We start from the raw sequence: 54,779 nt of genomic DNA, 5'->3' as shown, positions 1-54,779 counted from the left end.
GGAACCCGCGTCTTGGCCCCGAGCACGGCCGGCCGACTGCTCGAAGCGCTCGCTCCCAGGCCCGGAGACTCCGTGCTCGTCGTCGGCGCCGGTGTCGGTTACACGACCGCAGTGCTCGCGGAGATTGCGGGCGGCCGACACGTCCAGGCCGTCGATATCAACCGCCAACTCGTCTACGAAGCCCGCGATAATCTCTCCGAAGCCGGCTACGCGGAGGTGTTGGTCGACTGCCGCGACGGTGCCGACGGGCTGCCTGAATACGCCCCTTACGACCGGATCCTCCTCGAAGCCGCCGCTGTCAGCCCGCCGGACGCACTTCGCGACCAACTCACCGAGGACGGACGGTTGGTCATGCCGCTCGGCACCACACAGCAGTCGATCTCCGTCGTCGACTCCGACGGCGATGTCGAGCGGCTGGGTAGCTGTGCGTTCGATCCGATGCTCGTCGAGGGCGAGCAGGCCAACACCGTCGAGCGCAACCGGACCCACCGCGAGGACCGCGAGTTCGCCGAGCGGGATGCCCGACGCCGGAAAGGGTGGGAACTGGACTGGATCGACTGGGATTAGTTCTCGACGACGAGAATCCCGGTGTTCTCCTGCTTGTCGATGTACTCGCCCTGCGGCGGTTGGATCTTCAGTTCGATCCGGCCGTCCTCCTGGTTGGGCCGTAGCTCCGGATCGATAGTCAACTGTGCGGTACCGTCCCCGTCCGTCTCCGCGCGCGCGAGCGAGTCCAACTGTGCCGTATCGCTCCGTGCGATGACCGTGGCATCCTCGATTGGTTCGTTATCCGGGCTGACGACGGTGACGTTGACAGTCTGATTCCCCTCGTCGATCACGTCGGGGTCCGGCTTCGTGTCTAACTCCGTCTCGTTCAACGAACTGAAGCCGCCGACGACGCTCATCATGACACCGAGACACGCGACCCCGACGACGAGTGCGATGACGAGGCGAATCGGTAATCCTTCGATTGCCCGTTCGTCCTGCCAGAGTGTGCGACCTGACATACGGGCGTTGGCCCGACGGTCGTATATAAACTCTCGGCCGGATCGCGGTCAGTTCCCTTCGATCAGTCGACGCAACTGCTCCGGAGGCACGGCGCCGCGGGCCGCGTGCTCGCCGTAGACGAACGTCGGGACGCCGGTGATACGCTGCTTCTGTGCCGCCTCGAAGGCGGATTCCAGCCGCTGTGCGCTCGATTCGTCGTTCAGCGTTTCGGAGACGACTTCCGGGGGCACGTCGGCCGCTTCGGCGAGGTCTTCGAGAACGTCCTGGCGGCCGATATCTCGGTCGTCTTCCCACAGCGCGTCGAAGACACTCCGGTGGAACTGCTCGAACTGTTCCGGGTGCTCCTCGCGGACCCGGTAGGCGACTCGCTGCGCGTCGTAGGAGTCGACGTTCTTCTTCAGTGGTTCGTCCATCTCGACGCCGTACTCGTCGGCGAGTCGCTCGACGTTCTGTTTGGCCTGTTCGTAGTACTCCTCGTCTTTGCCGTTGTCGACGGAGTGGTCGATCGTTCCGTCGGGGCGGCGCTGTCGGCTCCTGAGATCGAACGGATGCCAGTCCGTCGGAACCGGTTGCTCGCGCTGGTCCTGGTACTGGTCGAGCGACTCGTAGCCGAGATAGCAGAACGGACAGACGTAATCCGCGTAGACGACGACGGCGTCGGTTGCCTGTTGACTCATACGACCGAATAGGAGTCGGCGAAGGAAAGTCTCGTCGTTCTTCGGAGTCAGGCCCGTTCCAGTTCGAGCACGAACACCGCGCCGTCGTTTCGGTCCTCCGGATCCTCCACCCAGATCTCGCCGCCGTAACCGGTTACAATCTCTCGCACGAGATACAGCCCGATACCTGTCCCCTCGCTTTCGAGCCCTTTCTCCTCTTTGCCGAAGATTGTCTCCTTCTGTGAGTCCGGAACACCGGGGCCGTTATCTCGGACTCGGACGAGCACGGTGTCGCCGTCCTCCTCCGCCGTGATCCGTACCTCTGGTTGTTCCTTGTCGTTGTGCTGGACGGCGTTTTTCAGGAGGTTTCTGAACACTGTATTGAGCATCTCGTCTGCGAGTACCGAGAGTTCCGTCAGGGACTGATCGACGGTGAACGTCGCGTCCGCGTGCGCGGGCTGAATTTCGGAGATTTCGCTGTCGATCACGCTCTTCAGCGGGACGGGTTCGAGTTCGACCTCCGAGCGGAGGATCACGTCCGTCAGATCCCGCGCAGTGATCGTCAGTTCGGCGGCCTGTTCGTTGCTCTCTTTCAGCCGTTCGAGGTGTTTCTGTCCCGCCTCGTCGACGTGCTCTTCGAGCAGTTCGGCGTACGTCGAGACGACCTGCAGGTCGTTTCGGATGTCGTGGCGGACGACCTGATTGAGCAGTTCCAGGTCGTCTCGCTGGGACTTGAGCTTCTGTTCGGTCTCCTTTCGCTCGGTGATGTTTCGGCTGGTCGTGATGTACCCGTCGATCGGGCTGTCCGGGTCCGGAACCGTCCCGGTAGTCGCCAGCCAGATCCACTCCCCGTTCTTCTGTTCCAGCCGGAACTCGACCTCTTCCTCGACGTCGTCACCGTTGGAGAGCGCCCGGAAGGCGTCGGTCACCCGCTCCCGGTCGTCAGGATGAATGTAATCGAGGATGTTCTCCCCGAGAAGTTCCTTGCGCGACCAGCCTTTGACGTGTTCCGAATTTGGGGACTGATACAGCACCGTGCCGTCCTCGTCGACGACCGAGATGATGTCCGATGTCTCCTCGATGAGTGTCCGGTACTGCTCGGCACTGAGTTCGGTCAGTCCCCGACTCTCCTCGCTCATGCTGCTTACAATTCGGGGTATGTACTGAGCGGTTAAGTATTCTCACCGTTCGTACTTAATGCGCGCTCGGGAAGATATTCGCCACGCTCGTTCTCTGTGTCGAACGGCGTATACTCGTATAACACCCCGACGGCGACTGGACGGCTGGACGTTCGATCGCGACGACGGGATTTAGATTATAGTTTATCAATCTAAATTAATTCTCAAAATCTTAGAAACTGGACGCGGGTTATATCCCCGTATCGAGAACCCCCGAGTATGAAGCTTCGTCGCAAGAGAATCGCACAGGTGATCGCGGTCGTATTCGTGTTCAATCTCATCGTGATGGGTGGCGGCGCGTGGTTCGCCTACCAGGAGTCGCCTCCGATACCGGACCGTGCCGTCGGACCGGACGGTGAGACGGTCATGACCGGCGAAGACATCCGCGACGGCAAAGAACAGTTTCAGAAAGACGGCCTGATGAACCACGGCTCCATCCTGGGCAACGGCGCGTACTACGGCGTCGATTACACCTCCGACGCCCTGTCGTTGAAAACCGAGTACATGCGCGAGTACTACGCACAGCGCGAGTACAACGCGTCGTTCGCTCAACTCGACTCGGAGCAACAGGCGGCTATCTCCGAACGTGTCAAAAACGACCTCGACAGGAGCTACGACGGCGGTCCGATCGAGTACACCGCGGCGGAGGTCTACGCCCACGAACAGGTCCGCCAGGAGTACGTCAACCGGTACCACGAAGGTGACCACCAGCGGGGCGTCCCGGAGGGGATGATCGACAGCGAGGCGGACGCCAGACGGTTCGCGGACTTTGCGATGTGGACCGCGTGGTTCTCCCACACCGACCGACCCGACGGGGAGAGTTCCTACACCAACGAGTGGCCGTACAACCCCGCCGCCGGTAACGACGCGACGGGGCCGGTGATGATCTGGAGCGTAATCGCGATGGTGCTGCTGGTCGCCGCCGCGGGCGGCGGCATCTGGCTGTACCGTTCGGTCGAACTTCCGGAGCCGTCCTCGGAGGGCATCTCCGTTCCGGATCCGGGAGACGTCGAGATCGTCCCCAGCCAGCGGGCCGCGCTCCGGTTCGTCCCCGTCGCCGCGGGATTGTTCCTCGCGCAGGTGTTCCTCGGCGGTCTGCTCGCACACTTTTACATCGAGCGGGCCGGCTTCTTCGGAATCGAGGAACTGTTCGGCACCCATATCCTCCAGTTGCTCCCGTTCGCCATGGCGAAGACGTGGCACATCGATCTGGGGATCCTCTGGATCGCGGCCACGTGGCTGGGTGCGGGGCTGTTCCTCCCGCCGCTTCTGACGGGTCACGAACCGAAGCGGCAGTCGACGTACGTCAACGTCCTCCTCGGCGCTTTGGTCGTCGTCGCCGTCGGTGGACTCGGTGGCATCTGGCTCGGTTCCAACGGCTTCTTCGAGAGTGAACTCTGGTGGATTCTCGGCAACGAGGGGCTGGAGTACCTCGAAGTCGGCAAACTCTGGCAGTTCGGCCTGCTCGTCGGCTTCGGCCTGTGGGCCTGGCTGGCGGTCCGCGGGCTCAAGCCGCTTTTGGACCGCGAGCCCATCTTCGGCCTGGCACACATGATTCTCTACGCCGGCGGGTCGATTGCATTGCTGTTCACCGCCGGATTCCTGTTCACGCCCGAGACCAACATCGCCGTGACGGAGTTCTGGCGCTGGTGGGTCGTCCACATGTGGGTCGAGGGCGCCTTCGAGTTCTTCATCGTCGCCATCGTCGGGGTGACGCTGGTCTCGATGAATCTGCTCCGTCGCCAGAGCGCGGAGAAGGCGGTCATGCTGCAGGCGCTTTTGGTGATGGGAACCGGCGTCATCGGCGTCTCCCACCACTACTGGTGGGTCGGGATGCCCGACGTGTGGATCCCGATCGGGAGCGTCTTCTCGACGCTCGAACTGCTGCCGCTGGTCTTTATCCTCTACGAAGCGCTGGGGCAGTACACCGCGATGACCGAGGAAGGCGGGTTCCCCTACAAGATCCCGTTCATGTTCATCGTCGCCAGCGGTGTCTGGAACTTCGTCGGGGCGGGCGTGCTCGGCTTTTTCATCAACCTCCCGATCATCAACTACTACGAACACGGCACCTACCTCACGGTCGGGCACGCCCACGCCGCGATGTTCGGAGCCTTCGGCTTCCTCGCGCTGGGGATGGTCGCGTACATGCTCCAGCTGGCCATCGAACCCGAGCAGTGGGACGGCTCCTGGCTGCGGGCGGCCTTCTGGTGCTGGAACGTCGGGCTGGCGCTGATGGTGTTCGTCTCCGTCCTCCCGGTCGGGTTCCTCCAACTGGAGGCGGCGTTCACCGAGGGGTACGCGGCCGCTCGCAGTCTGGCCTTCTACGAACAGGGGATCGTACAGACGCTGTTCTGGGCGCGGCTTCCCGGTGACACGCTCATCATCCTCGGGACGGTCATCTACGCCGCGGATATCGTCCGCAAGCGCTCGGTCCTCCGCTCGACGGAACCCGATCCGACGACCGAGGACATGGCCGTCGCAGAAGGGGTGCTCGACGACGACTGAACCCGGCCGGTCCGGAGTAGGTTCCCGCACTGACGAGCAGTTTCCCGGATAATCAAAAACAGGCGTTTCAGACGCGTTTGTGACCGATTCCGGGGGTTTATCCCTGTAGGAAACACTACCTAATCGTGACGAACAAGCTACTGGAGTCGTTCCGGCCGTTCGGCGTTCGGTCACTTATTACGCACGCTATCATGGCCATCACGTTGGTGGGTGCGCTCCTGTCGGCGCTGGTTCTAGAGGGGGAACTCGGTCAGGTGTCATTCGTCGCCTTCGTGAACTTCACGGCGGGCATGTGGATCTGCCAGTCGATTCACGCTCTCGGAAATCCGCAGTACGAGGGAGTCCTCAGCGTGGTGAGAAACCGTGGTGACTGACGCAATCGAGTTCGGACGCCTGGGCCGGTTGCTGGCACTGATCGCGTTCGTCACTGCGCTGTTCGTGCTCACGGCCGCGGAAACGCTCGACGGCCGGATCCTCCAGATCGGCGTGTTCGCCATCGGTACGATCTCGGCGATCACCGGTCTGATCGGTGTGCTGATCGCGGCCAGCGTCGCGTACGACCACCCCTGAGACCCGGCCCCGGGAGGCGGGCCGACCCCGCGTACATATATTAACCTGTAGTTTGATAAGACGACAGGTAGAAAGAGACGCTATGCACAAGCCACTGCTTGTCACGGAGTTTCTCGACCGTGCGCGAGACCACTACGGGGACGAGGAAGCGGTCGTCGCGACGACGGGGGAACGGTACAGCTACGAGGAACTCGGCGAGCGTGCCGACGGCTTCGCTGCTGCCCTGCAGGATCGGGGGATCGAGAAGGGGGACCGCGTCGCCGTGCTGGATCCGAACACGCACTACCACCTCGAAGCGGCCTTCGGAGCGATGCAGGCCGGGGCCGTCCACACGCCGCTGAACTATCGACTGACGCCCGACGACTTCTCGTACATCCTCGAAGATGCCGGCGTGGACGCGATCTACGCGGATTACGACTTCGCCGAGAAGATCGAGGCGATCCGCGACGAGGTTCCGACGGAGACGTTCATCACGAACGACGCGGCGGCCGTCGACGGCGACTGGGAGTCCTTCGACGAGATCGTCGACAACGGCGGCGAGTACGACCGCCCGGAGATGAGCGAAGACGAGATCATCACGATCAACTACACCTCCGGAACGACCGGCGATCCGAAGGGAGTCTGTCGAACCCACCGGGCCGAGACGATTCACGCCTATCTCACTACGGTCCACCAGGAGATCAGCGACGACGACGTCTACCTCTGGACGCTGCCGATGTTCCACGTCAACGGCTGGGGACACATCTACGCCGTCACCGGCATGGGTGCGAAGCACATCTGCACGCGCGGTGTGGAGGCCGAGGAGATATTCGAGGCCGTCCAGACCGAGGACGTCTCCTATATGTGCGGTGCGCCGACCGTGCTGAACATGCTCATCGACTACTACGACGAGCACGAACCGGAGACGACCGGCAACAACGACGTTCGGATCGCCACCGCAGGCGCCGCCCCACCGGAGGCGACGATCCGAACGGTCGAGGAAGAGTTCGGCTGGTATCTGAAACACGTCTACGGCGCGACTGAAACCGGACCGCTGATTACCACCTCCGACGCCCGCCGGTTCTTCGAGGACGACAGCAGCGACCGGTTCCGCGTGAAGAAACGCCAGGGCTTCGGCTATCTGGGCACCGAAATCCGCGTCGTCGACGAGGACGGCAACGACGTGCCCCGGGACGACGAGACCATCGGTGAGGTCGTCGTCAGAGGCAACCAGGTGATGGAGAAGTACTGGAACAAACCCGAGGCGACCGAGGAGGCGTTCAACGACCGCGCCGAGGGCTATTACCACCTCGGGGACCTCGCCACGGTCGACGAGAACGGGATGATCTCGATTCAGGACCGCAAGAAGGATATCATCATCTCCGGGGGCGAGAACATCTCCAGCATCGAACTCGAAGACACCCTCTTCGAGCACGAGGCCGTCAACGACGTCGCCGTCATCCCCGCACCGGACGACGAGTGGGGCGAGACGCCCAAGGCCTTCGTCGTTCCCGCGAACGGCGATCCGGAGGACCCGCCGGTCTCGGCGGAGGAGCTGACGGAGTTCACCCGCGAGAATCTGGCGAACTACAAGACAGTCCGGCGGATCGAGTACGTCGAGGATCTTCCCACGACCGCGACCGGAAAGGTCCAGAAGTTCGAGTTGCGCGAGCAGGAGTGGGAGGACGAAGACCGGATGGTCGGCGAAGGATAGCGAGAAGGACTCCGAGACCCGCCGGCCCGGACGGTCGACACTGACAGCCGTCTACTCATCTCTCGATCAGCCGCCCTGAAGGCCGTATTCGTGAACGGCCACCCGTCTCTCATCGAATTTAACATGTTAACATCCCGGTTTTCATGGTCTGACACTGTAGTCTTATCCAGTCATGGGATCCAATCTCACGAGACGACAGCTACTCGGAACGATGGGGACGACAGGTGCGCTCGCACTCGCCGGCTGTGCCGTCGGTGACGACGAGGGACTGAGCGGGGCGCTCAGTATCGGCGTCCTGCAGGACTTTTCGGGCCCGCTCCCGCAGTACGGCGCGCAGGGGACCGCCGGCTTCTACAACGGACTCGCACAGAAAGCCGGAACCGATCCGCTCGGCGAGGAGAGCGTCGACGCGGGGGAGTACTCGTACTCCGTCGGAGACATCGATGTCGAACTGCTCGTTCGGGACACGCAGTTCAACCCACAGGAGGCACAGTCTCTCGCGGAGGACCTGACGACCGAAAGCGAAGTCGACCTGCTGTTCGGCGTGGGGAACTCCGGGGGCGCACAGCGTGTCATCACGCAGGTCGTCGACCGCTCGGACGTGCCCTACATCATGGGACCGGCGGCCTCGGCGGGGCTGACGGCGAACGAAGAGACCTGCCGCGAACAGGTGTTCCGGGCGAACGAGAACACCGCGATGGACGCCCGCAGCGGCGGCGTCTACATCGCCGACTCGACGGATGTCGAGCGGATGGCGCTGTTCGGCGCAGACGACACCTTCGGGCAGTCGGTCATCAACAACTACCGGACCGTTTTAGAGAACCGCGGCGTCGAAATCGTGCTCGAACGGTCGGTTGCGAGCGGCCAGCAGGAGTGGCAGGGGCTACTCGAAACGGCCGAAAACGCGGGCGCACAGGGGATGGTCGGTGGGTTCACCGCCTCGACGCTGCCGTTTTTCGCCACCGAGTTCCTCACCGGTGATTACGACATGCAACTGTTCGGCGGCTTCGCCTCCCGAGTCACCCTCAGTATCGTCGGCGATACGCTCAGAGACGTGCTCGGGGACAACTTCACGAACGAGGGGCTCGCGAACGCCGACTTCGGGCCGTTCACGACCCGATACCACTGGAACCAGTACGACAACGAGATCAACGACGCCTTTATCGACCGCCACACCAGCGCCTACGGCGTCGTGCCGGACCTGTTCACCGGCGGCGCGTTCACGGCCGCTTCGGCGACGATCCAGGCCGTCCAAGAGGAAGGCGAGATCTCCCGCGACGCTATCGTCTCGGGACTGCGCGGCATGACCGTCGAGGAGACCCCGAAAGGCGAGAACGCCTACACCTTCCAGGAGTACAACAACCAGGCGCGCTCGCCGATGACCGTCGCGAACGTCGAAGTGACGCCCGACGATCAGGAGAACTGGCCGGCCGCGATCCAGCCCAGCGAGCCGATCGAGACGGTCCCGGCCGACGACGTGACGATCCCGGCCAGCGAAATGAGCTGTGACCTGTCATAACGATGCTTCGCACGACCGGACTCACGAAACGGTTCGGCGGGATCACTGCCACCGATCACGTCGATTTCGAACTCGGTGAGGAACTGACCTCGCTGATCGGGCCGAACGGGGCCGGGAAGACGACGTTTTTCAATCTCCTCACCGGGGCGCTGACGCCCTCGGAGGGAACCGTCGAGTTCGAGCGCGACGGCCAGTGGATCGACATCACCGACGCCGAGCCACAGGAGACTGCCCAACTCGGCATCCACCGTTCGTTTCAGATCACGAATATCTTCCCGACGAGTACGGTCCTCGAGAACGTCCGCGTGGCCGCACAGGCACACGGCGAGAACTCGCTGCGGCTCTGGCGCAACGTCAACGCCTTCGAGGAACACTACGAGGAGGCCCGCCGGATTCTCGAACGGGTCGGGCTGGACGGCCAGGAGCAGGTCACCGCGGAGAACCTCAGCCACGGCGAGAAACGCCAACTCGAAGTCGCAATCGCCCTGGCGGGCGATCCGGACGTGTTGCTGTTAGACGAGCCAAACGCCGGCGTCTCGTCGGAGAACGTCGACGACATCAAGGCGCTGATCGAGGACGTCGCGACCGACCACGCTGTCCTGCTGGTCGAGCACAATATGGACATCGTCATGGATGTCTCCGAGCGGGTCGTCGTTCTCAATCAGGGCGCGATCATCGCCGACGACGTGCCCGAGAACGTCCGGGGCGATCCCGACGTACAGGAAGCGTATCTCGGCGGCTACGAGGCTGGTGATCTCGAACGACAGGCGGCGACAGACGGGGGGATCGTATGACGCTGCTCGACGTCTCTGACATCCACACCTACTACGGCGAGAGTCACATCCTCGAGGGAGTCTCTCTGGAGATCGACGAGGGCGAAGTCGTCGCGCTGCTCGGGCGCAACGGTGTCGGGAAGACGACGACGATGCGGTCGATCCTCCAGCTAACGCCGCCGGTCGAGGGGACGATCACCTTCGACGGCGAGGAACTCGTCGGCAAGGACACCTACGAGGTGGCCGAGGCCGGTATCGGCTGGATTCCCGAGGAACGCCGGATGTTCACCCGGCTGAGCGTCGAAGAGAACATTCGGGCCGCGGTGCCGGACAGCCAGCGTGTGCCGGAGGCGCTGGAGACGGCCTACGAGACGTTCCCGATTCTCAAGGAGCGCTCCGACCAGCGCGCCGGTGATCTCTCAGGCGGCCAACAACAGATGCTCGCAATCGCTCGCGGACTGGTCGGTGACAACGACCTGTTGCTCGTCGACGAACCCAGCGAGGGACTGGCTCCGCAGATCGTCACCGACGTGGGGCGGGCGCTGATGGACGCCGCCGAGGAGATTCCCATCCTGCTCGTCGAGCAGAAACTCGGCCTCGCGCTGGATCTGGCTGACCGGTTCTACGTCATGGACCACGGCCAGATCATCGACGAGGGCGAGACGAGCGCGGTTTCGACCGACGACGAACGACTCAGGAGGTATCTCTCGGCATGATCCCGACAGTCGATCCGCTGTTCGTCGGTGATGTGCTCGACCTGCTGACCTCGCCGGGGGACGTTTCGAGCGTCCTGATCGAGGGATTCGCCAAGGCGAGTCTCTACCTGATGATCGCCAGCGGCCTGACGCTGATCTTCGGGCTGATGGATGTCATCAACTTCGCCCACGGTGCCTTCACGATGTACGGGGCGTACATCGCCGCGGGGCTGATGTTAGGACTGGTCACCGCCAGCATGGGGTGGGCGACGGTGATGCTCGTCTTCCTGTTCGTGCTCGTCGTCGTCTTCGCGCTGCTGGCGGCGCTGGGAACCATCTTCGAGGTGACGCTGGTCAGAAAGCTCTACGAGTACCCGCCGATCTACCAGATACTGCTCACCTTCGGAATCACGATCACGATGGAACAGTTCATGCGGATGATCGTCGAGTTCCGCGACATCAACAACGGCCAGTGGAATCTCGACTGGGCCTCACCGCGGCGTCAGACACTCCCCTCGGAGTTGGGCGATTCGGAACTGCTGTTCGTCGAGTTCACCAACCTCCAACTGTTCGAGATTCTCCTCGGTGTCCTCACCGCCGTCGGGATCTGGGCCTTCCTCAACAGGACCCGCTACGGGCTGTTCGTGCGCGCGGGCGTCGAGGACGAAGAGATGGCCAAAGCACTCGGCATCAACGTCCAGCGGACCTTTACGGTGGTGTTCGCCGTCGGTTCGGGTATCGCCGGCGCGGCGGGTGTGGTTCTGATGTGGGACCCGCTGTGGAGCGTCAGTGTCCCGCTCGCGCTGGATGTCCTGTTGCCGGCGTTTGTCATCGTGATCGTCGGCGGCCTCGGTTCGTTCAAAGGCACCGTCGTCGCCTCGCTTCTGGTCGGCATGATCGACGCGCTCGGAACGTGGGCGTTCACCACCGGTGTCATCGAGTTCACCGGGCTGGAAGAACTGATGATCTTCAGTATCCTCGTCGTCATGCTGATCCTGCAACCGCGCGGGCTCTTCGGCGTCGAAGGACAGGGTGATCACGGATGAGCGCAGACGCGGCACACCAGTACGAGCCGGATAGCTGGCCCGTCCAGTACCTGCAGGATCACGCGATTCACATCGCCGTCGTCCTGGTATTTCTCGCGTACCCGTTCGCGTACGACGTGCTCGTCGATCTGTTCGCGCTGACGGCGGAGATGATCCTCCCCGAACCGGACACGATGTTGATGGTCTTCGTCCTCGGGCTGTTCGCGATGTCTTTCGATTTCGTCAGCGGCTACACGGGCTATCTCTCCTTCGGTCACGCTGCCTTCTTCGGCATCGGGGCGTACTTCGTCGTCCTGGGGTACAACGGCCAGCTACCGATCGTTCCGGCGGAGTTCCCCTTCCTGGCGCTACTGCTGTTGGGTGCGGTCGTCGCCGCGCTGTTCGCGCTGTTGGTCGGCCTGCTCGCGTTCCGCCTCAGCGGCGTCTACTTCGCGATGATTACGCTCGGTATCACGGAGATTATGTACGTCATCTCACAGCACTGGGATTACCTGACGCCGGGCAACTCCGATCCGGCGACGGGAACGACCGCCGGGGGAGCGAATCTGGCGGACTTCGAGCCGATGATCGGGATTCCCTTCATCGACCCGCTGAACGCGAACGTCCATCCCGGATTCGGAGACACGTCGATTCTCGGCATCGAGTTCGGTGACTCGGTGATCGTCGCCTATCTCCTCGTCGGACTGCTCGTGTTGATCTGCTACTTCCTGATGCAGCGGATCATCCACTCCCCGTTTGGTCGCGTCATGATCGCGATCAGGGAAAACGAGGAGCGCGCGAAGGCAATCGGTTACAACGTCTTCTACTACAAGATTGGCGCGTTCATGATCGCCGCATTCTTCGGCGCTGTCGCGGGCGCGCTACTCATCGTCATCGAGGGGACAGCATCGCCGGACACGACGCTGTTTTTCCTCGTGACGGGGTTTGCGCTGGTGGCGACGATCATCGGCGGACTCGGGACGCTCGCCGGGCCACTCTTCGGCTATATCTTCCTCGAAAGCGTCAACGAGTTCCTCACGCGGGAGGCCAGCGGCGGCGGCCTCCAGCCGTGGCTGCAGGAGGTACTCCCGGAGTCGGTGCTGACCGCGACTATCGGCGGCATCACGGTCGACGGAGCGATGGACGCGTTCATGACCGGCCACGGGGAGTTCTACGCCGGGATCATCTTCGTCGTCTTCGTCCTCTACGTGCCGGTCGGGATGCTCGGGACGCTGCGACTCCGACTCGGCTCCGAGACCGTCGCCAGGTCCGTCTCACGGCGGATCGGCCGGCTCCGTGCCGACGACACGACCGGTGAGGTCGACACCGATCCACCTGCCGAGACCGAGACGGAGGCGGGTGCCGACGAGTCGGATTAGACCGACTCGAAGAGCTCCCGCAGGTGGCCGTTTACCTCCTCGCTGTCCTCGATCATGAACAGGTGTGAGCCGCCGTCGATCCGCTCGAAGCGGCTGTCAGGAATCTTCTCGGCCAACAACTCGCCGTTTTTCACCGGGAGCACGCGGTCGTGGGTGCCGTGGAGGATCAGCGTCGGCAGATCGATCTCGTGTACCCGGTCGCTCGCGTCGAAGTTGACGCCGGCCGCCCCCTGTGACTCGCGGGCCACCTCGCCAGCGTCCTGTTCGATCCGCCAGTCGATGATCTGTTCGATCACCTCGGGGTTGCGCTCGGCGAACTCGTCGTTGATCGCCGGGTCCATCCGATGGCGGATCGTCTCGCGCTCGTCTGCGCCCTCCGGCACGTCGAACATCTGTTCGAGCGTCTCGTCGGGAATCGGGATCGCCTCCTCGCCGCCGTGGGTCGTACAGAGAAGCGACAGCGAGATCGCTCGGTCGTGATCGAGGGCGTACTGCTGTGCGATCATCCCGCCGAGACTCGCGCCGACGACGTGGACCTGTTCGACCCCCGCATCCGCGAGCACCGCGTCGAGGTCGGCCGCCAGTCCCTCCGTCGAGTAGCCGAGTAGCTTCGTGAACAGCAGAACTCGAAGACTCTGTGGGAGTCGACCGACGAGAGGAGGCAGTCCCGCCTCCGAGTCGCCCGTCCCCCGATTGTCCGGAAAGATGAGATCGTACGCCTCGAAGGCACGGTGCTGCCAGTGCCAGGACCACCGACCGACTCCTAACCCCTGGACGAACACCACTGGCGGGGCGTCTGTCGCACCGTCGTCGTACTCGTAGTACAACTGGACGCCATCACGCTGGACAGTTGGCATAGCAACACCTGGGAGCCGTCGGTACTAAAACCCACGTGCCACCACTGTACGGCCTGATCTGTCCCAAAAGCGGCGAGTAATGCCAGGATTTATCACGAACAACTACGATAGACTGATCAAGGGGGGTTACCAGTGATCGATATCTCGATGGAGATGGAGCAACAGGATTGTCCATTCATCGATACGACCGCGGATTACGATGTATCGTTCTCGTCGTTTCAGTGGAACTTCGACGGTGGGGACCGCGAACTCGAGACGCGGATGGTCGTCGAAGGCCAGAGCCGGGAAGCTCTGGATAACGCTTTGCAGGCGCTGCAGGATCACCGGAACATGTACAGTTGCACGCTCCGCAAGCGGATGGGGAACACGGCACACATCCGAACCACAATCGACGAGACAGACGCGATGGAGACAATTCGTGAATACGACGGCTACGTGACCGGTCCGTTCCACATCGAGGGGGGCTCGGAGACCTGGCACGTCGGCTTCGATTCCACTCATTCCGCGGACAACACGCTGTCGGATCTCGACCGTAACAACGAGTTTACGATCATCTCCCGGCGTCAGACGGCGCTCGCCGAGATGCAAGAGCTAATCGAGAAACGCGACGCCGCAATCGAACTCCTCCGGGGCAGCCAGAGCCTGACCGCGACCGAGCGGAAGACGATTGCGACGGCGTTCGAGTCCGGCTACTTCCAGTCGCCGCGGGAGACGACGCTGTCGGATCTCGCCGAGGAGTTCGACATCTCCAAGCCCGGAGTCTCGAAGAACCTCCGGCGAGGTCAGCGCAAGATCACCCAGAGTGTGGCTGGTGCGCTCGAACACCTCGACGACCCCGAGTAGCGCCGTCGGCACTGTCAAGTTGCTCGACGCTAACACGGGCGTATGCTCACCTGCCCACAGTGTGGCTATCTGCACGGGAGTACCGACGAGCGCGGACGGCCGGCGGGCCAGTACGACGATTCCATAGACCAGACGGCCGCACAGGAGGACGACGGCTCGTTTTACTGTCCGCGGTGTAACGAGACGGTCACGCCCGAGTGACGACGATATCAGGAGTCGTCGGTCGACCCGTCGGTCCCCTCGGCGGAATCGGCCGATCCGTCGATCTGTTCTGCCGCGTTGACTACCGGGGGTTGTGCGTCCTGTTCGACCTGAAAATCCGAGAGTGCGTCACCGTCTTCCGGCACCATCGACTTGGACCCGAGGCTGACACCGCTGGTTACGATGGCCTGAATCCCCTGCTGGACCGAGATGTCGACATCGACCACTCGCTCGCGGTCGACGCTGATGACGAACCCACCCATGACCGGATTCGGAGCCATCGGCATGAACAGCGTGACCATCTCCTCGTGACCCGCTCCCTCCTCGATGTAATCGGGGGTGTCGGCAGTGACGAACGCGAGCGCGTACGAGTCGTCAGTCGGGTACTCGACGAGTTTGACGTCCTTGAAACTCTGACTCTGGCTATCGAGAAGCAACTCGCTCATCTCGTTGAAACTCGAATAGATCGGTCCGACACCGGGGATGCTGGTCATGAGGTCGTCGAAGGCGTTTTCGACTCGGTCGAAGCTCTTCCATTCGAGAGAGACCAGACCGATCAGCAGAATGAGTCCGACGAGACAGATCAGCACGGTGATCTCGACGAGCCACGTCGGAATGTTCGGTAGCCCGAGCAGGGACTCGACGATGCTGACCAGCGGGTTGATGCGGCTGAAAATGAAATTCGCCACGAATCCGAGAATGATGAGTGTAAGCACGAGCGGCACGATAAGCACCGTTCCGCGGATGAGGCTGGCGCGGACCAAATCACGCAGACGGTTCCGCCGGCTCTTCTTTCCAGCGGCTGTCAGGATCGGCATACCGGGATATGGAAACGACCCAAAGAAAGGATTGCGGTCGTCCTGTCCGGCCCGCGGTTGCGATCATACGTAACCCCGACGACTGTCCATACTAGTCAGGTATATCCACGGTAGATTGTACGGGCTCCCGTCGCGGACCCCATTATGTTAGGATTCGACGGGTGACAGCGTTGTCTCGTGTGTACCACCATACGTATCAGCATGAATAGGCCGATTCCCCGGGTGGACGGTACGCGGAAAAACGACCCTCAAACGCCGGTATACCTGCAAAATCAGGAAGTGCGTTTTTATCATTCTTATCCTAATGAATACGTGTAGAATGAGAGCTGCTGCGAGTGAATCGAGGACACTCGCACATCTCCCGGTCGGTTCGCGCTCGGCTGACAGCCACCCCGCGCCTGACGCCCATCCAGGCGGGCGAACAAGATATCACCTAACACAACAAAAGCCGAAGATACCAGAAAACTATCTGTCAGCGTCTGTGGTAATACCGACCTAAATACGCTTTAGAGGTCAGATAGATCGGTTCCGCTGTAGTTATTAGAGACTTGTATATGATTTCTTATACTGATGCCGTCCAAACTATTATTACATATTATTCCTTAGTGTCGTATGCAATGCATTGGTCTGTAGTCGACGCGTTCGCGAGTACCGTACTATCAGTAGAGTTCGGAACCGGTGCGTTCGGCCACACTCCAGGGAGCGAAGGCGCCTTCCTCTGGATCGGCACGGCCGGGATGTTCCTCGGGATGCTGTACTTCATCGCGACGGGATGGGGTGTCACTGACTCCCGGATGAAGAAGTTCTACATCGTGACGACGATGATCGCCGCCATCGCGTTCAGTAACTACCTCGCGATGGCGACAGGGTTCGGTGTCGTCGACCTGGCGCCGTTGCTCGAAGGCGTCGACGAGAAGCCCATCTACTGGGCCCGGTACACCGACTGGATCCTGACGACGCCGCTGCTGCTGTACGACTTGGCGCTGCTCGCAGGCGCTGATACGGAGGACATCGCGACGCTGATCAGCCTGGACGTGATGATGATCATCACGGGCGTGATCGCGACGCTGGCCGTCTCACCGGTCGACATTCTCGGCCTCGATGCCGACGGCCACCGCGTGCTCTGGTGGGGCGTCAGCACCGGCTTCTTCGTGGTGCTGGTGTACTTCCTGTTCGCCGGCCTCTCGGACAAGGTGTCCCAGCTCGACAGCGAGACCCAGGGCACGTTCAACCTGCTTCGATACCTGATCCTCCTGCTGTGGTCCGCCTACCCCGTCTGGTGGCTCATCGGCAGCGAGGGTCTCGGTGTGGTCGGTCTCACCATCGAGACTGCCGGGTTCGCGGTGCTCGACCTGACTGCGAAGGTCGGGTTCGGTATCATCCTGCTTCGCAGCCACAGCATCCTCGAGTCCAGCGCCGCGCCGAGCGGTGAGGCGACGACGGCCGACGACTGATCCGAACGAACGACTGCGGACGTGACCGGTTGTGGCTTTTTTTTTTGAGTCTGCTCGAGTAGGCTTCGCCCTCTCGATTATTTCCCGAGCGCGACCCGTCTGGATAATAGCATTACGAGGCCCCGATAGAGTCGTTCGTCGAGAAGTGGCTAACGCGACGGGAGTTCACTGGCCGACCTCGCCGTGACTGATTAGTATGAATCGGTCCGGTGTGCCACCGTTCGTGTCGGGGACGCAGACGGACCCCGCTTGGCGGACTGTCCGCGGAGGGGTCAGCCGACGACCTCGCCAGTCGTAGCCTTTTCGAGGCTCCCGGCCAACTACGGGCCGTGTTCATGAGTGTGATGACCGATGGCTGAACGCGACAAGGCACATCTCGAACGCGCCATCGCGGCGCTATCGGACCGGCAGTACGAGCAGGCTGGGGACGCCTACAGCCGTTCCGGCTGGTCGCTGCTGGCCGAACCGCGGGCGGAGCTGAGCCCCTTCGACGAGGACGAGAAAGGCTGGGTGGGCCGTGGGCTCCGCTCGCTGGCCGTCGGCGCAATCGCCTACCGCGTCGCGGGCGAGCAGTCCCGTGCCACGCGCCGCAGTATCGAGGGCGTGGCCGTCGCGAAAGACCTCAGAAACGCGCTGACCGAACCGGCACAGCAGGCCTGTCTTCTGGAGTTCGTCGCTGACTTTCACGTGATCGGTGATCTCAGCGGCGCGACGGAAGCATACGAGACGGCGGCGACGGCCTACCGAGAGGGAGCGATCGACTCCCCACAGACCTGGGGGACGACCCCGCTGTTCGAGGCGGCCGCCGAGCCGATCAAACAGCTCGCTCGCAGCACCGCAAACGGCGAAATCGCAATCGCCTGGGAGGACCTCCACGGCGCGGATCCGGACCAGCCCGGCGAGTTTCTGGCGCACCGAGCGCGGTACAAGCGCTCGCGGCTGCCGAGCCTTCTCGACAGCGTCTGTGAGTCGGGATACTTCGCCGCGCCACGGGGGACCACCGAGTACAACAACGACCAGTACGAGTGCCCCGACTGCGGCAGTCACGACGTGAACTGGACCGGCGACAACGTGCTCTGCATGCGCTGTTCACACCGGATGGAACGCCGGTAATCACTCGATATCGAGCAGTTCGACGGTTCGATCACCGGCCCGGACGGTGACGACCTCCTCCGCGGACAGTTCGTACGGCGCGCTGTCGTCGTCCCGGGTGAGGACGGCACCGGAGGAGCGTTTCGTCGTCAGAAGCTCCAGTTCGACGGTGGCGTCTTCGCTGCACCGGATCATCTCCGGCGTCTCCTCCGGCGTGTGAATGTTGTTGAACGCGATGCCAAGCCCGTCGGTGAACGTCTGTTTCGTGATCGCCTTGAAGTAGCCGGTCGATCCGAAGGGGGTCGCGACGAGGACGGCGTCGCCGATCAGTTCGGGGAATCTCCGGCTGAATCCAACGTCGTCGATCCGCACCGCGAACGTCGCCGCCAGCACGGGCGACTGGTGATGGAGGCTGATCTCGTTCAGCGCGCGAAACTCGTCTGTCAGTTGTTTCCCGTCCCCGCACGCGGTCAACGTTCGAAAACTCCGGGAGGTGAGGGTCGCTCGCCCGTCTTCGAGTCGGGTCAGTTTCCCGAGCAACTCCTCGACATCGAAGGCCGCTCGGTTCCCCTTCGAGGTGCCGGCTCGCACCGGCAGGATCGTCGGGTCGGGGTAGCGTCGCGCCGCGTACAGAATCGTCCCGTCACCACCGATGGTGACGATCACCGCCGAGGGGTCGTACTCCTCGACGACATCGAACCCCTCGGCTCGCAGTTGCTCGCGCCAGTGGCGCTCCCGCTCGTCCTCGTTCGCAATCGGGAAGTACTGCACGTGTCCGAAGCGAGACCCGCCGGAGGCAAATGTGCTTCGTTGCCCGGGTCGCCGTCGATCAGTAGAACGTGTCGCCGGTCTTCGCCTTCTCGACCAGTAGATCACAGGGCAGCGTCTCGGCGAGTTTCTTCGTGTCCTCGTGACGGCTCGCCACCTCGGTCAGTTTCTTCAGAATCGTGTCTGCGCCGACCTCGTCGGCCTTCTCAAGAGGGCCCTGCGGCCAGTTCCCGCCGAGTTTCGCGCCCGTGTCGATATCTTCCGGCGTCGCGACGTCGTTTTCGACCATCTTCGCGGCCTCGTTGACGATGGGTGCCCAGACCAGCAGGGTGTCGAAGCCCTGTCCGGCGTCGACGGGGATATCCGGCTCGTCGTCGTCGCTGTAATCGTAGTAACCGGCGTCGGCTTTCTGCCCGTATCGGCCCTTGTCGTAGAGCTGGTGGACGATCGGACAGACCTCCGTGTCGTAGGACATCGGTCGGTCGTCTTCGAGGTGGTCCTGTTCGCCCTCGACGCGAAGTTGAATCCCGCCGGTGTAATCGGCGAGTTCGAACGGCCCCATCGGGAAGCCCTCCTTGTACTTCATGGCCGAGTCGATCTCTCGAATGGTGTGTTCGCCGCGGTAGACCATCCACGCCGGCCCCTCGCCGTAGGGCCGCATGAGCCGGTTGACGATGAACGAGGGGATGTCCATCTTGCAACGAATCGGCGTCTTGCCGAAGGACTCGACGAGTGCCTCGGCGGTGTCCCCGACCTCCTCGGGGGCGTACTCGGTCATGATGACCTCGACGAGATCCATCAACATCGGTGGGTTGAACCAGTGGGTGCCGACGACCTGCTCCGGCCGGTCGGTCACCTCCGCCAGCCGGGTGATGTTCAGCCCCGAGGTGTTCGTCGACAGAATCGCCTCCTCCGGCGCCACCTCGTCAAGCGTCTCGAAGATGTCCTCTTTGACTTCCTGCTGTTCGACGGCGGCTTCGGTGACGAACTCCGAGTCGCTGACCGCGGCTTCCTGGTCGGTCGTGAACGTGATCCGGTCCAGCGCGGCCTCGGTCTCCACCTCTGTCGCCGCGTCGTTGTCGACGGCCTTGCCGTAGGACCACTCGATGTTCTCCTCGGCCTCCTCGAGCTGGGACTCGTCGATGTCCTGCAGGTACACGTCGTAGCCAGCCAGCGCCGCGACAGCGCCGATGCCGCGACCCATCTGTCCTGCGCCGATGACTGTGATCGTCTCGATGTCGTCGATGTCGACTACCATACTACCCGGTTCGCCCCGGGGTGGGTTAAAAGTGAATACGTGTAACCGTGGCTCGTTATTCCGCCGGTTCTAACTGGCCCCGCGGGAAAGTGGGCCACGTGCTCGCTCGCTGGCTCTCGACGGTCGTCCTCGCGTTCGGGGCGGCGGTCGGGTTCGTCGTCTCGTATGCCCTCCCCGTTCGGTGGACCCGCGGTCCGGAGGCTCGATGGTGGGAGTCGCTGCGCCGGGTGAGTTCTCGGAGCTTCGGCCTCGTCGACGAGAACGGCGGCCCCCGTCCGATCACCGACGGCGAGTACGCCGGCACGCTCGATTATTCGCTCGCAGAGACCGAACGGCTACTCTACGGCGAGGGATTCATCCGCAATCCCATGGCGCGGCTGAAAACGCTCGACGGCCGTCCGGAAGACGGCTCGTGGGTCTACCGGGAGTCACCGCTCGCACCCCGGCAACTTCACCTCATGCTCTTCGAGAACGGCGACGGGACGACCGACGTGTACGCACACGCGGAACTCTCCAGTGTCAATCCGCTCTGTGGCCCCGCGCACTTCCGCGGGGACGGACAATCGGTCAGTGCCGGCGTCGAACGCGCCCGCGAGTGGTTGCCGCTGGATACGAGCGCCGTGACTACGACTCCGCCCGAGGGGTCGTGGGACTCCTAGGCGCGGTCGAACCGGCCGCGGCGGTACTGCGGCGGCCACTCGATCTCCTCGCCGAGTTCGTGAGCGGCCTGCAACGGCCAGTACGGGTTCCGGAGCATCTCCCGGCCGAGCGCGACCAGATCGGCCCGCTCGTTGCGTACCAGCGCGTCCGCGTGCTCCGGTTCGGTGATTCCGCCGACGGTCGCAACTGGGATGTCCGTCTCCGAACGGATCTCCTCTGCGTATGGCACCTGATAGCCCGGTCCGGTGCTCGGAATCCGCTGATCGGGGTGGATGCCGCCGCCGGAAACGTCGATCAGATCCGCGCCGAGGTCGTCCAGTTGGTCGGCCAGACGGACGGACTGCTCGATGTCCCAGGAGGGCCGGTCGGGAAGCCAGTCGCTCGCCGAGATCCGGACGAAGACGGGTTTGTCGTCCGGCCAGACCGACCGAACGCGCTCGGTCACCTCCCGTACCAGCCGCGTTCGGTTCTCGAAACTCCCGCCGTACTCGTCCTCGCGGTCGTTCGTCACCGGCGAGAGGAACTCGTGGAGGAGATAGCCGTGGGCCGCGTGGACCTCGGCCACCTCGAAGCCGGCATCGAGGGCGCGTTCGGCGGCCGCGCCGAACTGCTCGATGAGGGCGTCGATGTCGCCGGTGTCCATCCGACGAGTCGGCACTGTCCCCTCCTCGTGGGGATACGGCTTCTCGGAGGGCGCGAGCACTTCCCAGCCGCCGTCCTCGGGCTGGATCGGTCCGCGCCCCTCCCACGGTCGTCTCGTCGAGGCCTTCCGGCCCGCGTGGGCGAGTTGAATGCCCGGCATCGCCCCCTGCGAGCGCATGAACTCCGTGATCGGTTCGAGCGCCTCGGCGTGCTCGTCGGACCAGATGCCGTGGTCGTGGGGCGTAATCCGGCCGTCAGGTTCGACCGCGGTCGCTTCCATCATCACCATTCCTGCACCGCCGACCGCGCGCGTGCCGAGGTGGACGCGGTGCCACTCGTTGGCCAGTCCGTCCTCCGAGGAGTACTGGCACATCGGCGAGAGCATCACTCGGTTTCTGAACTCGGTGCCACGCAGCGAAAACGAACTAAACAGCGAATCGGTCACACTCGTACTACCCGGTCGAGCGAATAAGGGCTGTTGGTATCGTTCCGACCGGCCGCGTTCAGACTGCGTACGGCCGTTCTGTGTCGTCCCGCAGTCGTCTCAGCGAAGCGACTCACTCCGCTGTGCGGCCGGCGGGCACGCCCGGTTTTTCTTTTTGTACGAGGCGGCCGTCCGTACGAGTATGAGCGAGCGCAATCCCGATCTGGTCCTGTACGAACTCCAGAGTTGCCCCTACTGTGCGAAAGTGCGCCGTGCGCTCTCCGATCTCGACCTCTCGTACGAGTCGCGGTCGGTGCCAAGTTCGCGGAGCCAGCGCAGCGAGGTCTACGAGGTCAGCGGTCAGTATCAGGTCCCGGTGCTGGTCGACCGAACCAACGGGATCGAAGGCATGCCCGAAAGCGACGACATCGTCGAGTATCTCTACGAGGAGTACGGCGACGGGCAATCGCCGCCCCCATCCGGCGTTATCGGGCGGCTGCTGTCGGTGTTCTTTTAACCCCGCTCCGCGCGCAGTAGCGCCTGCTTGAACGCCTGGACCGTCCGGTGGCGCTGGTCGGCGTCTCTCCGTAACGCGGTCATGATCGGCTCGTCGAACGGCTCGATCCGTTCGCGCTCGGCCCCGGACGCCACCGCGCTCGGCGGGTCGAACTCTCCGGCTAAGATTGCGTCCCGATCCCGATTGACGGGCGGTCGCTCGCTGAGAACGTGGTAGGCAACGGCCCCGAGCCCGTAGACATCGGTCCGCTCGTTCACGGCCGTCCCGCGGATCTGTTCCGGGGCGGTGTACGGCGTCAGGAAATCTTCCCCGAGCGCCCAGCGGACCGCCCGTTCGACTCCCCAGTCGTCGACGCGGACGGAGGGGCCGTCGTCGTCGACGAGCCAGATGTGACTCGGAGAGACGTTCGAGTGAACCTCGTTGTACAGCCCAATCTGGCGAACTGCCTCGGCGGTGTCCTGCAAGACGTCGAGACCTCTCTCGACGTCCAGTTCGAGTAGCGACTCCGCCAACCGCACTCCGGCGGGGTTTTCGGCCAGCACCCACGGCTGCGGGTCGCGTCCGAACTCGTAGACGGTACAGACGTTCGGATGTGAACTGACGGTCTGCCACGTTCGGACCCGGTCGAGAAACGCCTCCTCGACGGCATCCGTGACCCGCCGCTCCGGATTCGGCGTGAGGAGACGAGTCCCGTCACGCCCGCTTCGACTGCGGGTGTACACCGCGACAGCGTCACTCGCCGTATACGATGCGCTGTCCTCGACCTGTCCCACGTCGAGGCTCCCGTCACTTGCCAACAGTTCGGGGTAACATTCCGACAGCCCGCGGTCCGCCGTCGGCTGCTGTGTCGTCGTCTCCCGCTGTGTCCGGTCAGGTTCCTCCCGGTTTCCGAGGAGGCTGCTGGTCTGAGAGACGATTCGAGTCCCGAGGGAAGGGTCGTCCTGCTTCCCCGAGCTATCGGCCGACCCGTCGCTTCGGGCGAACGTGGGCAGATCCAACTCGCCGCCGCGGGCCGCCCGAACGCCGAGTCGACCCCCGTACCAGGAGAGTTCGAGCGCCGACAGCGCGAGCGGGAGCCCGACGAACGCGATCACCAGCGAGACGAACATCCCCTCGCCGGTGGTCGCGTCGAAAAACAGCGGCGTCTGGTCCGCGAACTCGGAGAGCGAGACGCTGTCGCTCGATTCTGCGACGACCCCGAGTTCCTGAAACAGCCCGACCACGAGCAAGGGGAGGATGTACACCAGGATCATCCCGGCCCAGTCGGAGGGATCCTGCCCGACCAGCCCCGGCAGATCGAAAAACAGCGTCACGACCTCGATGACGCCGGCGACGACGGCGAACATGGAGAAATATCCCGACAACCCGACCGGTTCGGTTCCGACGGCTCCGGCCAGCCGAGTGAGTATCACCCGCGCCCGACTGACGATCACCATCGCTGCGAAGCCGACTGCGGTGAACATGAGGATAAACTCGGTGCGCGTGGTGATCTCGGCACCGGTCAGTATCCAGTATCCGATTGCTACCGCCAGAACGACCGGAACACCGGCCCACAGGGCACGTCGGAGCGGCGCAGACGGTAAGTCCGAGGGGGCGATCAGGACGAATCCCCACAGATAGGCCGCTATGAATCCGAAGTAGACACCGACGAAGACGAGCAGCGCGACGAACGTGACGAGCGTGTAGACGAGTCCTTCCCCGAGCAGCGTCGACAGCAGCCAGTCGACGATGAGGAAGGGGATGCCGAACACCAGTACCCAGATCACGCCGAGGATCAAAAGCGGGACGACCGCAACCGGCGAGAGGAGAGCGAGGACGAGATAGGTCAGGTCCGCGCCGAGCCAGCTCTCGAACCCCTCGCCGTCACCCATAACTTCGATTTTTGTTGCGGCTTGTTAGTAACTTTCTATCTCTCATCCAGAGCCGTCGAAGCCAGTGTTTCGACCGGCCTAATGACAACATTGAAGGTTAGATTCAGTCTAAATCGACTATGGAGGAGGCGGCCAGCAGGCGACGGTTCGCCCGCGCGGCCTGGGTGAACGTCCTCGGAAACGCGGCCAAAATTCTGGTCGAGGGCGCGGTAGGGCTGCTGTTCGGCAGCGTGGCGCTGGTCGCAGACGCCGCGCACTCGATTGCGGACCTGATCGCGAGTCTGGTCGTCCTGCTGTGGGGCGGCAGTCGGTTCGACGACCCCGACATCGACCACCCCCACGGCCACGCCCGGATCGAACCGCTGACTGCGCTGTTCGTCGGCGCGGTGATCGTTTTGCTCGGCGCGAATCTGCTGTACGAGTCGGTGCTGGGTCTCGTCGAGAGTCCGACGATCACGTTCAGCCCGTACATGATCGCGGCGCTTCTGTTCGCCATGGCCGACATGTACCTCGTCTACTGGTACACCGAGCGCACGAACGCCGACATCGGCTCGACGGCGCTCGACGCGCTCGCGGTCGACTGCCTCAACGATCTGTACACCTCCGTCGCGGCGCTGGTCGGCGTCGCCGGCATCGCCTTCGGCTACCCAGTGCTCGACGCCGTCGCGGGCGGCGTCGTCAGCCTGCTCGTCGTCTACCAGGGAATCTCGATCGCTCGGGAGAACCTGACCTACCTCTCCGGGAAGGCCGCTCCGGGACACCGCCGGGAGGACGTACGCCGGACGCTGCTCGATCACGACGAGGTACACGGTGTCCACGACCTCGCGGTCTTCTGGGACGGCTCCGTACTCGAAGTCGAGGCCCACGTCGAGGTCGACGGCGACCTGACACTCAGGCAGGCCCACGACCTGGAGACGAGGCTGGTGACCAGCGCACAGACCCTCGACGACGTGCGGGATGTCCACATCCATCTCGATCCCTCGGGCGTCGGGGAGTGGAAGGACACTCAGGAGTCACTGAGTACGCCCGCCGTCACGGAGTCAAACGCCGGGGAGTTCGAGTTCGACGCTCGACCGCCCGGACCGGCCCGGCCGAGCGAGGACCGCGAGTCCTGACACTCAGTGTTCGACGAACTCGATAAGAACGCCGCCGGTCGATCCCGGGTGGAGAAACGCCACGTCGTGGCCCCACGCGCCGGGTCGGGGCTGGTCGTCGATGAGATCGATCCCGAGTTCACGGGCCGTCTCGAGGCTCGCTTCGATGTCTTCCGTCTCGACGGCGAGGTGGTGGATCCCGGGGCCGTTCTCGTCGAGATAAGCGGCGATTGCGCCGTCCTCGACCGGTTCGATCACCTCGAAATAACAGTTCCCGAGGTCGAGAAAACTGATCTCCATCCCGTCGAAGGTCTCCTCGTGGGCGACCGTGCAGTCGAACAGCGCGGTGTACTGTTCGATCATCGCCTCGGCGTCGTCGGTCGCGATTCCGGCGTGATCGACGCTCACATCGCCCCACCCTGGTTGTGTTCACCGAAGACCGCCCGCATCGCGTCACAGATCTCGCCGGTCGTCGCGTAGGCTTTCACCGCGTCGATGATGTACGGCATCAGGTTCTCGTCGCCGCGGGCGGCCTCCTCCAGCGCGGTCAGTCGCTCGTCGACGAGTCCGTCGTCGCGCTCCTCGCGCATGCTCTCCAGTCGCTCCTTCTGGCGCTCCTGCTGTTCTTTCGAGACCTCCTCGATGTCGACTTCCTCCTCCTCGTCGACCTGGAACTCGTTGACGCCGACGATGATCCGCTCGCCGCTTTCGATCTCCTGCTGGCGCTCGAAGGCCGTGTCCTGGATCTGCCGTTGGACCCAGCCGTTGTCGATGGCTTTGGTCATCCCGCCGCGGCTGTCGACCTCGTCGATGATCTCGAAGGCCTCGGCTTCGAGTTCGTCGGTCAGCGACTCGACGTAGTAACTTCCCGCGAGCGGGTCGATAGTGTCCGCGGCCCCCGACTCGTGGGCGAGAATCTGCTGTGTTCGCAGCGCCGTCCGGACGGACTGTTCGGTCGGCAGCGACAGCGCCTCGTCTTTGCCGTTGGTGTGCAGGCTCTGCGTGCCGCCGAGCACCGCCGCAAGCGCCTGGTAGGCCACCCGAACGACGTTGTTCTCGACCTGCTGTGCGGTCAGCGTCGACCCGGCGGTCTGGGTGTGGAACTTCAACTGCTTGGAGGCCGGGTTCTCGGCGCCGAAGCGTTCGTCCATGATCTTCGCCCACATCCGCCGGGCGGCCCGGAACTTCGCGACCTCTTCGAGGATGTTGTTGTGGGCGGCGAAGAAAAACGACAACTGCGGCGCGAACTCGTCGACGTCCAGCCCGGCGTCCACCGCGGCCTGGACGTAATCGATGCCGTCGCCGAGCGTGAACGCAATCTCCTGGGCGGCGGTCGCGCCGGCCTCGCGGATGTGGTAGCCGGAGATCGAGATGGTGTTGAACTTCGGCGTCTCCTCGGCGCAGAACTCGAAGATGTCGGTGATGATCCGCATCGACGGCTCCGGCGGGTAGATGTAGGTGTTCCGCGCGATGTACTCCTTGAGCACGTCGTTTTGAATCGTCCCGCGGAGCTCCGAGCGGTCGACGCCCTGCTGGTCGCCGACGGCGATGTACATCGCGAGCAGAACCGACGCCGGCGCGTTGATCGTCATGCTCGTCGAGACTTCGTCGAGGGGGATCCCCTCGAACACGCGCTCCATGTCCCGCAGCGAGTCGATTGCGACGCCGGACTTGCCGACCTCACCGGCCGCCATCGCGTCGTCGGAGTCGTAGCCCATCTGCGTCGGGAGATCGAACGCCATCGACAGCCCGGTCTGGCCCTCGTCTAGGAGGTAGTGGAATCGCTCGTTCGTCTCGGCGGCGGTCCCCATCCCGGCGTACTGACGCATCGTCCAGAGCCGACCGCGATGGCCCGTCGAATAGACGCCGCGGGTGTACGGCTCCCGGCCCGGAAATCCGAGATCCTCGTTGTAATCGAGGTCAGCGATGTCGTTCGGTGTGTAGAGTCGCTTGACCGGTCGACCGCCCGTGTCGGTCTCGAACTGCTCCTTTCGCTCCCCGAACCGTTCGAGCGTCGGGTCGACTTCCTCGGCCTCCCACTCCGATTTCGCCGACTGGATCTCTTCGAGTTCTTCGGGATCGAACATACCTCTACCGTGCGGATCCGCGGCCTTAACAGTTCAGTCTCGGGTACACCGAAAGGCGGCTGACGGACCCGCGCTCTCCGGACAAATCAACGCCCGAGTTGATCCGTACCGACCAGCGGCTGCGACCCGGGACGAACCTGAATCTCCGCGGTAACCCCGTCGTCCTCGGTGTAGACTCCGATCTCCCGCCGTCCGATGTCGGTGTCGTCCGGTACTGTCACGTTCGCGAACGCGACGCGCTCGCTCGTATTAGCCGCTAACTCGACCGTTCGATCCGCGAGGACCGTGTAACTCTCGCCCGCGGTCCCGTTCAGATCCGACCCTATTCGGAGTTCGACGGACTGCTCGCTCGTCACCAGCCCCTCGTTCGCCACGTTCGTACCGACCGTGATGGAGCCACCAGTCGCTGCTCGGTCTGGTGCGGAGAGGTTCCCGACGGAGAACACCGGCGGTTCGACCGTCACCGTGGTACTGTCTTCGCCGACGAACACCGGAATCTGGACGAATCCGAGGTCGATGAGTTCGTACAGCGTCACCGTCACCGTCCGTCGGCCCGCGTCACCTCGGGCCGCCTCCCACGAGAGTGTGACCTCGTCGTCAGTGTCCGTGGTCGCGTTCACGGGAGAGCCATCGACGGACAACTGAAGCGCGTCACCGTACACGCCGCCGGTCGTCGCGGTCACGTCGAGTCGCTCGCCCTCTTCGATTGGGGCGTTCGTCGAGAGAATTGTCACGTCCCCGATCGGATCCTGCACGACGACGGCGACGGATTCGCTTTCGTTCGCCGTCGACACAGTCAGCGCCTGCGTTCCGACGTCGTCGTCTCCTGTGGTCCAGTTGAGCGTCACGGAGCGGCGTTCGCCGCCGGCGAGTCGCGCCGTCGTCCGGTCGACTGTCTGACCGCCGAGCGTGAGTTCGATACGCTGGGTCTGTGCCACGTCGCCGGCGTTCACGACGGTGAACGCGATGCTCGCCGGCTCTCCCGCGAGCACCGTCACTCGGTCCGGCACCTCTTCGAGGCTGAACTCGGGAGGATCGAGTACCGTTACCCTCGTTCCGGCACTGTCGTTGGCGGTCTCGACGCTGATCGGTGCGGTCCCGGGAGCGGTCCCCGTCGCCGTCAGGGTCACTGTCGTCTGTTCGCCGCCGCTGAGAGTCACCGTCTCCGTCCCGTCTACCGGGCTGATCGCACTCCCCGTATCGAGCACAACGGTCTGGGTCCCGTCGAGGCCGCCGGTGTTTTCGATCACCGCGCGGACGGTCAGGTTTTCGCCGGTGAGCACCTGGTCTTCGACCACCGTGAGGGCGGCCACCTCGAAGCTCGCTGGCTCGAACACGTCGACGGTCTGATTCTGCGCGTCGTCGGGCGTGCGGACGGTGAGCCTCCTGTCCCGACCCGGGGCTGTCGGCGTCACTGACAGCGAGACGGTATCGGTCTGTCCGGGTGCGAGTCCCGACACTGTGGCCCGTGTTCGCTTCGAGCCGAGAGTCAGGTTGACCGGGTCGCCCGTCGCGGCCCGTTCCCCGGCATTTCGGAGCGTCACCTCCGCGGTGAGTGGCTCACCGACCACGTACGGCGGAGTGTCCGAGAGTGAGAGCGCATCGACCTGAACGTTCGCCGTCGGGAGTCTGGCTTCGATGTCGTCCCCTCTGCCTCTGCGGTCGTCGGCGGTGACGGCTCGCAGTCTGAACAGCGAGACGACCGCATCGGCCCGGACCACCCGGTAGTCGAACTCGACGTCGGTCGTCTCGCCCCCATCGAGACGCAGTTCCTCGGAGAGTCCAGACGGCGAGAACCCCGCGGCTCTGCCGCGTTTGCGCTGGATGCTGACCGTCCCACTCGCCGCCGTCGCGCCCGAGTTGCGGACGGTCACGGTGATGTTCAGTACGTCTCCGGGCACGACGGGATTGTCGTGCTCGAAGGCGACGACTTCGAGCGAGCCGTCTTCGACGACATCGACTTCGATGGTGTTGCTCGTTTCACCGTCGTACGTGGCCGTGACAGTCGTCGACCCGGTGTTGTTGCCGACGAGCGTCGCGTTCGCCGCGTCGACATCGAGAACGGACTCGTTGCCGACTGTCACCGTCGCGTTCGCTGTGACATCCTCGGGCTCGGCCTGCTCGAACAGCTGTGTCACCGTGTAGTTCGTCGATCCGGCGTCGCTGATTGTCGTCTCCTCGACATCGAGTTCGAGCCCCGCGGAACCGACGACCGCGGTAGCCCGAGCGAGGATCTGACCGCGGTCGACCGCGACGACGGTCACGTCGACTCTCCCCTGATAGCTGTCGCCGGTCGACTGCACCCACCGCTGTCCCGGAGCGAACTGGTCGCCATCGCCGTCGACCGGATCGAACGCCTCCGCGAGGACGAACCGCTGGTCGGGACCGGACTCGCGTTCGACGACCACCCGAATCCGGCTGGCGTTGAACTCGTCGCCGCCCTGGTGTGCCAGTTCGATCCCCGAGGCCGTCGGCGTCACCTCGACGTTCGCGAGGGGGTCTCCCTCCCGTCGGTCGTCGGTATCGGAGAGGACGAACAGCCCGGCTGTCGTCGCGGTCACGACGACGACCGCAGTCAGGAGTACGATCCCGACTGTTTCGGACTGTGACCGCTCCGACGAGACCATTCGTTAGCCAATGGGCGACCGAGAAAATATGTGTTTCCACACGCCGCCAGCCCGGGCCGGACTCACCCGGTATCGTACTTGTAGCTGGTCTCCTCGGGATCGATCCCGAAGTCCTCCGGGCCTTCCTGTGGTTCCTGCTCCTCTTCCGGTTCGGACCGGGCGTTTTTGAACGCCTCCCGGAGGTGACCGGGCATCCTGAACCGCTCGACATCGATCCGGAGGGGGACAGCGCCCGGATCGATGCCGTCCTGTTTCGCTTCGAGTCGGCGCTGGAGCGGGTCGGGTAGCCGTGCCGGTTCGACGGGAGAGAACCCGAACTGCGTGAGATACGAGGTTTCGCTCGTCAGCGAGTAGACGGTCTCGAAGCCGTTGTCGCGGGCCGTGGTGACCAGCCGTTCGACGACGTGCGCCCCGACTCCCTGTTCACGCCACTCGGGGATCACGCCGATGCTGGTCAGCTCGCAGTATTCCTCGTCGTCGGTCTTGTGGATGCGGATGCGACCGAAGCCCGCCCGCTCGCCGGTGTGTTCGTCGACGGCGATGACGTAATCCCGGGACCGAAACGCTGTCTCGTCGAGCTCCATTGCGTCGATCTGATCGAGTAACCAGACCTCATCACGGTTTTTCGCATCCCGGACGTACATGGATTGATCTATGCAGCCACCGGATGAAAAGCATTTCTGGGGACAGCCGACCGCCCCTCTCAGTCTGTTCCGGGTCGATCCGTCAGTCGAGATACGTCGACTCGTCTCGGACGATGTTCGACTCCAGATCACGCGGGAACTGCGTGAGGAAATCGAGTCCGTCCTCGGTGATCGCGACGGTATCGGAGTGACGGTAGCCGGCGTCCTCGGTGTAGATGCCCGGTTCGATGGTGTAGACGTGGCCCGGTTCCATCGTCGCGTCGCTCCCGCGGTCGATGTACGGCGGTTCGTGGGCCCCCAGGCCGATGTTGTGACCGACGTGGTGTCGCGCGAACTCCGTGATCCCCTGCTCCTCGAAGTACTCCCACACGGCCTCGTCGACGTCGCTGACCGGGACGCCCGGCCCCATCGCGTCGAAGGCGACTTCCTGGGCTTCGAGCATCAACTCGAAGTAATGCTCGTCCTCGTCGGAGGCCTCGCCGACGAACATCGTCCGTTCGAGTTCTGAGTAGTAGCCGTCGACGTTCGCCGTCGTGCCGGTGATGAGCACGTCGCCCCGGGAGAGCCGTTCGTTGGGGGTGTGTCCGTGTGGCAGTGCCGTCTCCTCGCCGCTGATGTACCCGGCGTGGACCGGTCCGTCGCCGCGTTCGCGGACGGCGTACTCCGAGCCGAGCGTATCCAGCATGGCGCGGGAGGCTTTCGTCGACGCCTCCTGGCTGACGGTGACCGGGTGGGCACCGACCGCCGTGAGGTCGGCCAGATACCGGTGGGCGAGGTTCCCCCACTTCGCGGACTCCCGGATCAGTTCGATCTCCGTCTCTGATTTCGCCTCGCGCATCTCCCCGACCCAGTCCTGATCGTCGACGGTGAGGAACTCGCTGAGTGGCGGCCCCTCGTAGCCCATCACGCCCGGAGCGCCGTCCATGTCCGCGAGTACGGACTCGACGCCCATCTCCGAGAGCATCTCGGCGGCCGTCTGGATCGGGTCGCCCCCCGGATAGTCGAAGTAGCTGTGCACCTCGTCGATACGCGGGTTCCCCTCGACTCGTTCGACCTCCAGCCGTGGGACGGTGAGTTCGATGCGATCAGTCGACACTCCGAGCACGACCGGCCGCTCGGTCTGGATGTGATGAAAGCCGGTGACGTACTCGATGCTGGTCGCGTTGAACCAGACGGCCGCGTCGGCTTCGGCCGCGTCGAGACGCTCTCGAATCGCCTGGATACGAGACTCGAACTCGCTTGCAGGAACGCTGGTGGTCATAGTTGCGGTAGCGCACAATTCGTCATAAAACGAGCGGTAGCGCTCGCGGGACCGATCCGAGCGACGAGAGTGCGACGGGCGCTACCCGAGCGGGTCGGTCTGTCCGTCGCCGAGGATCATCTCGTACGTCGGGGGGTAAGTCCCGTCGACGAGGAGTCGCCCCCAGTCTGTTTCGATTCGGAAGAAGACGCTCTCCTCGTCGGTCAGATACGGACTCGGGCCGTACTTGTCGAGATACCGCCGCTCGAACTCGTCGACAGCCCGGCCGCCGATTTCCGTCGCCGTCCCGGAGAGTTGCAGGTTTCCCTGCGTGCCGTCGACGACGACCGCAACGGCCGGGTTCGCACGCATATTGTCGCACTTCCGGTACATCGACTCCGTGGTGACGTAGAGGTCCAGGTCGTCGTCGGAGACGAAGCGAACAGTCGCGGCCTCCGGGACGCCGTCGGGCGAGGCCGTCGCGAGCGTACAGGTCCGTGTCTCCTCCAGTAGCGTCTTTGCCGTGGTCTTCGGTGAGTCGCCGTCCGTGTCGCTCATGTCGCGAAGTTGGCCTGTTCGTACTCGACGCTTGTGGCTCTCACCGGCCCGTCTGCAGTTCTCGATCCGCCGGTTCCGTCTCGGCGGAGTGGTATCTCGCCTCGCCGCTGTCCGGGTCCCAGGAGAGCGTCACGGTGTCTCCCGGTTCGATGTCCTGTCGCGGGTCAGACTGTACTTCGGACTCCGCACCAGAGGGCTCCCGTTCGGTCTGATCCACAGATACTTCTCGCCGAGTCGACTGGGTACAGATATGCAGGTCATCGGTCACCGTGGCTGTGCGGCCGAGTTCCCCGAGAACACGCTGGCGGCGATCCGCGGCTGTGCTCCCCACGTCGACCTGATCGAAATCGACGTGCAACGCTGTCGCTCCGGGGAACTCGTCGTCTTTCACGACGACACCGTCGACAGACTGACGGATGCGACCGGAGCCGTAGCCGACTTCGACTACGAGGAACTCACGACGCTGACAGTCGGTGACAGCGATCAGTCGATTCCGACGCTGGGGGAGGTACTCGACGCGCTTCCGGAGGATACAGGAGTCAACGTCGAACTCAAGCGGGCGGACGTGGCCGGTGCTGTCCTCGATGCCCTCGCCGACTCGGACGCCGAGTTGATCGTTTCGTCGTTCGATCCCGCTGCACTTGCCCCGTTTCAGGGGCACTCGATCCCGACCGCATTCCTGTTCGCCCACTCCTTCGAGGCAGGACTGCAGACGGCGCTGGACCTCGGGTGTGCGTTCGTCCATCCGCGGTACGCCATCACAGATGCGGCCGACATCCGGCGGGCACACGAACACGGGATGTCGGTCAACGCGTGGACGGTTCCGACCGAGGCGGGGGTCAGGCGGTTGAAGGCCGGCGGCGTCGACGGTGTGATCGTCGACACGTGGCGGATCATCCCGGGCGAGCGAACCGAATAATCGCTTCACAGACACACCCAGCGGGACAGGTGACTACGTACGATTACGGACACCAACTAGTGGCGTTTATTATACTCCCCGGAGCAGTTGGTGATGGCGTGTCCGCAGTACAGCCAATCTCTGGCGACGCGTCTCCAGACCACTGCGTGTCACGACAGTGTCTCGTCGACATCGACCTTCCATTCCAGCCACTCACCGGTCACCTCTCGTCGCTTTCGCGGACACGTCCCGGCACCCGCCCCGGTGCCGCCGTTTTCGTCACCGACCGAGTGCACGCCTAACTGCCGCTACCGAGCGGTTCGGACCACTCTGTTCGCTCCCGTTACCCTCCTAGAAACGGCTTTACTGCCGGCTTCGCAACGAACGTGTGTATGTCACACCCGGCCGTCCCCCGCGAACGATCGAGCCCACACTCCGACCAATCCGCGGATCCCCCCCGAACCTGCCCGATTTGCGAGTTCGGCGCCGAGGAGCGTGACGATGTCTACGTCCACCTCCAGACGTCCCACCGGAAGAGTCGACTCGCGGCGGTCGTCCTCGAAGAAGCCGGCGACTCCTGACCGGTTTCACCGAGCATAGCCGTCCCGTATCCAGCGACCCCGCTCGACAGACGTGATCGAAACATCACCAGAAAACTGACGTGTGCGGTTACGAACGGGTCTCTGATCGGTTCGCGACGCGACACCGTCTGTATCGAATGACACCACCCCGTACTCGTCTCCACTGCGTCACACGCAGATGGAGACCGGTTGCTGTCGCCCGGATATATACCGCTCCATAGCTCCGGTAAACCCCAAGTAATTCTCCTAGAAGCGGTTAATATCCGGATGACCGTCCGGTGAGACATGGCCACTCAGAGCGGTTCGGCTCCAGACCTGTACTTCGACGACGCTCTCGAACTCATCGAATCGGAGCAATCGATTCTCGCCGCCGAAGCGGATGCGTTCCGAGCGTTTCTCCGCCACGTCGAGGAGCTTTCCGTATCCGCCCCGTCTACTGGCGGGGCCCCCCATCTCTGTTCACAATCCGCCCGCAAAGATCCGTTTCGCTCGGTCCGGGAAGCCTACCAGGCGACGGTGATGGATCTCGCACACTACGACGAGGAGTACGGCGAGTCCTTCGAGGAAAGTGTCCGCATGGAGTACGGCCCCGACATCGCGACGCTTCTGACCACCGGACAGGTCTTCGAGAGACATCACAAGCAGGCTGTCGTCGTCGCGACGGAGGATCTGATCGACCAGCGCGAACGCCTCCGGGACGCACTTCTCGAGGAGCGAGAGTCGATCCAGCGGTTCCGAGACCCGGTCGAGTCCGTCGTCGACGGGATCGCTAGCCTGGACAGCGCCGCGACGACGCAGGAGACACCGAAGCTTCTCGATAGCTATCGGAGACGGCTCAGCGTGCTCGAATCCCGCTGTCACGACCTCATCGACCAGCGGCAGTCAGAGATCGTCGACGGCCGTCGGGCGCTGTCGCTGCCGATCACCGAACCGGACATCCCGTCGTATCTCTACACGAACCTGCCGGTGACGTACCCGGTCGTCGCCCCGCTGACGGGGGCGCTGGAATCGGCTGTGACGCTCACTGCGACGATCGAAACCGAACGGTCGGCACAGTCCTGAGTAGGTCCGAATTACCCCGATTCCGTGTCTCTAACCCTCAGAGCGTCCGAACGCGCTGGGCTGTGGTTCAGTCAGACGCGACCCCGACGGAGAGGTACTGCTCCAGGAGGTCCTCGCGGTCGCGGAGTTCCTCGATGGTGCCATCCCAGGCGTTCTCGCCGCTCTCGATAATGTAGGCCCGCTCGGACAGCGAGAGGGCGAACTCGACGTTCTGCTCGGCGATGATGACGGTCACGTCCCGACTCACGATGTCCTCGAGAATCTCGGTCAGGTCCTCGACGATGACGGGGGCCAGCCCCTCGGTCGGTTCGTCGAGCAGGAGGAGGTCGGGATTCTGCACGAGTGCGCGGGCGATCGACAACATCTGTTGTTCGCCGCCGCTGAGGTTCTGCCCGCGGTTTTCCCGCAGATCGTCCAGCACGGAGAAAATCTCGTACATCTCTTCGATGTCGCGGGGAGTGCCGGAAGCGGCGTCGCGGGCGACCACGAGATTCTCCTGGACGGTCAGCGTCGGGAAGATCCGGCGCTCCTCCGGGACGAGTTTGATGCCGCTGTTGCTGATGGCTTCGACCGACTTCCGAGCGATCGATTCGCCGCGATACTCGATGCGGCCCTCTCTGCGCGGAATCGTCCCCGTGATCGCCCGGAAGGTCGTCGTCTTGCCCGCACCGTTGCGGCCCAGCAGGGCGACGACCTCGTTCTGCTCGACGGTCATGTCGAGGTCGAAGAGCACGTGACTGTTGCCGTAGAAGCCGTTCACGTTCTCGAATTCGAGCAGACTCATAGTTCACCTCCGAGGTAGGCCTCACGAACGCGCTCGTCGGCCATCACCTCGTCGGGCGTTCCATCGGCGATCAGTGCGCCGTTGTCGAGCACGAGGACCCGGTCGGAGATACCTAACACGACCTCCATATCGTGTTCGGTAAGCACGAACGTCGTGTCCGTCTGCTCGTTAATCTCCTCGACGAGGTTCACCATTCGTTCCGTTTCCGTCGCGTTCATCCCCGCGGTGGGTTCGTCGAGCAACACGACTGTCGGGTCCGTTCCCAGCGCCAGCGCCACTTCGACCTTCCGCTTGTCACCGTGGGATAGGTTTGCACACTTCGTCTGTTCCAGTCCTTCGAGGTTGACCATCTCGATGATCTCGCGGGCCTCTTCGGAGAGTTCGGGGTCACTCCGGGCAATGTCGCTCAGATTGAGCGAGCGGTCGGTTCGGCTGATCCGTGCCACCCGGAGGTTGTCGATGACCGACAGCCCCTCGAAGACGTTGTTGATCTGGAACGCTCGCGAGAGTCCGAGGCGGTTGATTTCGTACGGCGTCTGTCCGGTCACGTCGACGAGTTCCGTCCCGTCCCGCGGGCGGAGTTTGACCGATCCGCCGGTGGGGTCGAGCCGACCCGACAGGAGGTTGTAGAAGGTGGTCTTCCCGGCCCCGTTCGGGCCGATGATGCTCGTGACGTCGTCGCTGTCGATGCTGACGCTGACGCCGTCGACGGCCATGAGCTTCCCGAACTGGCGCTCCAGGTCTTCGGTTTCGAGTACGGTCGTCACGCTTCGACACCTCCGAACAGCCCCTCAGGTCTGAGAAGGAGCACGGCGATCAGCGCGACGAACGGGAACAACTGTCCCGCACCAGCGGTAAAGAGGCTCCCGACGGCGATCATGATACCGATGAGGTACGCGCCGACGAACGCACCGGTGAACGAGCCAAGTCCGCCGATGACGACGACGACGAAGGCGTTGATAATCACCTGATTACCGAGTTCCGGTGTCACCGACTGCAACGGCGTGACGAGAGCGCCGCCGAGTCCTGCCAGTGCGGCACCGATAAAGAACACGATGGTGTAGAGCCTGGGAACGTTGATACCGAGGAGCCCCGCCATCTCGCGGTCGCTCGACGTGGCGCGGACAATTCGCCCGAAGTTGGTAACCCGGAGGGTCAGCAGGATGGCCCCCATCACTACGAGGGACATCACGATGACGAACGCCCGGTAGCCCGGAATCGAGATACCCTCCGCCAGGGTGAGATCGAAGCGTAACAACGCGGGTGGGTCGACGACGTTCGACCCGGAACCGAAGATGTTGCGTACGCTGTCAGTGATAATGAGAACGAACGCGAAGGTCAACAGCAGTTGGTCGAGGTCCTCACGGTCGTACACGCGCCTGAGAAAGCCCATTTCGATGACGACACCGATCAATCCGACAACCAGTGTTGCCAGCAGTACGCCGACCCAGAATCCCCCCGGGAAGTCGTTTATGGTGACGATCACCACGTACGCCCCGACCATGTAGAGGGCTCCGTGTGCGAAGTTGAGCACCTCTAACACCCCGAAAATCAGACTGAGGCCGACTGCGATCAGAAACAGTGTGCTCCCGATGCTGATACCGGTGATCAACTGATCGATCAGAAGGCCTGGATCTACCATGCATGCGAATGACACACTATCTGATTAAAAGTTTCGGGGTATTCTGTTTGATTTATGAATACTGGCATACAGTTCGGCCATCCTGTGTGGTGTTCCAGGCAATATTTACATATAAACTCGAAGATATATACTGGGCATGTGTGCACAAGACACACAATGCCAGCGAATGACTCGCCGGCAGAGGGGGGAGTAGAGATCACTCAATCACGTGCCGTCGACCGACGGACATTTCTCGCAGCGGCGGGGACCGGGGCGACAGTCGGCCTCGCAGGCTGTCTCGGGGGAGGAGGCGGCGAGGGGGTCCGGATCGGAGGTGTATACCTTCTCTCGGGCCTGGCCGAGGCCCTCGGTGCCGGTTCGGCCGCCGCGGCCGAGGTTGCCGTCGACGCGATCAACGAGGAGGGGGGAATCAACGGTAACGACGTCGAAATCGAGATCCGGGACCACGGAGATAATCCGCAACGGCAGATGCGGAGCCTCGTCCAGGAGTTCGGTGCCGACGTGATGATCGGACTCACGTCGTCGGGGGTGACGCTCAACTCGGGACCGACAATCGAACAGCTCCGGGTGCCGTTCACCCTCACTGACATCGGTACGCCGTATATCACCGAACCGGACACGGAGACCTACGGGGACTACTACGAGGACAACGGGACTGCGGCCGGACTGCCCAATCTCTTCCGGACGAACTCGAACACGAGCCACATGACCTACGCGATTGCCAGGTTCATCCAGGAGAACTACGCGGATACTGGCACCCTCAGCATCGCAAACATGGGGCCAAGCTACGCGTACGGCGAGCAGACCTGGGAGTACGTCCAGGCGTACATGGACGGACTCGGTGTCGATTACGAGGTCGTGGCCTCCGAGTTCCCCGAACTGGGTGCGACGGACATGACTCCGCAGATCAACTCGGTCATCTCGGCGGATCCGGACCTCCTGTTCACGAGCTTCTGGGCCGGCGACACCGTCACGTTCGTCTCGCAGGCCGCCGAGCAGGGTCTATTCGATCAGGTCGACGATGTCTTCGACACCATCGGTGCCGATCCGACGAACTTCGAGGCGCTGGGCGACACCATGCCCGAGGGGCTTCACTTCTCGGGCTGGTACTGGCCGGGCGCATACGGGACCGAGGCCGACCAGAACTTCATCGATCTCTACCAGAGCACCTACGAAGACGACAGCGAGGTGTTGGCCTACCCGACCTTTACCGGTGGAAGCACCTGGGCGGCGGTTCAGATCTACAAGGACGCGATAGAGGCCGCCGGCGGCACCAACCCAGACGACGTCATCTCCGAGATGGAGGGGTACACGTACGAGGACGACCCGCGCGGCTCGGTCACGCTGGACGCCGAGACCCACCAGGCGACGGCTTCCTGTGTGATCGGGGAATCCTCGTTCGACGCGGACGTGCCCTACGACGGCGCCGGACAGGTGAACACGCAGACGTACACGCTCGACCGCGAAACCTCGCTAGAACTGCTGGACGGCAGCGGTCTCCCACCGGGTCTCTAAGATCATGAGCTATGGGTTCACGGAGCGGTTACAGGACAGGCGAAACGCGACCGGCGCGGCCATCCTCGTAGCGGTCGCTCTCGTCGCCGCGCCGTTTCTCCTCGGTGGATACCAGGTGAATCTGCTGGCCGAGACGCTGTGTTTCGTCCTGTTCGCGACCGCGTTCAATCTGTTGTACGGGTACACCGGCCTGCTGTCGTTCGGACACGCGATGTTCGTCGCGATCGCTGGCTACGCCGTCGCGTTGACCGTCACCGACCTCTCGCCGATGCTCGGCGTGGCGGGGACGTTCGGCGGCGCGGCCCCGCTCGCGACGTGGTTCCTCGCGCTGGTCGTCGGTGTCGTCGCGGCGACCCTGCTGGCCGTGTTCATCGGCTTCCTCTCCGTCCGACTGGAGGAGATCTACTTCGCGATCATCACGCTGTCGTTCTCGATGGCGATCTACGTGATCGTCCTCCAGGACACAGTCGGCTCGTTGCTCGGACAGGAGATCACCAACGGCTCTGACGGATTGACCTTCATCATGGGCTTCGTCGAGCTGTTCGGCTGGGAGTTCCGACTCGTCGACATCCTCAATCCGCTGGCCTACTACTTCCTGACGCTGGTCGTCGTCTCCATCGCGATGTTCACGCTGTGGCGGATCACCCGGTCGCCGTTCGGGATGATCTGTCTCGCCATCCGGGAGAACCCGGAGCGCGTCGAATCGCTCGGGATCAACGTCAGGTTCCACCGCTGGATCACCTTCATCATCTCCGGCGCGTTCTCCGGTCTGGCCGGCGCGCTGTTGATCCCGCTGTACACCAACGTCAATCCGCAGTACGCCTACTGGACGTTCTCGGCGCGACCGGTCATCATGACCGTCATCGGGGGACCATACGCCTTCCTCGGACCGGCTATCGGCGCGTTCACCTACGAGTACCTCCGGTGGTTTATCAGGCAGTTCCCCGCCCTGGAGGCTAACTGGCAGATCAGCCTCGGGCTCTTGCTTCTGGTCGTCGTGCTGTTCTTCAACAACGGCGTCGCCGGCGGAGTCAACCGCTTCCGCGCGTGGATCGGCGTCGCTGTCAACCGCTACCACAAGGGCGGGGTCCGTGGTGTCGTCTCGCTCGTCAGAGAGACGATCATGAAGTACGTCAGGCTGGTCTGGACGACGCTCCGAGGGGGCGCTCGTTCGCTGATGCGACGTGTCGGGATCGGGAGCTAGCGACGCTGTCGCCCGACCCGGTCGTTTTCTTCGACGGCTTCCGGAACGTACCGGCGCTCGCGCGCTCGCAAACAGCCAGTAGGTCCTACCGATCCGGGCCAATACTCGACCAGAACAGTCGTCCGTCCCCGAATTCCTCGCCGGAACGGCAGGAAGCGGAACGGCTTCCCGTCGTCCACAGGCTCGGACCGCTCACTCGGTCACGCTTCGAGATTCCGAGTGGGCTCGTTCTGTCGTCTGCTGCGCAGACCCGTCACTCCTCGTCGTCGTCAACGTCCTCGAAGTCTGCGTCGACGTACTCCTCGTCGTCGGCCGCACCGGTGCCCGGACCCGCGCCGCCAGCGGGACCTGCACCGGCCGCGCCAGCGCCGGGTCCGGCACCGGCCGCGCCGCCGGGACCGCCCGCGCCCGCGGCACCGGCCTGCTGCTGGTACATCTGCTTGCCGATCTCCTGCAGTTCCTCGGTCAGGGTCTCGGTCGCCTCTTCGATCTCCTCGCGGTCGGCATCCTCGTCTTCGAGGACCTCCTCGACGTCCTCGATGTAGCCTTCGATCGTCTCGCGGAGGTCGTCGTCGACGGCCTCCTCGTTCTCGTCGAGAACCGTCCGCGCGCGCTGGATCGTCGACTCGGCCTCGTTGCGCGCCTCGATTCGCTTGCGGCGTTTCTCGTCTTCCTCGGCGTGTTTCTCGGCCTCTTTCTGCATCTCTTCGATCTCTTCGTCGGAGAGACCGACGCCGCCCTCGATCGTGATATCCTCTTTGTTCCCGGACTCGCGGTCCTCGGCGCTGACGTTGACGATGCCGTTCTCGTCGATCTCGAAGGTGACTTCGATCTGCGGGACGCCCGCGGGCGCCGGCGGGATTCCCGAGAGCATGAACTCCCCGAGCAGTTCGTTCTCCTCGGCAATCTCACGCTCGCCCTGGAAGACGCGGATCTGGACCGAGGTCTGGTTGGCCTGGGCGGTCGTGAACACCTTCGACTCCTCGGTCGGAATGGTCGTGTTCTTCTCGATGAGTCGCTCGAACAGTCCGCCCTTGACCTCGACGCCCAGCGAGAGCGGCGTCACGTCGACCAGCACGATGTCGTCGACGTCGCCGGAGAGCACACCGCCCTGGATCGCCGCACCGAGCGCGACGGCCTCGTCGGGGTTGACGTTCTTCTGGGGCTCCTGTCCCGTCATCTCCTCGACTTTCTCCTGGATCATCGGCATCCGCGTCGATCCGCCGACGAGGATGACCTCGTCGATGTCGTCGCTGCTCAGGCCGGCGTCGGCGAGTGCCTGCTCGGTCGGGTCGACGGTTCGCTCGACCAGATCCTCGGTGAGAGACTCGAATTTCGCGCGGGTGAGCGAGGCTTCGAGATCCTTCGGCCCGTCGTCGTCCGCCGCGATAAAGGGGAGATTGATCGAGGTCTCTTTCCGGTTCGAGAGCTCGATTTTCGCCTCCTCGGCGGCCTCGTGCAGCCGCTGTAGCGCCTGTCGGTCCTCGCGGAGGTCGATGCCGTGTTCGTCCTCGAACTCGTCGGCGAGATAATCGATGATCGCCTGGTCCCAGTCGTCTCCGCCGAGGTCGTTGTCACCGTTGGTTGCGACGACTTCGTAGACGCCGCCGCCGAGTTCCAGAATCGAGACGTCGAACGTCCCGCCCCCGAGGTCGTAGACGAGCACGGTCTGGTCGGACTCGTCGTCCAGGCCGTAAGCCATCGCGGCGGCGGTCGGCTCGTTGATGATCCGCTCGACCTCGAAGCCGGCGATCTCGCCGGCGTCTTTGGTCGCCTGGCGCTGTCGGTCCGAGAAGTACGCCGGGACCGTGATAACGGCGCGTTCGATCTCCTCGCCGAGATACTCCTCGGCGTCTCGTTTGATCTTCTGGAGGGTCATCGCCGAGATCTGCTCGGGCGTGTACTCCTCACCCTCGAGTTCGACCGTGTAATCCTCCTTCCCCATGTGCCGCTTGATCGACTCGACGGTGTTGTCGGGGTTCTGGACCGCCTGGTTTTTCGCCGGCTTCCCGACTAGCTGTTCGCCGTCGGAGAACGCGACGACTGACGGGGTCGTCCGGTCGCCCTCGCTGTTGACGATGATCTCCGGGTCGCCGCCCTCCATGACCGCGAACGCGCTGTTCGTGGTCCCGAGGTCGATTCCAAGAATCTTGTTGCTCGTCATGTTACCAGAACATACCCGATTCGGTCGGTTAAAAGTTGCTAGATCACCTCCCCCCGAACCACAGCCACACACCGCAAGCAACGGAGTTTTGCCGTCTCGCTCCCCGATAATCTAGGGATTTATGTTCGACCACAAATCAACCGGATACTGGGCCAGACTGGAGGCCTCCGGTCACTCCGCGCTATCCGTCTCCTCGACGGCGTCCGCATCGGAGCCGTCACTGACGGCGACCTGGGCCGGGCGGAGCACCTTTCCGGCCATCTCGTAGCCGGGTCGGTGCAGTTGTGCGACCGTATCCTCGGGCTGGTCGCTCTCGACTTTGATTAGCACCTCGTGGCGCTGTGGGTCGACCTCGGCGCCGGGGTCGGGCTCGATCACCTCGACGTTCTCCCGATCGAGTTCCTCGTCGAACTGTTCGAGGGTGGACGCCACGCCGCCCCTGATGTCGCTGTCCTCGTCCTGATCGAGCGCGCGAGCCAAGTTGTCCCGCACGTCGAGCAGGCGCTCGACGAGATCCTCCGTCGCGCGCTGTTTCTCCTCTTCCATGCGCTCCTTCTGCCGTCTCTTGTAGTTCTGGAAGTCCGCCTGCTTGCGCGAGAGCCGGGACTCCAGATCGTCGGCCCGCTCGCGCTCGGATTCGAGTTCGGCCCGGAGTTCGGCACGTTCCGCCCGTAGCGCCGCGATTAGCTCCGCTACCGTCTCGGTCGGCTGTTCCTCGACGAACTCGGTGAGATCCTCGTCCCGTGAGTCGTCGTCGACGATCTCCTCCAGAAGCGCATCCGGGTCCTCGCTCGGCTCCTCGGCGATCTCTTCGAGCGACTCCTCTTCGGTTTCGGTCGATTCCTCGGACTCACCGTCCGTCTCGTCCGAAGCCGTCGCCTGTCCGTCCGACTCCTGCTCGTCACCCGTCTCGTCGGGCGTCTCCGCTGTCGGTTCGGGTGAGTCGTCGTCCGCGTCCTGCCTGCTCATATCCGTACCAAGCCTGTTCGTCAATAAAAAGCACGCGACATCCGGAGCCAGAGCGGCCGGTTATTCATAGCTAGAACGTGTCCACCCGACCGTCTGTATAGCTAGCATATCGTTCCATCGACCACGCCCGACATGGATTAGATATGGCAACGCAGATTTCGGTCACGGACAACCCCTGTGGCGACGATGAGGACAGCGACGACCCCCGTTCGCTGCTCGAACTTCTCGGCGACGAGTACACCCAGCGCGTGCTGTTCGCGGTGACGGATCAGGCGATGAGCGGCAACGAGGTCGCAGAGACGGCGGACGTCTCGAAGGCGACCGCCTACCGCCGACTCGACGACCTCGAGGCGGCGGGACTGGTCGAGTCGGAGACGGTCTTCGACCCGGACGGCCACCACCACGAGCAGTTCTACGCGGTCGTCGAGACAATCGACCTCGCCTTCGGCGGCGGGGATGTCTCGGTTACCGTCGAAACAGAGGAGGACGGGGACGCCGACCGGCCGTCGATCCCGAACCGGGAGTGAACGCCTCCGAAGGATTCGCCGTCAGGGCCGGGTTTTTGTGCCGTCGCGGCGAACTCGCACCCATGAGAGCCGCACTGTTTCACGGTGAAGGAGAGATTGCTGTCGAAGATGTCCCCGACCCGACAATCGAGGAGCCGACGGACGCGGTCGTTCGAATCACGCACACGGCGATCTGTGGCTCCGACCTGTGGTTCTACCGCGGCCAGCGGGAGTTCCCGACCCCCGGTCGCGTCGGCCACGAACCGATGGGCGTCGTCGAGGAAGTCGGCTCGGAAGTGACACACGTCCAGCCCGGCGACCGCGTGCTCGCGCCCTTCTGGATCTCCTGCGGAGAGTGTGAGTTCTGCCGGAAAGGACTGCACACCTCCTGTGTCGATGGGGATAGCTGGGGCGGCGAGATGACCGGTGCACAGGGGGAGATGATCCGCGCTCCACACGCCGACGGCACGCTCGTCAGGATCCCGGATCGCTACGCCGACGACGAGGACGTACTGGAAGCCGCCCTTCCGCTGACCGACGTGATGTGTACGGGCCACCACGCGGCGGTCAGCGCGGGCGTCGAGGCGGGCGATACGGCGGTCGTCGTCGGTGACGGCGCGGTCGGTCTCTGTGGCGTCCTCGCCTGCCGCCGACTCGGCGCCGAGCGAATCATCGCCCTGGGTCACCACGAGGACAGACTGGAGATCGCCGAGGAGTTCGGCGCGACTGACACGGTCGCCGCACGCGGCGACGAGGCCGTCGACGCCGCGCTGGATCTCACGGACGGCGGTGCCAACCACGTGCTCGAATGCGTCGGCGCGGAGTCGTCGATGGACACCGCGTTCCAGGTCGCCCGCCCCGGCGGCACGGTCGGCTACGTCGGCGTGCCCGCCGGCGTCGACGAGGCGGCGTTCCTCGAAACGGCCTTCGGGGACAACGTGACGCTGGCCGGCGGTGTCGCGCCGGTGCGCGCGTACGTCGACGACCTCCTGGCGGACGTGCTACAGGGGACGCTCGATCCGTCGCCTATCTTCACGAAAACGGTCGACCTGGACGGGGTCCCGGAGGGCTACCGGGCGATGGACGAGCGCGACGCGATCAAGGTACTCGTGAAACCCTAATCCCCGACCCCGAGACGCCGACGCGCGACGAAGACCACGGCGATTGCTGCGACGGCGACACCGAGAATCGTCGGGATCAGCCGCCCGGATCCCCACTCCCAGCCGAGAAACTGCGTCCCGACGAAGGCGATGCCGGCGACGACCAGCCCGATCCCCGTGGCCAGCGGCGACTGGCTTCGACCGAAGAGTTGTTCGATGTTCATGTGTGCAGATATGTCGCCGCGTCATATGAAGATCTGGTCGCCGTTTCTGCCCGTGCAACCGACACGCGTGACGGTGCTACCGACGGGTTCTTGATCTGCGTGCGGAGTCACGAGCGTTCCGAGTGTCCCCGGCAGTATACCCCGGGAATCGCGGTGCTTTTTCCTCTCCTTCCCTACGTCTACTCGATGGAATACGTTCAGGAGCGGATCAGCACCTTCCACGATTACGGGGGTGCCGATCCGTCAGCGCCGGTCGACCAGGCGACGGTCGTCGTTCCGCTGGCCGAACGGGATCAGGGCAGTCCCGCGACGGAGGGCGTCCTCCGAACGCTGGAATCGGTCGACCCGGGTCGGGTTCTGGTGCCACTCCGGGCGGCGGAGTCGGCGGTCGGAGAGGTCGCCGCCTGGCTGGAGTCGTTCGATCTCGATCTGACGGTGCTGTGGTGTACCGCACCGGCGGTCGAGTCGTTGCTTGCCGATCACGGCCTCGACGGTGCGGCCGGCAAAGGGAGAGACGTCTGGCTCGGATTGGGCGTCGCCGGCGAGTCACCGTACGTGGCCGTCCACGACGCAGACGCGCTGACCTACGACCGACGGCACGTCCCGAAACTGCTCGCACCGCTCGCGGAGGGATACGACTTCACGAAAGGCTACTACGCACGGGTCGAGGATCAGCAACTCTACGGCCGACTGTTCAGGCTCTTCTATCGGCCGCTGATCAGCGCCCTCAGCGAGGCCTCGACGGCGGAGTTTGTCACCTACCTCGGGAGTTTCCGGTACGCGCTCGCTGGCGAGTTCGCCACGACCGGCGACCTCGCACACGGGATCCGCGCCCCGCGGGGCTGGGGCCTCGAACTCGGCACCCTGGGCGATGCCTTCGACCACGCCGGCTTCTCCGGCAGCGCACAGGTGGATCTCGGGATTCACGAGCACGAACACCGCTCTGTTGAGGGATCGGGTGGTCTGGGCGAGATGTGCGACGAGGTTGCGGCGACGCTGTTCACCGTCATCGAAGAGCGGGGACTCGACCCGGACTACGACCGACTGCGGGCGGCGTACCGCGATCACGCAACCAGACTCGTCCGCCAGTACGCCGGAGACGCGTCGTTCAACGGCTTCGAGTACGACCCCCAGCGCGAACGCGAACAGATCGACACCTACGCGCCGTCGGTCTCCCCGCCGGGCGAGGACACCAGACTCCCCGCGTGGGAGGAGACTGCACTGGCGCCGAACGATGTGCTGGCGCGCTCGGAGACCGCGCTCGCACAGCGCCGGTGACCCAACGCCTAAGAGGCAACCGGGAGAGGATTCAGTATGGAGTACTCCGGCGACGAGGTGGCCGGTGTCGTCGACTCTTTCGAGGCGCTCACCCGGGCGGAGCTACGACAGGCGCTCGCAGAACTCGCCTTCAAACGCGGCGAAGACGCCGAGCCTGGGGAGTTCGACGAGGTGATCGACGAGGCGATCCGGGCCTACCAGTTGATCCGGATCGAGGGGGAGCAATCGCTGCTCGTCGTCGGCCCCGCGGCCTTTCCGGTCCGTCCGGAGGGGACCGCTGACCTCCAGCATATTCTCGATGTCGAGGACCGTGACATCGACCGCGAGCGCGCGGGCGAGGCGGCGGTCGAACGGGTCCGCGAGGAGGCGGCACTGGCCGTCGAGATGGGCGATACCGACACGATCGAGGCGCTGATCGACGTGAGCTACGAGATCGAGTCGTGGGCACCGGTCGATGTCGCGGACCTCCGGACGTATCTCGACGAGCGGGCCTAGGCCGCGAGACCAACAAATTAAGATTCTGGACGCCGTCCATCCGCAGTAGATGGATCTCGCGGCCGTCCGTGCGTTCGAGCCGGCGACAGTCGACGATCAGGAACGAAAAGCGGCCGTCATCGTGCCGGTGATCGACCGCGAGAGCGGCCCGCACGTCCTCTTTACCAAGCGTGCCGAACACCTCTCGGACCACCCCGGGCAGATGAGCTTCCCGGGCGGCGGTCACGAACCCGAGGACGAGTCGCTCGAAGTGACCGCCAAACGCGAGGGCAACGAAGAGATCGGACTCGATCCCTCGGAGGTCTCGATCGTCGGCCGTCTCGACGATATCCGGACGATCACGCGATACTCGGTTCGCCCGTTCGTCGCCGAAGTGCCGGACAGGGTGTACGAACCGCACGATGGCGAAGTCGCCGAGGTGGCGATTCTCCCGGTCGCGGAGCTGACCGACCTGGAGAACTACCAGAGCGAGCGCCGCGAGCACCCCTACTACGGCGATATCCGACTCCACTACTTCTACGTCGACGGCTACACGGTCTGGGGTGCGACGGCCCGGATGCTCGTGCAGTTTCTCGAACTCGCCACGGACTGGACGGTCCCGCCGGAACCCGACCGCGAGGTCGGCCCCGACGCCGACTACCCCGTCTGAGCCGGCGGGCGGGCAAACGACAGGGCTAAGCCCCTCCGGTGTCGAAAACCGGCAACATGACTGCGCTCACCGGGGCGACGCTGACTGATGTCGGAATCGACGCCGTGGCCCTCAAGCCGACAGAGGTCGCCGTCGAGCGCGCCCGCGGACTCGCCGTCGACACCGTGACGATCGATTTCGAGGGGAGAGAACACGTCCCGGACCCGGAGACGCTGCGGACGCTCGCCGAGGAGTTCGAGGTTCGTCTGACGGTCCCGGTCCGAGCGGACGGGTTCGACCCCCGTGGGAACCAACGCCACCGGCAGGCGCTTCCATCGGTGGTCCGTGAGGTGCTCGTCGCCGGCCATCAGGCCTATCTCGACGAGGACGAACAGAAGCGAGCGGTCGCCCCGCGGCTTTCCGCCGCCGCGGCCTCGGCCGACGATCCCTGGATCGGCACCGAGGGAATCGAACGGCTCGCACTCGCAATCGGCGGCACGCAGTTCGAGTTGCTCGGTCCCGGAACCGTCAGTTCGGTCCGGGCGCTCCGGGAAGCCGGGGTCTCCGATAGCATCGCGGTGTACGCACCAGTCGTTCTCTCGACGGACGAGTCGACAGTTCTCGATAGCGTCGGCGAGTATGCCGCCCGGCGCGAGCCCGTCCGCGAGCGCCTGCCCGAGGACGCCCCCCGTGACAGCGGTGCGACCGGCGACGCCAGGTCGGAACTCCTCCGTGGCTGCCGGGCGTACGGACTCGTCGGCGGGCCGGAGACGGTCGCCGACCGGGTCGAACGACTTCGCTCCGCCGGCGTCGACCGGATCGTCGGCTACCCGGCACGGGGTCTCGATCCGCTCCTCGAATAACTATGGTCGACAGGGTGAGCGTCATCGGCGGCGGTGCAGTCGGCCTCCAGGCCGCCAGTACGCTCGCGGAACGGGGCGTCTCCGTATCGCTGTTCGAGGCGGGACGACTCGGTAGCGGTGCGTCCGGCCGCGCCGCGGGGATCTGTTACGACGCGTACGCCGACCGCCGAGACGCCGGCATCGCCGCCGAATCGCTCCGGTACTTCCGTGAGCACGACCTCCTGACCGAGTGCCCGTACCTGTGGTTCGCCTGTGACGCAGAAACTGCGGACGCCATCGACGCACAGGCCGCCCGGATGGCCGACCGCGGCCGGGATGTCGAACGCGTCGACGAGGAGGCGATTGCGTCTCGGTTCCCGGCGCTTCGCACCGACGATATCGAACGCGGGGCCATCGCGCACAACGCCGGCTACGTGGACACCGACGCGTATCTCTCCCATCTCGCCGCCCGGGCCAAGGCAGCCGGTGTCTCCGTGCACACCGGGGCCCCGGCGACGGTAACCGGCTCCGGCGCAGTCGCCGTCGACGGGGAACTGATCGACAGCGATGCCGTCCTCGTCGCCGCCGGTGCGGGAACCGCAGATGCGCTCGTCGACTTCGGCGCTGACCTCGCCCTCGGGCTGTACCGCACCCAGGCGCTGGTCGCCGGCGAGGCCGGGGACGTGCCGATCTACTACAACGCGTCGACGGAGCGGTACGCACGGCCGACCGACGACGGGGTTCTCGCGGGCGACGGCTCGGAGATGTATCACGGCGACGCCGACGGCTACGACCGCTCGGCAGACGACGCCTTTCTCGCTGACCGGCTGGCGGCACTCCGGCAGCGACTCTCCGGTGAGCAGTCGGTCGAGCGGTCGTGGGCTGGACTCTGTACGGCGACCCCCGACCGTGACCCGCTGGTCGGCGAACTCGACGGCGGGGTGTACGTCGCAACCGGCCTCTGTGGGCACGGTCTGATGCGCTCGCCGGCGCTGGGGCGTGCCGTCGCGGACCAGATGCTCGGCGGGGACGGGATCACCGGGTTCGACCCGGGGCGATTCGACGGCGACGAACCGATCTCTCTCCCGCTCGGCGTGACAGACTGACGTGGTCGGGCCGAAACGGCGCGGCGGCCGGGTCAGCGCGCCCGGCCTCGGAAACCCCGGTAAACTAGCCGGGAATTTGCCAGTATATAACTGTACTCACGGCCGAACGGTGGCTTACGACTCGACGAATCCCCAACCGATACGTCACCTGCGGTTGGCCATCGCAGTAGCCCGACGCGACCGTCGACCGCAGGGAGTCGGTGGTTACCGCTGGGGACTCACGTAGCGACTGCTTCGGTGGCAATACCCGAATCTGGCCGAATCGACGGCTGAGAGGCCCGATTGAAAGGGACAGTTATTTTGGCGTCGGTGGTCCCGTGTGTACCATGCGACTCGAAGACGAGACAGCACTTATCACGGGTGCGGCGTCCGGAATCGGCAAAGCGACTTCCCTGCGGTTCGCGGAGGAGGGGGCAGAGGTCATCGTGACGGATATCAACAGCGACGAGGGGCCGAAAATCGCCGACGAGATCGACGAAGCCGGCGGCGACGCGACGTTTTACGAACTCGATGTCACCGACGCCGACCGATTCGACGAACTCGTCGCGGACGTATACGACGAGCACGGGCTCGATATTCTGGTCAACAACGCCGGGACCGGCCACCCGTCTGCATACGTCGAGGAGACGGACACGTCGATGCGGGATTTCGTCATGGACGTCAACATCAAAGGCGTCTGGAACGGCTGTCACGCGGCGCTGCCACACCTGAAAGAACAGGGCTCCGGCTCGATTGTCAACGTCGGCTCGCTCGCGAGTATCTTCGGACTCCCCAAGCAGGCCGCGTACTCCCTCAGCAAGGGTGCCGTGTTGAACTTCACGCGCGCCGTGGCGGCCGAAGCCGGGCCGAAAGGCGTCCGTGCGAACACCGTCTGTCCGGGCTTTACCGACACGCCGCTTCTGGACCAGTTCCTCGCCGCTGCCGACGACCCGGAAGAGGCACGTCAGAAACTCCGCGAGGATTACCCGCTGAAACGGCTCGGCGAACCCGAAGAGATTGCCAACTGTATTCTCTTTCTCGCTAGCGACGAGGCCTCGTGGGTGACGGGCCACGGGCTGGTCGTCGACGGCGGCTACCGGACGAGCTAGTTCGGGCGCGGCGAACTCCCGTCGAGTAATTAGCTGATAAACTCGTTGTTTCGCCAGTCGACCCCGTCGTCCTCGTCGGCTTCACCGGGGTCCTCGGCGACTGTGACCGACGCGGGCCGCCGTTCGCCGTCGACGATTCGGACGGCCTCGATATCGTCTTCCGTCGCGGCGACGGCGGTCAGGGTTCCCTTCTCCGCTCGGCTGGCGATCTGACAGAGGACCTGGAACATCTCGTACTGCAGCGCCGTGTTCTGCAGGACAGTCTCTCGGTCCCCCTTGAAACAGGCGTACTCGACGAGTTCCGATTCGATCTCTTCTTCCTCTTCGAGCGCACCCCACTGCGGGCCGCCGCCACCGCCCGAGGGGCCACCCGGTCCCGCGTCGGGGTCTTCCTCGTACACGCGGTTTTCCGTCACGCTCGCTTTGAGCTGTGCGGTCGGCGTGTACTTGCTGATACTATCATCATCGGGCACTGCGCTGATGATGAGCGTATTGTTTCGTCGTGTGATATCAACACCCTCGATTCCGTCCGGCAAGTCGGGGTCCTCGAAATACTCGTGGACATCCTCGAGCGGGAGTTCCAACGTCGAATGAAGTCTGTATACGCGGCTGGTCATGGTTTGAGGAGTTCGAGTTCGGTCGTCAGCCCTGCACTGGCGCCGAGTGTTCACCCTCTACTATGGCCCCCACCCATATAGGGTCTACTCTTCGTGAACGGGTCGAGGCTCCGATCCGTGGGTGACTGCGGCACCGGCGAGACGACAGGAAGAGATCAGTCGTCGGCGGCGGCTGTGTCGTTGCTATCGTCAGCGGCGGGATACTCGTCGTCGATGCTCGGCGGGTACTTGCCGCGGTCGAGTTTGAGATCGGACTGCGGGCGGGCCATGCAGGTGAGGGCGTACTCCTCGCGTTCGGCGTCGGTCAGGCCACGGGCGGCGGGCTGTGTCACTTCTCCCTCCTCGATTTTCGCGGAACAGGCCAGACACATGCCGACCCGACAGGAGAACTCCTGAGCGATGCCCTCCTCGATGCACTTGCTCAGGATTGTCTCCTTGTCCGACACTGTGATGCTCTCGCCAGTTCCGACGAACTCGACGGTATACTCTGTCATGTGCATCCGTTCGACTGTCGATGACTAAATTCTTTATCACTCTCGTGACCTGAGCCCGGGGACGGAATCCGGTCGACCTACCGTTCGACGCCGGACCCCCGAACGCCCGTGACCTCCATCAGGGGGTAGCCGTCTTCGAGGTGCATCTCCGCCACGACGAGTGTGTCCTCGTAGGCGATCTCCATCTCCACGTCCATGAACTCCCCGGTGAGTTCGGTATACTCGGCCGGCCCCTCCTCGATTGCCGCGGCGAGCCTGTCGGTGTCGATATCGATTCGGACCGCCCGGCAGTGCGGCTGGTTTTCGATCGCTTCCTCCATCGCCGCCGCGAGCGAGGCGGCGCTGTCGGGGCTGATCGGCGTCCCGGCGAACTGGTGATACAACGTCCCGAACTTGATCCCGGCCTCGAAACAGGCGGCCTCCGTCTCCGCTGGCGCTCGTTCGCTCATACTGATCGTTCCCGGCCGAGTATAAACGACCCGTCGATCCCGGCAAGCGGTGACTACCCGCCGTTCTGTCTCGGATCTGTCAGCAGCGCCGAGCGGAATCGTATGCTACTTATTACTGCCAGTGCTTGTGCGAACTGAATGGACGAGCCGGTATTACTCACTGGAGCAGGGGGCCACGTCGGACGCACAGTCCTGAATGGGTTGCGCGAGGAGTACGACTGGCGGCTCATGTTTCACAGTCAGCCGGCCCACGAACCCGAGTTTCCCTACTGGACTGGTGAGGTGGAAAACCACGCCGACGTTCGGCCGGCGATGGAGGACGTCAACGCGGTCATCCACCTCGCCGGTGATCCGCGTCCGGACGCCCCGTGGGAGAGCGTGCTCTCGAACAACATCGACGGCACGCACACTGTCTACGAGTGTGCAGTCGAGGCCGGCGTCGACAAGATGGTCTTCGCCTCCTCGAATCACGCCGTCGGGGCCGCCGAAACCGACGAGCGAACCCCCGAGATGTACCGCGCCCACGACGACTTCCGCCTGGAGGGCGACGAGTTCCCCCGGCCCGGGAACCGCTACGGCATCAGCAAGGCGACCGGCGAAGTGATCGGCCGCTTCTTCCACGACGAGTACGACATCTCGGTCTGTAACATCCGGATCGGAAACCTGAACGAGGACCACCCCCCGATCGATTACGAGCGCGGACAGGCGATGTGGCTCTCGCCGCGAGACTGTGCACAGATCCACGCCCGCGCGCTCGAAGCCGACTACGACTTCGAGATCGTCTACGGTATCTCCGACAACGACCGCAAGTACTACTCCCTAGAGCGAGCCAGGGAGGTGCTCGGCTACGACCCGCAGGACAACTCCGCGGAGTGGGACGGTGCCGAGCGCATCGACGGGACGGCCGAAGCAGTCAACGTCGACTGATCCTTACTGCTCGGTGAGCCACGTCTGAAGCGTCTCTCTCAGTGTCTCCGCAGCGTCCGATCTCGCTGTCGGCCCGAGTTCGAGTTGGATCCCACCGTTCCCTTCGGCCAGCCAGTTGACGAAGTTCTCCGGATGTGTCCCAGAGTACTGTCCCTCCGTGACGACATCGACGGGCACCGACAGCGCGGAGTCGAGTCGCTCTGCAATCTCGTCTTTCGTTCCGTCGTCCGTCGCACCGCCGACGAGCACCTCGTCGTCGGCCAATCCGTGCAGGCTGAGCACGCGGTCGAACCCCCGGTCTGCAATCTCGCCCAGCAGGGGATACTCGTCGGGGCCGAGAGCGGTCGAGGGCGGGTGAAATCGCTCGAAAGCGCTCCCCTCCCCGTCGTAGCCGAGCGTCGCCCAGCACACCGCGTCCTCCGTCGCTGTCGCCAACTCGACTGCGAGTTCCGCCGTCCCCGGTTCGACCGCACCGCCGTGTCCGGCACAGATCACCGTCTCGTCGTGGGTTCCGTCGTCGTACAGCAGTTCGATGAGATGGGCTGTCGCGCTGACTTCCACCGGCTGTGTCGAGATGAACCGTCGACTCACAGCTAGGACTCGGCTGTCAGCACAATAACCGTACCGGGTCTCCGACCAGTATCCTCTTTTGATCACGCTCGTAACCACGCCTATGGTCACTGAAACTGTCGCAACACCGGCACCAGTCGTCCGGTTTCCGATCGGACTCGTCGGCGGAGTGCTCGCGACGCTCGGAATGGATCTGCTCATGGGCCGCCTGCCGGAAGGCGCGACTCCGCCCTCCGTCGCCGCTGGGGTCCTGACCGAGACACACCCGGACAGGGCGCCCGGTCGGCTGGCGACTGTCGCGCACTACCTCGCCGGTGCCGGGACGGGCCTTCTGTTCGTCTGGCTCTCGCTGGCGACGGAAGCCGTCGCCGGCACTGCGTCGCTGCTGACCGCAGCGGCGACCGGAGTCGTCCTGTACGTGCTGATGGTCGGGTTCTTCGTACTCGTTCCGCTGCCCCGAGCGCCCGGGCTGTCTTCCGACCGCCGGAAGACCACCGCTCGCGACTGGGCACTCTCGGCGGCCGGCTATCTGCTCGTCCTCGTCCCGGCTGTCACGCTCGGCAACCAGCTACTCGGCTGAGAGAAGTCGTCAGGCTGTTGGTGCTGTATCGACTTTCCTAACCCAATGAAACAGCCACCCAGCGACAGACGGGACGAATCGGGAGCGACCGGCGCAGACGTGGACCTTCCCCGGATCACCGGCGTACTGCTCATCCTGGCCGGGGTCGCACACCTCGCCGTCCCGACTCGACTGCTCGATATCGCCGCACGGGTGTATCACGCCGTGCTCAAAGTCGAGTTCGATCCGCTCCCGGAGGCGTCGAACCGGGTGCAGGTACTCGGCGTCGGGCTGATCGCCGCGGGGGCACACCTGCTGTACTACGGCGGTCTACTCCCATCGAGCGAATAGGCTCGTTTTTCAGCGCTCTCGACGGGAACGTCCAGTGACGACCGTAATTTAATTGAACGAGTACACTAAC

At 63.9% G+C, this 54,779-nt stretch carries 60 protein-coding genes (1 of these 60 running past the window's edge); 33 read left to right on the top strand and 27 right to left on the bottom strand.

The window, feature by feature from the left end; genetic code table 11:
* On the top strand, positions 1-567 hold the 3' portion of the coding sequence (locus GRX03_RS12685) for a protein-L-isoaspartate O-methyltransferase family protein (RefSeq protein ID WP_159764594.1). The gene continues 165 nt to the left of window position 1, outside the view; only the last 567 of its 732 coding nucleotides appear in the window; the start codon falls outside the window, past its left edge; the stop codon is at positions 565-567.
* On the opposite strand, the gene GRX03_RS12680 is transcribed toward GRX03_RS12685, so the two are convergent.
* Genes GRX03_RS12680 through GRX03_RS12670 form a run of 3 tightly spaced genes read right to left on the bottom strand, consistent with a single transcriptional unit; the run spans position 564 to position 2,803 of the window.
* Positions 564-1,007 (bottom strand): DUF7382 domain-containing protein, encoded by a 444-nt coding sequence (locus GRX03_RS12680; RefSeq protein ID WP_159764593.1) that lies wholly within the window; start codon positions 1,005-1,007, stop codon positions 564-566. The genes GRX03_RS12685 and GRX03_RS12680 overlap by 4 nt on opposite strands.
* 48 nt (positions 1,008-1,055) lie before the next feature.
* Complete coding sequence (locus GRX03_RS12675) at positions 1,056-1,685, bottom strand: DsbA family oxidoreductase (RefSeq protein ID WP_159764592.1); 630 nt, start codon at positions 1,683-1,685, stop codon at positions 1,056-1,058.
* A 47-nt stretch (positions 1,686-1,732) separates the two neighbouring features.
* Entirely contained in the window at positions 1,733-2,803 is a 1,071-nt protein-coding gene (locus GRX03_RS12670; protein ID WP_159764591.1) for a PAS domain S-box protein, read from the bottom strand.
* A 258-nt stretch (positions 2,804-3,061) separates the two neighbouring features.
* Between GRX03_RS12670 and GRX03_RS12665 the strand changes: the two genes are divergently transcribed.
* The 9 genes from GRX03_RS12665 to GRX03_RS12625 all read left to right on the top strand — a co-directional run bounded on the left by GRX03_RS12665 (position 3,062) and on the right by GRX03_RS12625 (position 13,001).
* Positions 3,062-5,347, top strand: a complete 2,286-nt coding sequence (locus GRX03_RS12665) for a nitric-oxide reductase large subunit (protein WP_159764590.1) — start codon at positions 3,062-3,064, stop codon at positions 5,345-5,347.
* 125 nt (positions 5,348-5,472) lie between these two features.
* A complete protein-coding gene (locus tag GRX03_RS12660) occupies positions 5,473-5,721 on the top strand; it encodes a hypothetical protein (protein ID WP_201289233.1) in 249 nt (82 codons plus the stop codon).
* A complete protein-coding gene (locus GRX03_RS12655) occupies positions 5,714-5,917 on the top strand; it encodes a hypothetical protein (RefSeq protein ID WP_159764589.1) in 204 nt (67 codons plus the stop codon). Before GRX03_RS12660 ends, GRX03_RS12655 begins: the two co-directional genes overlap by 8 nt.
* A gap of 82 nt (positions 5,918-5,999) precedes the next feature.
* The gene (locus GRX03_RS12650; RefSeq protein ID WP_159764588.1) at positions 6,000-7,610 is read left to right on the top strand and encodes a long-chain-fatty-acid--CoA ligase; all 1,611 of its coding nucleotides are present in this window, start codon (positions 6,000-6,002) and stop codon (positions 7,608-7,610) included.
* 172 nt (positions 7,611-7,782) lie between these two features.
* Entirely contained in the window at positions 7,783-9,129 is a 1,347-nt protein-coding gene (locus tag GRX03_RS12645) for an ABC transporter substrate-binding protein (RefSeq protein ID WP_159764587.1), read from the top strand.
* Positions 9,130-9,131: 2 nt separating this feature from the next.
* A complete protein-coding gene (locus GRX03_RS12640) occupies positions 9,132-9,923 on the top strand; it encodes an ABC transporter ATP-binding protein (protein WP_159764586.1) in 792 nt (263 codons plus the stop codon).
* Positions 9,920-10,618 carry an ABC transporter ATP-binding protein gene (locus tag GRX03_RS12635; RefSeq protein WP_159764585.1) on the top strand — a complete coding sequence of 233 codons (699 nt, stop codon included), beginning with the start codon at positions 9,920-9,922 and terminating at the stop codon, positions 10,616-10,618. Before GRX03_RS12640 ends, GRX03_RS12635 begins: the two co-directional genes overlap by 4 nt.
* Positions 10,615-11,643, top strand: a complete 1,029-nt coding sequence (locus tag GRX03_RS12630) for a branched-chain amino acid ABC transporter permease (protein WP_233739963.1) — start codon at positions 10,615-10,617, stop codon at positions 11,641-11,643. The genes GRX03_RS12635 and GRX03_RS12630 overlap by 4 nt, the downstream gene beginning before the upstream one ends.
* Positions 11,640-13,001 (top strand): branched-chain amino acid ABC transporter permease, encoded by a 1,362-nt coding sequence (locus tag GRX03_RS12625; RefSeq protein WP_159764584.1) that lies wholly within the window; start codon positions 11,640-11,642, stop codon positions 12,999-13,001. The genes GRX03_RS12630 and GRX03_RS12625 overlap by 4 nt, the downstream gene beginning before the upstream one ends.
* Here GRX03_RS12625 and GRX03_RS12620 read toward each other — a convergent pair.
* The gene (locus GRX03_RS12620; protein WP_159764583.1) at positions 12,998-13,858 is read right to left on the bottom strand and encodes an alpha/beta fold hydrolase; all 861 of its coding nucleotides are present in this window, start codon (positions 13,856-13,858) and stop codon (positions 12,998-13,000) included. The genes GRX03_RS12625 and GRX03_RS12620 overlap by 4 nt on opposite strands.
* Positions 13,859-13,990: 132 nt before the next feature.
* Here GRX03_RS12620 and GRX03_RS12615 point away from each other — a divergent pair, with 132 nt between their 5' ends.
* A complete protein-coding gene (locus GRX03_RS12615; protein WP_368278415.1) occupies positions 13,991-14,701 on the top strand; it encodes a helix-turn-helix domain-containing protein in 711 nt (236 codons plus the stop codon).
* Between the two features lie 42 nt (positions 14,702-14,743).
* Positions 14,744-14,902: a hypothetical protein gene (locus GRX03_RS12610; protein WP_159764582.1), complete on the top strand. Its 159-nt coding sequence runs from the start codon at positions 14,744-14,746 to the stop codon at positions 14,900-14,902.
* Positions 14,903-14,910: 8 nt separating this feature from the next.
* On the opposite strand, the gene GRX03_RS12605 is transcribed toward GRX03_RS12610, so the two are convergent.
* Positions 14,911-15,720 carry a DUF502 domain-containing protein gene (locus tag GRX03_RS12605; protein ID WP_159764581.1) on the bottom strand — a complete coding sequence of 270 codons (810 nt, stop codon included), beginning with the start codon at positions 15,718-15,720 and terminating at the stop codon, positions 14,911-14,913.
* 617 nt (positions 15,721-16,337) lie between these two features.
* Between GRX03_RS12605 and GRX03_RS12600 the strand changes: the two genes are divergently transcribed.
* The gene (locus GRX03_RS12600; RefSeq protein WP_159764580.1) at positions 16,338-17,174 is read left to right on the top strand and encodes a bacteriorhodopsin; all 837 of its coding nucleotides are present in this window, start codon (positions 16,338-16,340) and stop codon (positions 17,172-17,174) included.
* A 351-nt stretch (positions 17,175-17,525) separates the two neighbouring features.
* Positions 17,526-18,287 carry a hypothetical protein gene (locus GRX03_RS12595; RefSeq protein ID WP_159764579.1) on the top strand — a complete coding sequence of 254 codons (762 nt, stop codon included), beginning with the start codon at positions 17,526-17,528 and terminating at the stop codon, positions 18,285-18,287.
* On the opposite strand, the gene GRX03_RS12590 is transcribed toward GRX03_RS12595, so the two are convergent.
* Both GRX03_RS12590 and GRX03_RS12585 read right to left on the bottom strand, forming a co-directional pair.
* Entirely contained in the window at positions 18,288-19,037 is a 750-nt protein-coding gene (locus tag GRX03_RS12590; RefSeq protein ID WP_159764578.1) for an NAD(+)/NADH kinase, read from the bottom strand.
* 58 nt (positions 19,038-19,095) lie between these two features.
* Positions 19,096-20,292, bottom strand: coding sequence for a 3-hydroxyacyl-CoA dehydrogenase (locus GRX03_RS12585; protein WP_159764577.1), 1,197 nt, complete (start codon positions 20,290-20,292; stop codon positions 19,096-19,098).
* A 98-nt stretch (positions 20,293-20,390) separates the two neighbouring features.
* Between GRX03_RS12585 and GRX03_RS12580 the strand changes: the two genes are divergently transcribed.
* Positions 20,391-20,951 (top strand): hypothetical protein, encoded by a 561-nt coding sequence (locus GRX03_RS12580; RefSeq protein WP_159764576.1) that lies wholly within the window; start codon positions 20,391-20,393, stop codon positions 20,949-20,951.
* Here GRX03_RS12580 and GRX03_RS12575 read toward each other — a convergent pair.
* Entirely contained in the window at positions 20,948-22,039 is a 1,092-nt protein-coding gene (locus GRX03_RS12575) for an NADH:flavin oxidoreductase/NADH oxidase (protein ID WP_368278413.1), read from the bottom strand. The genes GRX03_RS12580 and GRX03_RS12575 overlap by 4 nt on opposite strands.
* Positions 22,040-22,220: 181 nt before the next feature.
* Between GRX03_RS12575 and GRX03_RS12570 the strand changes: the two genes are divergently transcribed.
* Complete coding sequence (locus GRX03_RS12570) at positions 22,221-22,535, top strand: glutathione S-transferase N-terminal domain-containing protein (RefSeq protein WP_159764575.1); 315 nt, start codon at positions 22,221-22,223, stop codon at positions 22,533-22,535.
* On the opposite strand, the gene GRX03_RS12565 is transcribed toward GRX03_RS12570, so the two are convergent.
* Positions 22,532-24,406, bottom strand: coding sequence for a protein kinase domain-containing protein (locus GRX03_RS12565; protein ID WP_159764574.1), 1,875 nt, complete (start codon positions 24,404-24,406; stop codon positions 22,532-22,534). The genes GRX03_RS12570 and GRX03_RS12565 overlap by 4 nt on opposite strands.
* 119 nt (positions 24,407-24,525) lie before the next feature.
* Between GRX03_RS12565 and GRX03_RS12560 the strand changes: the two genes are divergently transcribed.
* The gene (locus GRX03_RS12560; RefSeq protein WP_159764573.1) at positions 24,526-25,521 is read left to right on the top strand and encodes a cation diffusion facilitator family transporter; all 996 of its coding nucleotides are present in this window, start codon (positions 24,526-24,528) and stop codon (positions 25,519-25,521) included.
* Between the two features lie 3 nt (positions 25,522-25,524).
* On the opposite strand, the gene mce is transcribed toward GRX03_RS12560, so the two are convergent.
* The 7 genes from mce to GRX03_RS12525 all read right to left on the bottom strand — a co-directional run bounded on the left by mce (position 25,525) and on the right by GRX03_RS12525 (position 32,873).
* Positions 25,525-25,908, bottom strand: coding sequence for a methylmalonyl-CoA epimerase (mce, locus tag GRX03_RS12555; protein ID WP_368278410.1), 384 nt, complete (start codon positions 25,906-25,908; stop codon positions 25,525-25,527).
* Positions 25,905-27,587, bottom strand: coding sequence for an acyl-CoA mutase large subunit family protein (locus GRX03_RS12550; RefSeq protein WP_159764572.1), 1,683 nt, complete (start codon positions 27,585-27,587; stop codon positions 25,905-25,907). The genes mce and GRX03_RS12550 overlap by 4 nt, the downstream gene beginning before the upstream one ends.
* 86 nt (positions 27,588-27,673) lie before the next feature.
* A complete protein-coding gene (locus GRX03_RS12545; protein ID WP_159764571.1) occupies positions 27,674-30,214 on the bottom strand; it encodes a CARDB domain-containing protein in 2,541 nt (846 codons plus the stop codon).
* 62 nt (positions 30,215-30,276) lie between these two features.
* A complete protein-coding gene (locus tag GRX03_RS12540) occupies positions 30,277-30,858 on the bottom strand; it encodes a GNAT family N-acetyltransferase (protein ID WP_159764570.1) in 582 nt (193 codons plus the stop codon).
* Positions 30,859-30,940: 82 nt separating this feature from the next.
* Positions 30,941-32,119, bottom strand: a complete 1,179-nt coding sequence (locus tag GRX03_RS12535; RefSeq protein ID WP_159764569.1) for a M24 family metallopeptidase — start codon at positions 32,117-32,119, stop codon at positions 30,941-30,943.
* An 81-nt stretch (positions 32,120-32,200) separates the two neighbouring features.
* Positions 32,201-32,656 carry a pyridoxamine 5'-phosphate oxidase family protein gene (locus tag GRX03_RS12530; protein ID WP_159764568.1) on the bottom strand — a complete coding sequence of 152 codons (456 nt, stop codon included), beginning with the start codon at positions 32,654-32,656 and terminating at the stop codon, positions 32,201-32,203.
* Positions 32,657-32,696: 40 nt separating this feature from the next.
* The gene (locus tag GRX03_RS12525; RefSeq protein WP_159764567.1) at positions 32,697-32,873 is read right to left on the bottom strand and encodes a TOBE domain-containing protein; all 177 of its coding nucleotides are present in this window, start codon (positions 32,871-32,873) and stop codon (positions 32,697-32,699) included.
* 33 nt (positions 32,874-32,906) lie between these two features.
* Here GRX03_RS12525 and GRX03_RS12520 point away from each other — a divergent pair, with 33 nt between their 5' ends.
* On the top strand, positions 32,907-33,575 hold the full coding sequence (locus GRX03_RS12520; RefSeq protein WP_159764566.1) for a glycerophosphodiester phosphodiesterase: 669 nt from the start codon (positions 32,907-32,909) through the stop codon (positions 33,573-33,575).
* 149 nt (positions 33,576-33,724) lie between these two features.
* On the opposite strand, the gene GRX03_RS16920 is transcribed toward GRX03_RS12520, so the two are convergent.
* Positions 33,725-33,850, bottom strand: a complete 126-nt coding sequence (locus GRX03_RS16920; RefSeq protein ID WP_267902779.1) for a hypothetical protein — start codon at positions 33,848-33,850, stop codon at positions 33,725-33,727.
* A gap of 96 nt (positions 33,851-33,946) precedes the next feature.
* Between GRX03_RS16920 and GRX03_RS12515 the strand changes: the two genes are divergently transcribed.
* On the top strand, positions 33,947-34,135 hold the full coding sequence (locus tag GRX03_RS12515; protein ID WP_159764565.1) for a hypothetical protein: 189 nt from the start codon (positions 33,947-33,949) through the stop codon (positions 34,133-34,135).
* Positions 34,136-34,420: 285 nt separating this feature from the next.
* Positions 34,421-35,197, top strand: coding sequence for a DUF7260 family protein (locus GRX03_RS12510; protein ID WP_159764564.1), 777 nt, complete (start codon positions 34,421-34,423; stop codon positions 35,195-35,197).
* Between the two features lie 67 nt (positions 35,198-35,264).
* Here GRX03_RS12510 and GRX03_RS12505 read toward each other — a convergent pair whose 3' ends face one another.
* From GRX03_RS12505 to GRX03_RS12495, 3 genes are read right to left on the bottom strand one after another with little or no spacing between them, the layout of a single operon-like run.
* The gene (locus GRX03_RS12505) at positions 35,265-35,981 is read right to left on the bottom strand and encodes an ABC transporter ATP-binding protein (protein WP_159764563.1); all 717 of its coding nucleotides are present in this window, start codon (positions 35,979-35,981) and stop codon (positions 35,265-35,267) included.
* Positions 35,978-36,748, bottom strand: a complete 771-nt coding sequence (locus tag GRX03_RS12500; protein WP_201289232.1) for an ABC transporter ATP-binding protein — start codon at positions 36,746-36,748, stop codon at positions 35,978-35,980. The genes GRX03_RS12505 and GRX03_RS12500 overlap by 4 nt, the downstream gene beginning before the upstream one ends.
* A complete protein-coding gene (locus GRX03_RS12495) occupies positions 36,745-37,623 on the bottom strand; it encodes a branched-chain amino acid ABC transporter permease (protein ID WP_159764562.1) in 879 nt (292 codons plus the stop codon). The genes GRX03_RS12500 and GRX03_RS12495 overlap by 4 nt, the downstream gene beginning before the upstream one ends.
* Positions 37,624-37,779: 156 nt before the next feature.
* On the opposite strand from GRX03_RS12495, the gene GRX03_RS12490 reads away from it, so the two are divergent.
* A complete protein-coding gene (locus tag GRX03_RS12490; RefSeq protein ID WP_159764561.1) occupies positions 37,780-39,138 on the top strand; it encodes an ABC transporter substrate-binding protein in 1,359 nt (452 codons plus the stop codon).
* A 4-nt stretch (positions 39,139-39,142) separates the two neighbouring features.
* Entirely contained in the window at positions 39,143-40,342 is a 1,200-nt protein-coding gene (locus GRX03_RS12485) for a branched-chain amino acid ABC transporter permease (RefSeq protein WP_159764560.1), read from the top strand.
* 253 nt (positions 40,343-40,595) lie between these two features.
* Here the strand turns inward: GRX03_RS12485 and dnaK are convergent, their stop codons facing one another.
* Together dnaK and GRX03_RS12475 are read right to left on the bottom strand one after the other, a co-directional pair.
* Positions 40,596-42,506 (bottom strand): molecular chaperone DnaK, encoded by a 1,911-nt coding sequence (gene dnaK, locus GRX03_RS12480; protein WP_159764559.1) that lies wholly within the window; start codon positions 42,504-42,506, stop codon positions 40,596-40,598.
* A gap of 171 nt (positions 42,507-42,677) precedes the next feature.
* Positions 42,678-43,475, bottom strand: a complete 798-nt coding sequence (locus tag GRX03_RS12475) for a nucleotide exchange factor GrpE (protein WP_159764558.1) — start codon at positions 43,473-43,475, stop codon at positions 42,678-42,680.
* A 143-nt stretch (positions 43,476-43,618) separates the two neighbouring features.
* On the opposite strand from GRX03_RS12475, the gene GRX03_RS12470 reads away from it, so the two are divergent.
* Positions 43,619-44,002 carry a winged helix-turn-helix domain-containing protein gene (locus GRX03_RS12470; protein WP_159764557.1) on the top strand — a complete coding sequence of 128 codons (384 nt, stop codon included), beginning with the start codon at positions 43,619-43,621 and terminating at the stop codon, positions 44,000-44,002.
* Positions 44,003-44,064: 62 nt separating this feature from the next.
* Positions 44,065-45,102 carry a zinc-dependent alcohol dehydrogenase family protein gene (locus GRX03_RS12465; protein WP_159764556.1) on the top strand — a complete coding sequence of 346 codons (1,038 nt, stop codon included), beginning with the start codon at positions 44,065-44,067 and terminating at the stop codon, positions 45,100-45,102.
* Here the strand turns inward: GRX03_RS12465 and GRX03_RS12460 are convergent.
* A complete protein-coding gene (locus GRX03_RS12460) occupies positions 45,099-45,305 on the bottom strand; it encodes a multidrug transporter (RefSeq protein WP_159764555.1) in 207 nt (68 codons plus the stop codon). The two genes, GRX03_RS12465 and GRX03_RS12460, sit on opposite strands and share 4 nt — an antisense overlap.
* Before the next feature lie 186 nt (positions 45,306-45,491).
* On the opposite strand from GRX03_RS12460, the gene GRX03_RS12455 reads away from it, so the two are divergent.
* From GRX03_RS12455 to GRX03_RS12430, 6 genes are all read left to right on the top strand, one after another.
* Positions 45,492-46,583, top strand: a complete 1,092-nt coding sequence (locus GRX03_RS12455) for a glycosyl transferase family 2 (RefSeq protein WP_159764554.1) — start codon at positions 45,492-45,494, stop codon at positions 46,581-46,583.
* 36 nt (positions 46,584-46,619) lie between these two features.
* Complete coding sequence (locus GRX03_RS12450; protein WP_159764553.1) at positions 46,620-47,078, top strand: DUF7109 family protein; 459 nt, start codon at positions 46,620-46,622, stop codon at positions 47,076-47,078.
* A 49-nt stretch (positions 47,079-47,127) separates the two neighbouring features.
* Positions 47,128-47,727, top strand: coding sequence for an NUDIX hydrolase (locus tag GRX03_RS12445; RefSeq protein ID WP_159764552.1), 600 nt, complete (start codon positions 47,128-47,130; stop codon positions 47,725-47,727).
* Positions 47,728-47,783: 56 nt separating this feature from the next.
* A complete protein-coding gene (locus GRX03_RS12440; protein WP_159764551.1) occupies positions 47,784-48,569 on the top strand; it encodes a DUF7388 family protein in 786 nt (261 codons plus the stop codon).
* 2 nt (positions 48,570-48,571) lie between these two features.
* A complete protein-coding gene (locus tag GRX03_RS12435) occupies positions 48,572-49,654 on the top strand; it encodes an NAD(P)/FAD-dependent oxidoreductase (protein ID WP_159764550.1) in 1,083 nt (360 codons plus the stop codon).
* Positions 49,655-49,980: 326 nt separating this feature from the next.
* A complete protein-coding gene (locus GRX03_RS12430; protein ID WP_159764549.1) occupies positions 49,981-50,742 on the top strand; it encodes an SDR family NAD(P)-dependent oxidoreductase in 762 nt (253 codons plus the stop codon).
* Positions 50,743-50,771: 29 nt separating this feature from the next.
* Here the strand turns inward: GRX03_RS12430 and GRX03_RS12425 are convergent, their stop codons facing one another.
* The 3 genes from GRX03_RS12425 to GRX03_RS12415 form a co-directional block, all read right to left on the bottom strand.
* Positions 50,772-51,359: a DUF7110 family protein gene (locus GRX03_RS12425; protein WP_159764548.1), complete on the bottom strand. Its 588-nt coding sequence runs from the start codon at positions 51,357-51,359 to the stop codon at positions 50,772-50,774.
* Between the two features lie 155 nt (positions 51,360-51,514).
* A complete protein-coding gene (locus tag GRX03_RS12420) occupies positions 51,515-51,853 on the bottom strand; it encodes a 2Fe-2S iron-sulfur cluster-binding protein (RefSeq protein WP_159764547.1) in 339 nt (112 codons plus the stop codon).
* Between the two features lie 77 nt (positions 51,854-51,930).
* Positions 51,931-52,302, bottom strand: a complete 372-nt coding sequence (locus GRX03_RS12415) for a dihydroneopterin aldolase family protein (RefSeq protein ID WP_159764546.1) — start codon at positions 52,300-52,302, stop codon at positions 51,931-51,933.
* A gap of 138 nt (positions 52,303-52,440) precedes the next feature.
* On the opposite strand from GRX03_RS12415, the gene azf reads away from it, so the two are divergent.
* Positions 52,441-53,229: an NAD-dependent glucose-6-phosphate dehydrogenase Azf gene (azf, locus tag GRX03_RS12410; protein ID WP_159764545.1), complete on the top strand. Its 789-nt coding sequence runs from the start codon at positions 52,441-52,443 to the stop codon at positions 53,227-53,229.
* A 3-nt stretch (positions 53,230-53,232) separates the two neighbouring features.
* Here azf and GRX03_RS12405 read toward each other — a convergent pair whose 3' ends face one another.
* Positions 53,233-53,820 carry a poly-gamma-glutamate hydrolase family protein gene (locus GRX03_RS12405; RefSeq protein WP_159764544.1) on the bottom strand — a complete coding sequence of 196 codons (588 nt, stop codon included), beginning with the start codon at positions 53,818-53,820 and terminating at the stop codon, positions 53,233-53,235.
* Between the two features lie 82 nt (positions 53,821-53,902).
* On the opposite strand from GRX03_RS12405, the gene GRX03_RS12400 reads away from it, so the two are divergent.
* Together GRX03_RS12400 and GRX03_RS12395 are read left to right on the top strand one after the other, a co-directional pair.
* Positions 53,903-54,379 (top strand): hypothetical protein, encoded by a 477-nt coding sequence (locus tag GRX03_RS12400; protein WP_159764543.1) that lies wholly within the window; start codon positions 53,903-53,905, stop codon positions 54,377-54,379.
* 45 nt (positions 54,380-54,424) lie between these two features.
* Entirely contained in the window at positions 54,425-54,709 is a 285-nt protein-coding gene (locus GRX03_RS12395; RefSeq protein ID WP_233739961.1) for a hypothetical protein, read from the top strand.
* Positions 54,710-54,779: the final 70 nt, after the last annotated feature.

The sequence above is a fragment of the Halovenus carboxidivorans genome (assembly GCF_009831575.1).
Lineage (GTDB): Archaea > Halobacteriota > Halobacteria > Halobacteriales > Haloarculaceae > Halovenus > Halovenus carboxidivorans.
Note: the sequence above shows the minus strand (reverse complement) of the source record. Positions and strands in the feature narration are given on the sequence as shown.

Excerpts from the sequence above, each read along its gene's own strand:
- GRX03_RS12670 (WP_159764591.1), bottom strand. The coding sequence starts at position 2,803 with ATGAGCGAGGAGAGTCGGGGACTGACCGAACTCAGTGCCGAGCAGTAC.
- azf (WP_159764545.1), top strand. The coding sequence starts at position 52,441 with ATGGACGAGCCGGTATTACTCACTGGAGCAGGGGGCCACGTCGGACGC.
- GRX03_RS12430 (WP_159764549.1), top strand. The coding sequence starts at position 49,981 with ATGCGACTCGAAGACGAGACAGCACTTATCACGGGTGCGGCGTCCGGA.
- GRX03_RS12585 (WP_159764577.1), bottom strand. The coding sequence starts at position 20,292 with ATGGTAGTCGACATCGACGACATCGAGACGATCACAGTCATCGGCGCA.
- GRX03_RS12630 (WP_233739963.1), top strand. The coding sequence starts at position 10,615 with ATGATCCCGACAGTCGATCCGCTGTTCGTCGGTGATGTGCTCGACCTG.
- GRX03_RS12455 (WP_159764554.1), top strand. The coding sequence starts at position 45,492 with ATGGAATACGTTCAGGAGCGGATCAGCACCTTCCACGATTACGGGGGT.
- GRX03_RS12475 (WP_159764558.1), bottom strand. The coding sequence starts at position 43,475 with ATGAGCAGGCAGGACGCGGACGACGACTCACCCGAACCGACAGCGGAG.
- GRX03_RS12425 (WP_159764548.1), bottom strand. The coding sequence starts at position 51,359 with ATGACCAGCCGCGTATACAGACTTCATTCGACGTTGGAACTCCCGCTC.
- GRX03_RS12460 (WP_159764555.1), bottom strand. The coding sequence starts at position 45,305 with ATGAACATCGAACAACTCTTCGGTCGAAGCCAGTCGCCGCTGGCCACG.
- GRX03_RS12635 (WP_159764585.1), top strand. The coding sequence starts at position 9,920 with ATGACGCTGCTCGACGTCTCTGACATCCACACCTACTACGGCGAGAGT.
- GRX03_RS12515 (WP_159764565.1), top strand. The coding sequence starts at position 33,947 with ATGTCACACCCGGCCGTCCCCCGCGAACGATCGAGCCCACACTCCGAC.
- GRX03_RS12490 (WP_159764561.1), top strand. The coding sequence starts at position 37,780 with ATGCCAGCGAATGACTCGCCGGCAGAGGGGGGAGTAGAGATCACTCAA.
- dnaK (WP_159764559.1), bottom strand. The coding sequence starts at position 42,506 with ATGACGAGCAACAAGATTCTTGGAATCGACCTCGGGACCACGAACAGC.
- GRX03_RS12420 (WP_159764547.1), bottom strand. The coding sequence starts at position 51,853 with ATGACAGAGTATACCGTCGAGTTCGTCGGAACTGGCGAGAGCATCACA.
- GRX03_RS12510 (WP_159764564.1), top strand. The coding sequence starts at position 34,421 with ATGGCCACTCAGAGCGGTTCGGCTCCAGACCTGTACTTCGACGACGCT.
- GRX03_RS12495 (WP_159764562.1), bottom strand. The coding sequence starts at position 37,623 with ATGGTAGATCCAGGCCTTCTGATCGATCAGTTGATCACCGGTATCAGC.
- GRX03_RS12550 (WP_159764572.1), bottom strand. The coding sequence starts at position 27,587 with ATGTTCGATCCCGAAGAACTCGAAGAGATCCAGTCGGCGAAATCGGAG.
- GRX03_RS12625 (WP_159764584.1), top strand. The coding sequence starts at position 11,640 with ATGAGCGCAGACGCGGCACACCAGTACGAGCCGGATAGCTGGCCCGTC.
- GRX03_RS12545 (WP_159764571.1), bottom strand. The coding sequence starts at position 30,214 with ATGGTCTCGTCGGAGCGGTCACAGTCCGAAACAGTCGGGATCGTACTC.
- GRX03_RS12665 (WP_159764590.1), top strand. The coding sequence starts at position 3,062 with ATGAAGCTTCGTCGCAAGAGAATCGCACAGGTGATCGCGGTCGTATTC.
- GRX03_RS12605 (WP_159764581.1), bottom strand. The coding sequence starts at position 15,720 with ATGCCGATCCTGACAGCCGCTGGAAAGAAGAGCCGGCGGAACCGTCTG.
- GRX03_RS12505 (WP_159764563.1), bottom strand. The coding sequence starts at position 35,981 with ATGAGTCTGCTCGAATTCGAGAACGTGAACGGCTTCTACGGCAACAGT.
- GRX03_RS12600 (WP_159764580.1), top strand. The coding sequence starts at position 16,338 with ATGCATTGGTCTGTAGTCGACGCGTTCGCGAGTACCGTACTATCAGTA.
- GRX03_RS12530 (WP_159764568.1), bottom strand. The coding sequence starts at position 32,656 with ATGAGCGACACGGACGGCGACTCACCGAAGACCACGGCAAAGACGCTA.
- GRX03_RS12565 (WP_159764574.1), bottom strand. The coding sequence starts at position 24,406 with ATGGGTGACGGCGAGGGGTTCGAGAGCTGGCTCGGCGCGGACCTGACC.
- GRX03_RS12640 (WP_159764586.1), top strand. The coding sequence starts at position 9,132 with ATGCTTCGCACGACCGGACTCACGAAACGGTTCGGCGGGATCACTGCC.
- GRX03_RS12450 (WP_159764553.1), top strand. The coding sequence starts at position 46,620 with ATGGAGTACTCCGGCGACGAGGTGGCCGGTGTCGTCGACTCTTTCGAG.
- GRX03_RS12485 (WP_159764560.1), top strand. The coding sequence starts at position 39,143 with ATGAGCTATGGGTTCACGGAGCGGTTACAGGACAGGCGAAACGCGACC.
- GRX03_RS12620 (WP_159764583.1), bottom strand. The coding sequence starts at position 13,858 with ATGCCAACTGTCCAGCGTGATGGCGTCCAGTTGTACTACGAGTACGAC.
- GRX03_RS12595 (WP_159764579.1), top strand. The coding sequence starts at position 17,526 with ATGGCTGAACGCGACAAGGCACATCTCGAACGCGCCATCGCGGCGCTA.
- GRX03_RS12445 (WP_159764552.1), top strand. The coding sequence starts at position 47,128 with ATGGATCTCGCGGCCGTCCGTGCGTTCGAGCCGGCGACAGTCGACGAT.
- GRX03_RS12675 (WP_159764592.1), bottom strand. The coding sequence starts at position 1,685 with ATGAGTCAACAGGCAACCGACGCCGTCGTCGTCTACGCGGATTACGTC.
- GRX03_RS12400 (WP_159764543.1), top strand. The coding sequence starts at position 53,903 with ATGGTCACTGAAACTGTCGCAACACCGGCACCAGTCGTCCGGTTTCCG.
- GRX03_RS12680 (WP_159764593.1), bottom strand. The coding sequence starts at position 1,007 with ATGTCAGGTCGCACACTCTGGCAGGACGAACGGGCAATCGAAGGATTA.
- GRX03_RS12395 (WP_233739961.1), top strand. The coding sequence starts at position 54,425 with ATGAAACAGCCACCCAGCGACAGACGGGACGAATCGGGAGCGACCGGC.
- GRX03_RS12440 (WP_159764551.1), top strand. The coding sequence starts at position 47,784 with ATGACTGCGCTCACCGGGGCGACGCTGACTGATGTCGGAATCGACGCC.
- GRX03_RS12540 (WP_159764570.1), bottom strand. The coding sequence starts at position 30,858 with ATGTACGTCCGGGATGCGAAAAACCGTGATGAGGTCTGGTTACTCGAT.
- GRX03_RS12645 (WP_159764587.1), top strand. The coding sequence starts at position 7,783 with ATGGGATCCAATCTCACGAGACGACAGCTACTCGGAACGATGGGGACG.
- GRX03_RS12470 (WP_159764557.1), top strand. The coding sequence starts at position 43,619 with ATGGCAACGCAGATTTCGGTCACGGACAACCCCTGTGGCGACGATGAG.
- GRX03_RS12415 (WP_159764546.1), bottom strand. The coding sequence starts at position 52,302 with ATGAGCGAACGAGCGCCAGCGGAGACGGAGGCCGCCTGTTTCGAGGCC.
- GRX03_RS12465 (WP_159764556.1), top strand. The coding sequence starts at position 44,065 with ATGAGAGCCGCACTGTTTCACGGTGAAGGAGAGATTGCTGTCGAAGAT.
- GRX03_RS12610 (WP_159764582.1), top strand. The coding sequence starts at position 14,744 with ATGCTCACCTGCCCACAGTGTGGCTATCTGCACGGGAGTACCGACGAG.
- GRX03_RS12650 (WP_159764588.1), top strand. The coding sequence starts at position 6,000 with ATGCACAAGCCACTGCTTGTCACGGAGTTTCTCGACCGTGCGCGAGAC.
- GRX03_RS12570 (WP_159764575.1), top strand. The coding sequence starts at position 22,221 with ATGAGCGAGCGCAATCCCGATCTGGTCCTGTACGAACTCCAGAGTTGC.
- GRX03_RS12435 (WP_159764550.1), top strand. The coding sequence starts at position 48,572 with ATGGTCGACAGGGTGAGCGTCATCGGCGGCGGTGCAGTCGGCCTCCAG.
- GRX03_RS12520 (WP_159764566.1), top strand. The coding sequence starts at position 32,907 with ATGCAGGTCATCGGTCACCGTGGCTGTGCGGCCGAGTTCCCCGAGAAC.
- GRX03_RS12535 (WP_159764569.1), bottom strand. The coding sequence starts at position 32,119 with ATGACCACCAGCGTTCCTGCAAGCGAGTTCGAGTCTCGTATCCAGGCG.
- GRX03_RS12560 (WP_159764573.1), top strand. The coding sequence starts at position 24,526 with ATGGAGGAGGCGGCCAGCAGGCGACGGTTCGCCCGCGCGGCCTGGGTG.